The sequence below is a fragment of the Pseudomonas sp. K2I15 genome (assembly GCF_002204795.1).
In the GTDB taxonomy this organism is placed as follows: domain Bacteria; phylum Pseudomonadota; class Gammaproteobacteria; order Pseudomonadales; family Pseudomonadaceae; genus Aquipseudomonas.
The window spans coordinates 1-56,953 of sequence record NZ_NIXO01000020.1 but is presented as its reverse complement, the minus strand read 5'-3'; the positions used below and the strand labels follow the sequence as shown (position 1 = coordinate 56,953).

52 protein-coding genes, 1 tRNA gene and 1 pseudogene (1 of these 54 cut by a window edge) are annotated in these 56,953 nt (G+C 59.1%); 38 read left to right on the top strand and 16 right to left on the bottom strand.

Annotated elements, in window-relative coordinates:
• Together rfbA and rfbB are read right to left on the bottom strand one after the other, a co-directional pair.
• Window positions 1-279, bottom strand: the beginning of a protein-coding gene (rfbA, locus tag CEC48_RS14330; protein ID WP_088424364.1) for a glucose-1-phosphate thymidylyltransferase RfbA. The gene continues 597 nt to the left of window position 1, outside the view; 279 of the gene's 876 nt are visible here — the first part of the coding sequence; the start codon lies at window positions 277-279; its stop codon lies off the left edge, out of view.
• On the bottom strand, window positions 276-1,358 hold the full coding sequence (gene rfbB / locus CEC48_RS14325) for a dTDP-glucose 4,6-dehydratase (protein ID WP_088424363.1): 1,083 nt from the start codon (window positions 1,356-1,358) through the stop codon (window positions 276-278). The genes rfbA and rfbB overlap by 4 nt, the downstream gene beginning before the upstream one ends.
• A 176-nt stretch (window positions 1,359-1,534) precedes the next feature.
• On the opposite strand from rfbB, the gene CEC48_RS14320 reads away from it, so the two are divergent.
• The 3 genes from CEC48_RS14320 (at window position 1,535) to CEC48_RS14310 (ending at window position 6,142) form a co-directional block, all read left to right on the top strand.
• Complete coding sequence (locus CEC48_RS14320; protein ID WP_088424362.1) at window positions 1,535-4,444, top strand: aminotransferase; 2,910 nt, start codon at window positions 1,535-1,537, stop codon at window positions 4,442-4,444.
• A 135-nt stretch (window positions 4,445-4,579) separates the two neighbouring features.
• A complete protein-coding gene (gene aguA, locus CEC48_RS14315) occupies window positions 4,580-5,686 on the top strand; it encodes an agmatine deiminase (RefSeq protein WP_088424361.1) in 1,107 nt (368 codons plus the stop codon).
• Window positions 5,687-5,929: 243 nt separating this feature from the next.
• On the top strand, window positions 5,930-6,142 hold the full coding sequence (locus tag CEC48_RS14310; RefSeq protein WP_088424360.1) for a hypothetical protein: 213 nt from the start codon (window positions 5,930-5,932) through the stop codon (window positions 6,140-6,142).
• 75 nt (window positions 6,143-6,217) lie between these two features.
• Here the strand turns inward: CEC48_RS14310 and CEC48_RS14305 are convergent, their stop codons facing one another.
• Window positions 6,218-8,290 carry a TonB-dependent siderophore receptor gene (locus CEC48_RS14305; protein ID WP_088424359.1) on the bottom strand — a complete coding sequence of 691 codons (2,073 nt, stop codon included), beginning with the start codon at window positions 8,288-8,290 and terminating at the stop codon, window positions 6,218-6,220.
• A gap of 228 nt (window positions 8,291-8,518) precedes the next feature.
• Between CEC48_RS14305 and CEC48_RS14300 the strand changes: the two genes are divergently transcribed.
• The 4 genes from CEC48_RS14300 to CEC48_RS14285 all read left to right on the top strand — a co-directional run bounded on the left by CEC48_RS14300 (window position 8,519) and on the right by CEC48_RS14285 (window position 12,022).
• Complete coding sequence (locus CEC48_RS14300) at window positions 8,519-9,229, top strand: DsbA family protein (protein ID WP_088424358.1); 711 nt, start codon at window positions 8,519-8,521, stop codon at window positions 9,227-9,229.
• Between the two features lie 269 nt (window positions 9,230-9,498).
• The gene (locus CEC48_RS14295; RefSeq protein ID WP_088424357.1) at window positions 9,499-10,794 is read left to right on the top strand and encodes an OprD family porin; all 1,296 of its coding nucleotides are present in this window, start codon (window positions 9,499-9,501) and stop codon (window positions 10,792-10,794) included.
• 204 nt (window positions 10,795-10,998) lie between these two features.
• Window positions 10,999-11,214 carry a 4-oxalocrotonate tautomerase family protein gene (locus CEC48_RS14290; protein ID WP_088424356.1) on the top strand — a complete coding sequence of 72 codons (216 nt, stop codon included), beginning with the start codon at window positions 10,999-11,001 and terminating at the stop codon, window positions 11,212-11,214.
• Between the two features lie 97 nt (window positions 11,215-11,311).
• On the top strand, window positions 11,312-12,022 hold the full coding sequence (locus CEC48_RS14285) for an SDR family NAD(P)-dependent oxidoreductase (RefSeq protein ID WP_088424355.1): 711 nt from the start codon (window positions 11,312-11,314) through the stop codon (window positions 12,020-12,022).
• 167 nt (window positions 12,023-12,189) lie between these two features.
• Here CEC48_RS14285 and CEC48_RS14280 read toward each other — a convergent pair whose 3' ends face one another.
• The 3 genes from CEC48_RS14280 to CEC48_RS14270 form a co-directional block, all read right to left on the bottom strand.
• Window positions 12,190-12,471, bottom strand: coding sequence for a DUF3077 domain-containing protein (locus tag CEC48_RS14280; RefSeq protein WP_088424354.1), 282 nt, complete (start codon window positions 12,469-12,471; stop codon window positions 12,190-12,192).
• A gap of 301 nt (window positions 12,472-12,772) precedes the next feature.
• Window positions 12,773-14,383: a TIGR04141 family sporadically distributed protein gene (locus CEC48_RS14275; RefSeq protein ID WP_088424353.1), complete on the bottom strand. Its 1,611-nt coding sequence runs from the start codon at window positions 14,381-14,383 to the stop codon at window positions 12,773-12,775.
• Between the two features lie 106 nt (window positions 14,384-14,489).
• Window positions 14,490-15,647 (bottom strand): AAA family ATPase, encoded by a 1,158-nt coding sequence (locus tag CEC48_RS14270; protein WP_088424352.1) that lies wholly within the window; start codon window positions 15,645-15,647, stop codon window positions 14,490-14,492.
• Between the two features lie 417 nt (window positions 15,648-16,064).
• On the opposite strand from CEC48_RS14270, the gene CEC48_RS14265 reads away from it, so the two are divergent.
• From CEC48_RS14265 to CEC48_RS14170, 17 genes are all read left to right on the top strand, one after another.
• Entirely contained in the window at window positions 16,065-17,492 is a 1,428-nt protein-coding gene (locus tag CEC48_RS14265; RefSeq protein WP_176438717.1) for a tyrosine-type recombinase/integrase, read from the top strand.
• Window positions 17,493-18,794: 1,302 nt separating this feature from the next.
• On the top strand, window positions 18,795-18,962 hold the full coding sequence (locus CEC48_RS31565) for a hypothetical protein (protein ID WP_176438716.1): 168 nt from the start codon (window positions 18,795-18,797) through the stop codon (window positions 18,960-18,962).
• Between the two features lies 1 nt (window position 18,963).
• Window positions 18,964-19,263 (top strand): helix-turn-helix domain-containing protein, encoded by a 300-nt coding sequence (locus tag CEC48_RS14255; protein WP_088424349.1) that lies wholly within the window; start codon window positions 18,964-18,966, stop codon window positions 19,261-19,263.
• Window positions 19,260-19,778, top strand: coding sequence for a Rha family transcriptional regulator (locus tag CEC48_RS14250; RefSeq protein ID WP_256579716.1), 519 nt, complete (start codon window positions 19,260-19,262; stop codon window positions 19,776-19,778). Before CEC48_RS14255 ends, CEC48_RS14250 begins: the two co-directional genes overlap by 4 nt.
• Before the next feature lie 472 nt (window positions 19,779-20,250).
• On the top strand, window positions 20,251-20,541 hold the full coding sequence (locus CEC48_RS14240; protein WP_088424347.1) for a hypothetical protein: 291 nt from the start codon (window positions 20,251-20,253) through the stop codon (window positions 20,539-20,541).
• A 360-nt stretch (window positions 20,542-20,901) separates the two neighbouring features.
• Window positions 20,902-21,186, top strand: a complete 285-nt coding sequence (locus CEC48_RS14230; protein ID WP_088424345.1) for a hypothetical protein — start codon at window positions 20,902-20,904, stop codon at window positions 21,184-21,186.
• A complete protein-coding gene (locus CEC48_RS14225) occupies window positions 21,183-21,644 on the top strand; it encodes a hypothetical protein (RefSeq protein ID WP_088424344.1) in 462 nt (153 codons plus the stop codon). Before CEC48_RS14230 ends, CEC48_RS14225 begins: the two co-directional genes overlap by 4 nt.
• The gene (locus CEC48_RS14220; protein WP_088424343.1) at window positions 21,637-21,864 is read left to right on the top strand and encodes a hypothetical protein; all 228 of its coding nucleotides are present in this window, start codon (window positions 21,637-21,639) and stop codon (window positions 21,862-21,864) included. The genes CEC48_RS14225 and CEC48_RS14220 overlap by 8 nt, the downstream gene beginning before the upstream one ends.
• Entirely contained in the window at window positions 21,861-22,742 is an 882-nt protein-coding gene (locus CEC48_RS14215) for a toprim domain-containing protein (protein WP_088424342.1), read from the top strand. The genes CEC48_RS14220 and CEC48_RS14215 overlap by 4 nt, the downstream gene beginning before the upstream one ends.
• Window positions 22,729-24,531, top strand: a complete 1,803-nt coding sequence (locus CEC48_RS14210; RefSeq protein ID WP_088424341.1) for a DUF927 domain-containing protein — start codon at window positions 22,729-22,731, stop codon at window positions 24,529-24,531. Before CEC48_RS14215 ends, CEC48_RS14210 begins: the two co-directional genes overlap by 14 nt.
• Window positions 24,532-24,867: 336 nt before the next feature.
• Complete coding sequence (locus CEC48_RS14205) at window positions 24,868-25,176, top strand: hypothetical protein (RefSeq protein WP_088424340.1); 309 nt, start codon at window positions 24,868-24,870, stop codon at window positions 25,174-25,176.
• Window positions 25,173-25,781 (top strand): hypothetical protein, encoded by a 609-nt coding sequence (locus tag CEC48_RS14200; protein WP_088424339.1) that lies wholly within the window; start codon window positions 25,173-25,175, stop codon window positions 25,779-25,781. The genes CEC48_RS14205 and CEC48_RS14200 overlap by 4 nt, the downstream gene beginning before the upstream one ends.
• A gap of 106 nt (window positions 25,782-25,887) precedes the next feature.
• Complete coding sequence (locus CEC48_RS14195) at window positions 25,888-26,268, top strand: hypothetical protein (protein ID WP_088424338.1); 381 nt, start codon at window positions 25,888-25,890, stop codon at window positions 26,266-26,268.
• A 12-nt stretch (window positions 26,269-26,280) separates the two neighbouring features.
• Window positions 26,281-26,886 (top strand): tail assembly protein, encoded by a 606-nt coding sequence (locus CEC48_RS14190; RefSeq protein ID WP_088424337.1) that lies wholly within the window; start codon window positions 26,281-26,283, stop codon window positions 26,884-26,886.
• Window positions 26,887-26,930: 44 nt separating this feature from the next.
• Window positions 26,931-27,392, top strand: coding sequence for a hypothetical protein (locus tag CEC48_RS14185; RefSeq protein WP_141099676.1), 462 nt, complete (start codon window positions 26,931-26,933; stop codon window positions 27,390-27,392).
• Window positions 27,393-27,914: 522 nt separating this feature from the next.
• On the top strand, window positions 27,915-28,469 hold the full coding sequence (locus tag CEC48_RS14175; RefSeq protein ID WP_088424334.1) for a hypothetical protein: 555 nt from the start codon (window positions 27,915-27,917) through the stop codon (window positions 28,467-28,469).
• Window positions 28,470-28,967: 498 nt separating this feature from the next.
• Window positions 28,968-29,168: a DNA-binding protein gene (locus CEC48_RS14170; RefSeq protein ID WP_088424333.1), complete on the top strand. Its 201-nt coding sequence runs from the start codon at window positions 28,968-28,970 to the stop codon at window positions 29,166-29,168.
• 87 nt (window positions 29,169-29,255) lie between these two features.
• Here CEC48_RS14170 and CEC48_RS14165 read toward each other — a convergent pair whose 3' ends face one another.
• Window positions 29,256-29,981, bottom strand: a complete 726-nt coding sequence (locus tag CEC48_RS14165; RefSeq protein ID WP_088424332.1) for a hypothetical protein — start codon at window positions 29,979-29,981, stop codon at window positions 29,256-29,258.
• Window positions 29,982-30,879: 898 nt separating this feature from the next.
• Between CEC48_RS14165 and CEC48_RS14160 the strand changes: the two genes are divergently transcribed.
• Together CEC48_RS14160 and CEC48_RS14155 are read left to right on the top strand one after the other, a co-directional pair.
• The gene (locus CEC48_RS14160) at window positions 30,880-31,113 is read left to right on the top strand and encodes a hypothetical protein (RefSeq protein ID WP_088424331.1); all 234 of its coding nucleotides are present in this window, start codon (window positions 30,880-30,882) and stop codon (window positions 31,111-31,113) included.
• A gap of 770 nt (window positions 31,114-31,883) precedes the next feature.
• Window positions 31,884-32,084, top strand: a complete 201-nt coding sequence (locus tag CEC48_RS14155; RefSeq protein ID WP_088424330.1) for a hypothetical protein — start codon at window positions 31,884-31,886, stop codon at window positions 32,082-32,084.
• A gap of 310 nt (window positions 32,085-32,394) precedes the next feature.
• Here CEC48_RS14155 and CEC48_RS14150 read toward each other — a convergent pair.
• Window positions 32,395-32,470: transfer RNA gene (locus CEC48_RS14150), tRNA-Thr, on the bottom strand.
• Window positions 32,471-32,792: 322 nt separating this feature from the next.
• Between CEC48_RS14150 and CEC48_RS14145 the strand changes: the two genes are divergently transcribed.
• A complete protein-coding gene (locus CEC48_RS14145) occupies window positions 32,793-33,203 on the top strand; it encodes a hypothetical protein (protein WP_088424329.1) in 411 nt (136 codons plus the stop codon).
• Window positions 33,204-33,341: 138 nt separating this feature from the next.
• On the opposite strand, the gene CEC48_RS14140 is transcribed toward CEC48_RS14145, so the two are convergent.
• Window positions 33,342-33,539 (bottom strand): DUF2790 domain-containing protein, encoded by a 198-nt coding sequence (locus CEC48_RS14140; protein WP_256579719.1) that lies wholly within the window; start codon window positions 33,537-33,539, stop codon window positions 33,342-33,344.
• A gap of 561 nt (window positions 33,540-34,100) precedes the next feature.
• On the opposite strand from CEC48_RS14140, the gene bcsQ (CEC48_RS14135) reads away from it, so the two are divergent.
• From bcsQ (CEC48_RS14135) to bcsQ (CEC48_RS14090), 10 genes are all read left to right on the top strand, one after another.
• A complete protein-coding gene (bcsQ, locus tag CEC48_RS14135) occupies window positions 34,101-35,084 on the top strand; it encodes a cellulose biosynthesis protein BcsQ (protein WP_088424327.1) in 984 nt (327 codons plus the stop codon).
• A complete protein-coding gene (gene bcsA, locus CEC48_RS14130) occupies window positions 35,081-37,300 on the top strand; it encodes a UDP-forming cellulose synthase catalytic subunit (RefSeq protein ID WP_088424326.1) in 2,220 nt (739 codons plus the stop codon). The genes bcsQ (CEC48_RS14135) and bcsA overlap by 4 nt, the downstream gene beginning before the upstream one ends.
• Window positions 37,297-39,555 carry a cellulose biosynthesis cyclic di-GMP-binding regulatory protein BcsB gene (bcsB, locus tag CEC48_RS14125; protein ID WP_088424325.1) on the top strand — a complete coding sequence of 753 codons (2,259 nt, stop codon included), beginning with the start codon at window positions 37,297-37,299 and terminating at the stop codon, window positions 39,553-39,555. The genes bcsA and bcsB overlap by 4 nt, the downstream gene beginning before the upstream one ends.
• Window positions 39,552-40,748 (top strand): cellulose synthase complex periplasmic endoglucanase BcsZ, encoded by a 1,197-nt coding sequence (gene bcsZ / locus CEC48_RS14120; protein ID WP_088424324.1) that lies wholly within the window; start codon window positions 39,552-39,554, stop codon window positions 40,746-40,748. The genes bcsB and bcsZ overlap by 4 nt, the downstream gene beginning before the upstream one ends.
• Complete coding sequence (locus CEC48_RS14115; RefSeq protein ID WP_088424323.1) at window positions 40,730-44,581, top strand: cellulose biosynthesis protein BcsC; 3,852 nt, start codon at window positions 40,730-40,732, stop codon at window positions 44,579-44,581. The genes bcsZ and CEC48_RS14115 overlap by 19 nt, the downstream gene beginning before the upstream one ends.
• Before the next feature lie 16 nt (window positions 44,582-44,597).
• Entirely contained in the window at window positions 44,598-45,269 is a 672-nt protein-coding gene (locus CEC48_RS14110) for an SGNH/GDSL hydrolase family protein (RefSeq protein ID WP_088424322.1), read from the top strand.
• Window positions 45,269-45,934, top strand: coding sequence for an alginate O-acetyltransferase AlgF (locus tag CEC48_RS14105; RefSeq protein ID WP_088424321.1), 666 nt, complete (start codon window positions 45,269-45,271; stop codon window positions 45,932-45,934). Before CEC48_RS14110 ends, CEC48_RS14105 begins: the two co-directional genes overlap by 1 nt.
• 17 nt (window positions 45,935-45,951) lie before the next feature.
• Window positions 45,952-47,367, top strand: a complete 1,416-nt coding sequence (locus CEC48_RS14100; protein ID WP_088424320.1) for an MBOAT family protein — start codon at window positions 45,952-45,954, stop codon at window positions 47,365-47,367.
• A 12-nt stretch (window positions 47,368-47,379) separates the two neighbouring features.
• Window positions 47,380-48,507 carry a cell division protein FtsQ gene (locus tag CEC48_RS14095; protein WP_088424319.1) on the top strand — a complete coding sequence of 376 codons (1,128 nt, stop codon included), beginning with the start codon at window positions 47,380-47,382 and terminating at the stop codon, window positions 48,505-48,507.
• Between the two features lie 174 nt (window positions 48,508-48,681).
• Complete coding sequence (gene bcsQ / locus CEC48_RS14090) at window positions 48,682-49,623, top strand: cellulose biosynthesis protein BcsQ (protein WP_088424318.1); 942 nt, start codon at window positions 48,682-48,684, stop codon at window positions 49,621-49,623.
• 242 nt (window positions 49,624-49,865) lie between these two features.
• Here the strand turns inward: bcsQ (CEC48_RS14090) and CEC48_RS14085 are convergent, their stop codons facing one another.
• From CEC48_RS14085 to CEC48_RS14065, 5 genes are all read right to left on the bottom strand, one after another.
• A complete protein-coding gene (locus tag CEC48_RS14085; RefSeq protein WP_088424317.1) occupies window positions 49,866-51,080 on the bottom strand; it encodes a methyltransferase in 1,215 nt (404 codons plus the stop codon).
• The gene (locus CEC48_RS14080) at window positions 51,061-51,750 is read right to left on the bottom strand and encodes an ABC transporter permease (RefSeq protein WP_026078053.1); all 690 of its coding nucleotides are present in this window, start codon (window positions 51,748-51,750) and stop codon (window positions 51,061-51,063) included. Before CEC48_RS14080 ends, CEC48_RS14085 begins: the two co-directional genes overlap by 20 nt.
• Window positions 51,751-51,788: 38 nt before the next feature.
• The gene (locus CEC48_RS14075) at window positions 51,789-52,484 is read right to left on the bottom strand and encodes an ABC transporter permease (RefSeq protein WP_010169038.1); all 696 of its coding nucleotides are present in this window, start codon (window positions 52,482-52,484) and stop codon (window positions 51,789-51,791) included.
• Between the two features lie 73 nt (window positions 52,485-52,557).
• Window positions 52,558-53,319: an ABC transporter substrate-binding protein gene (locus tag CEC48_RS14070; RefSeq protein WP_088424316.1), complete on the bottom strand. Its 762-nt coding sequence runs from the start codon at window positions 53,317-53,319 to the stop codon at window positions 52,558-52,560.
• A gap of 13 nt (window positions 53,320-53,332) precedes the next feature.
• Window positions 53,333-54,106, bottom strand: a complete 774-nt coding sequence (locus tag CEC48_RS14065; RefSeq protein WP_017478155.1) for an ABC transporter ATP-binding protein — start codon at window positions 54,104-54,106, stop codon at window positions 53,333-53,335.
• 554 nt (window positions 54,107-54,660) lie between these two features.
• Between CEC48_RS14065 and gabP the strand changes: the two genes are divergently transcribed.
• Window positions 54,661-56,052 (top strand): GABA permease, encoded by a 1,392-nt coding sequence (gene gabP / locus CEC48_RS14060; protein ID WP_088424315.1) that lies wholly within the window; start codon window positions 54,661-54,663, stop codon window positions 56,050-56,052.
• Between the two features lie 135 nt (window positions 56,053-56,187).
• Here the strand turns inward: gabP and CEC48_RS14055 are convergent, their stop codons facing one another.
• Both CEC48_RS14055 and CEC48_RS14050 read right to left on the bottom strand, forming a co-directional pair.
• Window positions 56,188-56,601 (bottom strand): hypothetical protein, encoded by a 414-nt coding sequence (locus CEC48_RS14055; RefSeq protein WP_088424314.1) that lies wholly within the window; start codon window positions 56,599-56,601, stop codon window positions 56,188-56,190.
• Between the two features lie 73 nt (window positions 56,602-56,674).
• Window positions 56,675-56,953: pseudogene (locus tag CEC48_RS14050) on the bottom strand (alpha/beta hydrolase); the annotation flags it as partial.

Here is a 56,953-nt window from a genome sequence, read left to right as displayed (position 1 = left end):
AATCAAAAACGCTTGTGCCAGGCCGTCCGGCGACGGTTGTTCGGCATAGGTGAAGCGCACGCCAAACTGGCTGCCATCGCCCAGCAGGTTGCGGTATTGCGGCAGGTCCACCGGGGTGGAAATCAGCAGGATGTCCTTGATCCCGGCCAGCATCAGCACCGAAATCGGGTAGTAGATCATCGGCTTGTCATACACCGGCAACAGTTGCTTGGAAACGCCCAGGGTAATGGGGTGCAAACGGGTGCCGGAGCCACCGGCCAATACGATGCCCTTCATCATGCGATCAGATCCTTAAAGTCGGTGTTGCCCAGTCGTTCGCCCTGATAACTGCCGTCCTGGACCCTGCGGCACCATTCCAGGTTATCGAGGTACCACTGCACGGTTTTGCGCAGGCCGGTTTCAAAGGTTTCTTCGGGCACCCAGCCCAGCTCGCGTTCGATCTTGCTGGCGTCGATCGCGTAGCGCTGATCGTGGCCCGGGCGATCCTTGACGAAGGTGATCAGGTCGGTGAATTTCTCGACGCCCGCCGGGCGCTGTGGCGCCAGTTCTTCCAGCAGGCCGCAGATGCTGCGCACCACATCGATATTCTTCTGCTCGTTATGACCGCCGATGTTGTAGGTCTCGCCCACCACGCCTTCAGTCACTACTTTGAACAGCGCGCGGGCGTGGTCTTCGACGAACAGCCAGTCGCGCACTTGCAGGCCATCGCCATACACCGGCAACGGCTTACCGGCCAGGGCGTTGAGGATCACCAGCGGGATCAGCTTCTCGGGGAAGTGGAACGGCCCGTAGTTGTTCGAGCAGTTGGTCAGCAGCACCGGCAGGCCATAGGTGCGCTGCCAGGCGCGCACCAGGTGATCGGACGCGGCCTTGCTGGCGGAGTACGGCGAGCTGGGCGCGTAGGGCGTGGTCTCGGTGAACAGGTCATCGACGCCGTGCAGGTCGCCATACACTTCATCGGTGGAAATGTGGTGGAAGCGGAAGGCGCTTTTGGCCGGCTCTTCCAGCTTCTGCCAATAGGCGCGTGCGGCCTCCAGCAGGCTGTAGGTGCCGACAATATTGGTCTGGATAAAATCCGACGGGCCGTCGATGGAGCGGTCCACGTGGGACTCGGCCGCCAGGTGCATGATCGCGTGCGGCTCAAAGCGCGCCAGCACGGCGCTGACGGTGGCCTGGTCGATGATGTCGGCCTGGACGAACTCATAGCGGCTGTTGGACGCAATGCTGGTCAGCGACTCAAGGTTGCCGGCGTAGGTCAGTTTGTCCAGGTTAAGCACTTCGTGCCCGGTGTTTTGAATCAGGTGCCGGACCAGGGCGGAGCCGATAAATCCGGCGCCGCCGGTAATAAGAATGCGCATGTCGGAGGCCTTTTCCTTAGTCGGACATTAAGCAAATGGAGCATAGCTTGAGTTGTGGCGCGAGGTGGTGCAAGGGGCGATGGCAATTTGCGTGCCGAAACGCCGTATTCGAAGGGGTTGCGTAACGCCCGGCACAATGGCGATATAAGCGCCTGATAAAAAACAGGGGTCGTCACATGTTGCTCGCCACGTTGATTCATCGCGCCAGTCTGCCATGCCCACAAGTGGGGCCCGAGCCTGCGGCGCAGCTACTTGAGCAGCATTACGGCCTCGGCGGGGCGTTGCAGTCCCTCGGCAGCCAGCAAGACCTCAACTACCGCGTCGACAATGACCGTGGCCGTTTTGTGCTGAAAATCTGCCGGGGCGACTATGCCGCCGTTGAGTTGCAGGCTCAGCATGCCGCCCTCAAGCATCTGCAGGAACATTCGGATGTGCGGGTGCCCAAGGTGATCACGTCCCTTAATGGCGCAGACCTGCTGACCGAGACCGTTGCCGGGCAAACCGTGCACCTGCGGCTGCTGGACTACATCGACGGCCAGCCGCTGACCCACCTGCCTCATCTGGGGCACGAGGTGATCGCAGGCTTCGGCGAGCTCTGCGGGCAGATGAGCCTGGCGCTGGCGGGCTTCGAACATCCGGGTTTGGAGCGCACCCTGCAATGGGACCCGCGCCATGCCCTTGAGCTGATCACCCATCTGCTGTCGACCCTCGAAAATCTCCCGCATCGGGCCGTGCTTGAGCAAGTGGTCGAGCAGGTGGAGCGCCGCGTGCGGCCTTTGGCCGATCGCCTGCCGTGGCAGGCCGTGCACATGGACATCACCGATGACAACGTGGTCTGGCAGCGCGACGCCCAGCGGCATTGGCAGATCCAGGGCGTGATCGACTTCGGCGACCTGGTGCGCACCTGGCGCATTGCCGACCTGTCGGTGACCTGCGCGGCACTGCTGCACCATGCCGAGGGCGATCCGTTCGCCATCCTGCCGGCGATCCAGGCGTGCCACGCGGTCACCCCGTTGCAGCACGAAGAGTTGCAGGTGCTGTGGCCGCTGATCGTCGCGCGGGCTGCGGTGTTGGTGCTCAGCAGTGAGCAGCAGCAGGGCCTGGATCCAGATAACGCGTACCTGCTGAAGAACGCCGAGCATGAGTGGGAAATTTTCCACGTGGCCACCTCGGTGCCCTTCGAACTGATGGAGGCGGCGATCCTGAGCTGTGTCGGTGCCGAGTTGCCGCCCATTGCCGGCGAAGGCTTTGCGCCTTTGTTACCGGGGTTGGTTGGGCGTGAGTTCGCGCTGATCGACTTGGGTGTACTCAGCCCGCATTTCGAAGCGGGGAATTGGCAGCAGGCAGGTATTGATCGGCGATTGTTGGAGGAGGCGGCCCTGGTGCATGGGCTGGCAGCCAGTCGTTATGGTCAATATCGGCTGTCCCGTACCCAGCCTGACAGCGCTGGTGAACCGGACACGTTCCCCCTTCACGTCGAGCTGCACATGCCGCTGGGCGCTACGGTGGAAGCACCGTTCGCCGGCACCTTGCGCTACGCCGCCGACGGCCTGCTGTGCCTGCACAGCGAGCAGTTGAGTGTTCGGTTGTGGGGCGTGAAAGCTTTGTTGCAGCACGGTGCTGCGGTGGTTAAAGGCCAAGTGCTCGGCGAAGTTGCCGCGCCGCTGACGGTACAACTGTGCCGCGCCGAGCTTGAGCCGCCGCTGTTCTGCACGCCTTCCCGGGCGCCAGCATGGCAAGCGCTCTGCCCATCCCCGGCCACTTTGCTGGGGCTGGCCTGCGACGCCGAGCCGGAGCTGGACCCTGTTGCCCTGCTGGCCCGGCGCGACGCGAGTTTCGCCCGCTCGCAGAAGCACTACTACGTCGACCCGCCGCGCATCGAGCGCGGCTGGCGCAACCACCTGATCGACATGCAGGGCCGCTCCTACCTCGACATGCTCAACAACGTCGCGGTGCTCGGCCACGGTCACCCACGCATGGCCCAGGTGGCGGCGCGGCAATGGTCGCTGCTCAACACCAACTCACGCTTCCATTACGCGGCGATTGCCGAGTTCTCGGAGCGGTTGCTGGCGCTGGCGCCGGACTCCATGGACCGGGTCTTCCTGGTCAACAGCGGCACCGAAGCCAATGACCTGGCGATTCGCCTGGCCTGGGCCTACAGCGGCGGGCGCGACATGCTCAGCGTGCTGGAGGCTTATCACGGCTGGTCGGTGGCGGCGGACGCGGTGTCGACCTCGATTGCCGACAACCCCCAGGCCCTGAGTAGTCGCCCGGACTGGGTGCACCCGGTGACCGCGCCCAACACCTATCGCGGCGAGTTTCGCGGGCAAGACAGCGCGCCCGACTACGTGCGCAGCGTGGAACACAACCTGGCGAAAATCGCCGCGCAGAACCGCCAGTTGGCGGGCTTCATTTGTGAGCCGGTGTATGGCAATGCCGGCGGGATTTCCTTGCCGCCCGGCTATTTGCAGCAGGTGTACGCCCTGGTTCGGGAGCAAGGCGGCGTGTGCATCGCCGATGAAGTGCAGGTGGGTTACGGCCGCATGGGCCATTTCTTCTGGGGTTTTGAAGAACAGGGCGTGGTGCCCGACATCATCACCATGGCCAAGGGCATGGGCAACGGCCAGCCGTTGGGCGCGGTGATCACCCGTCGGGAAATTGCCGAGGCGCTGGAGGCTGAGGGTTACTTCTTCTCGTCCTCGGGAGGCAGCCCGGTCAGTTGCCGCATCGGCATGGCGGTGCTGGACGTGATGGAGGAAGAAAAGCTGTGGGAAAACGCCCAGGTGGTAGGCGGGCATTTCAAGGCCCGGCTGGAGGCGTTGGTCGAACAGCATCCATTGGTGGGCGCGGTGCATGGTTCCGGGTTCTACCTGGGGCTGGAATTGGTCCGCGACCGGCAAACCCTGGAACCGGCCACCGAAGAGACCGCGCTGCTGTGCGATCGGCTGCGGGAACTGGGGATTTTCATGCAACCCACCGGCGACTATCTGAGCATCCTCAAGATCAAGCCGCCGATGGTCACCTCCCGGCGCAGTGTGGATTTCTTCGTCGACATGCTGGCTAAGGTGTTGGATGAGCAACTTTAACCGTTGGTCATAACTTCGATTGTTATCGGTAATAAAACGGTAATTTTTGGCCGGTATAGAAAAATCGTCTTTTAAGGTCGATTTTTATCCGATATAAAGGCGCCACGCTCATGCAGCCGCCCCAGGAGATTTTTCATGACCACTTTGCACAGCACCCCCCGCGCCGACGGCTTCCATATGCCTGCCGAATGGGCGCCACAGACCCAAACCTGGATGATCTGGCCTGAGCGCCCGGACAACTGGCGCCTGGGCGGCAAGCCGGCGCAGGCCGCCCACGTGGCGGTGGCCAAGGCCATCGCACGTTTTGAGCCGGTAACCGTAGCGGTCTCGGCCGGCCAGTACGAAAACGCCCGTGCGCGCCTGGACGTGCCGAATATTCGCCTGGTGGAAATGTCCAGCGACGACGCGTGGGTACGCGACACCGGGCCGACCTTCGTGATCAACAACAGCGGCGAAGTGCGTGGTGTGAACTGGGACTTCAACGCCTGGGGCGGCTTTGATGGCGGCCTGTATTCGCCGTGGAACCGCGACTCCCAGGTGGGCGGCAAGATCCTTGAGATTGAACGCAGCCCGCGTTATCGCACCGAAGGTTTTGTGCTGGAAGGCGGCTCGATTCACGTCGACGGCGAAGGCACCCTGATCACCACCGAAGAATGCCTGCTCAACCGCAATCGCAACCCGCACCTTCAGCGTGAGGAAATCGAAGCGGTGCTCAGCGCCAACCTGGCTGTGGATAAGATCATCTGGCTGCCGGATGGCCTGTTCAACGACGAAACCGACGGGCATGTGGATAACTTCTGCTGCTACGTGCGCCCGGGCGAAGTGTTGCTGGCCTGGACCGACGACCCGCAAGACCCGAACTACGCGCGCTGCCACGCCGCCATGGACGTACTGCAAAGCAGCACGGACGCCCAGGGCCGCTCGTTCACAGTGCATAAAATGCCGATCCCGGGGCCGCTGTACGCCACCGAGGAAGAATGTGCGGGCGTTGATCCGGTAGACGGCACCCAGGAGCGCAATCCCACCGTGCGTTTGGCCGGTTCCTACGTCAACTTCCTGATCGTCAATGGCGGCATCATCGCGCCGAGCTTCGACGACCCGCTGGACAGCCGTGCCAAGGAGATTCTGCAGAACCTGTTCCCGCAGCACGAAGTGGTGATGGTGCCTGGCCGCGAACTGTTACTGGGGGGCGGCAACATCCACTGCCTGACCCAGCAACAGCCGGCCCCGCACAAAAACTGAGTGCACTTGTAACAGCTCAGTGCCGGGTTAAACGGCAATCGGGCGCGTCGCAGTTTGCGCGCTCACAGCAAGCCCGCGGCCCGTCAGGTTCGTGGGCTTTTTTGTGCTTATGTGCCTACAAACCGGGCACATTGGCATAGCTCTTGTATCGCTGTTGCGACACAGAGCAGGGTGTATGACTAAGCGGTTCTGTCATAAACCTTGAGTAAGTTAGCCGCTCAAGCAGTCGGAGAGAGCGCTGAAATGAATGCCGATATCAACCTGATGTACACGCGCACGTTCCACCCTTTGCGGGTGAACAGTGACGCGATCCATGCGCTGGCGCTCTGGTTGAAGGAAAACGGTTCGAGGCAGATCAGGACGCCCGACCCGCGCCGGGTGATGAGCGAACGGTACCCGCTGGGGCTGTTCAGCGAGGATGAGGTGCAGGCGTTGTGTGAGTTGATGAAAAACTGACGACTGTTTTCAATGTTGCACTGAACCTTGTGGCGAGGGAGCAAGCTCCCTCGCCACAGAAAAGTGCGCTGCTGTTTAAAAACTGTACGTTCCGGTAACCACCAAGCTACGCGGGTCCCCAAACTGAATCTGCGCCGCACTCGTCGCCGACGCGTAGTACGTCTTGTCGCTGATGTTGTTCAGCGCCGCCCGCACATCCCATTCCTTCTGCCGGAACCCGGCCAGTGCATCCCAGCGGCCATAACCCGGTAACACCACGGTGTTGGCGTTATCCGCATAACGATCACCCACCAGCGTCAACCCGGTTTCCGCGTACCAACCCATCTCCGGTTTCCAGGTGACAAACAGGCTCGCATTACGCTTGGCCACGTCGCTGATGCGCTTGCCTTCAAAACCATTGTTGTCCTTCACCACCTTGGCGTCCTGCACGCCAACGCCACCGCGCAGGTACCAGTTGCCGACGATCTTGCCGGTAGCCGTCAACTCCACGCCACGGGAGCGCTGCTCGCCGCTGAGTACGGTGATGGTCGGGTCCAGCGGGTCACGGGTGCGGCGGTTGTAGAGTTCCAGTTCGTACACCGCCAGGGTGGTGCTCAGGCGCTCGTCGAGCCAGTCGCTCTTGACCCCGATTTCTTTCTGCTTGGTCAGCTCCGGGCTCAGGTCGTTGGCGTTGCCCGCCGCGTTGGGCGTGATGCCGATCAGGCCGCCGCCGGTCGGCGAGAAGGTCTTGCTCCACGAGGCATAGAACGAATGGTGTTCCAGCGGCGTCCACACCAGGCCCACGCGCGGGCTGGTGCTGTGGCTCACGACCTGTTCCGAGGCGTTGGTCAATTTGTTGGTGGACTCCACATCAAAGCGGTCATAGCGCAAACCGGCGAGCAGTTGCCATTGATCGTTCAGGCGCAGTTGGTCCTGCACATACAAGCCCTGGCTTTGCGCTTCGGTGTGACTGCTGCTGAATGCCGGAAGGCGACCGTAATGGCGCAGGTTCGGGTTGGGGTTGTACACATCCACGCTCGGCACAGCGGCGAGCGGAGCGCGATAGAGTTTCGGGTCACGGCGCTGGCTGCCCAATTCCACTCCGGTCAGCAAGCGATGCTCCAGGCCAAAGGTGGTGAAACCGCCTTCCAGCTCGACGTTGTTGAAGAGGTTGCGTGTGGTCAAGTCCTGCTGCCAGCGCTGGCGCCCGACCTTGTTGGTTTTTGGGTCGTAGCTGACGGCGTAGGTGTTATCGAAGTCGCTGTCGAGGGTGAACACGCCCAACGCATGGCGCAGTTGCCAGCTGTCGTTCAACTCATAGGCAAGCCGGGAGCGCAGGGATTGGGACTTGTCGTCGATGTAATCGCGCTTGTCACCATAAGTGGTGCCGCGGCTGACATCTGCCGGCCGCCCATTGGCCCCGGGAATGCCACGGTCTGGCGTACGGTTGTAGCGGCTGTATTCGTATTGCACCAGCCAGTTCAGGTCGGGGGTCAGTTGCCAGCTCATGGACGGCGCAAACAGCTGGCGATTGCCGCTGACGCCGTCGCGGAAACTGTTGTTGTCCTGGTTGCCCATGTTCAGGCGCAGGCTGATGTTGTCGGTGGGGTCGGTGCTGAGGTCGGCGTACAGGCTGCGCAAATCATTGCTGCCGCCTTGTGCCTCGATGCTGGAGGCGCGACCGGCCTGTGGAAGTTTGCTCACACGGTTGACGATGCCGCCCTGGCCGCCACGCCCATACAACACCGCCGCCGGGCCTTTTAGCACCTCAATGCGCTCGATGTTATGCAGGTCGCGCACGTATTGGCTGTCGTCGCGAATACCGTCCAGATAAAAGTCGTTGCTGGCATCGAAGCCGCGAATGCGCAAGCTGTCGAACCGCGTATCGGCGCCGCTGCTGACGTTGGGCACACCGCTCAAGGCCTGGCCCAGGTCATTGGTGCCGTAGGAACGCAGGCTCTCGGTTTTTACCGAATCGATGGCCTGGGGCACATAGCGTACGGGCGTGGCGGTTCGGGTGGCGGTGCTGGTTTCCTTGACGCGCGGGTCGTCTTCGTCAGCCTCGGCGCTCACGGAGGTTTGCGGCAGGACGGTCGCCGCGCCGGCAAATCCGGCAGACAGCAGTACAGAAAGCCCAAGGGTAATGGGCGTCAGGCGCAGGGCAGGCATCGGGGTGAGTATCCAAAAAGGGTGGGAGGATAAAAGTGCGTTAATGGTAATGCTTACTATTTGCGCAGGTTATCTATTCCTAAACCCAGCTTTCTGAAAAACTGTTACAGCGTATGTTTTACAGGGGTATTCGACCGATTCTCGAAACAGTCTGAAAGCCAATCCGGGGTTTTTCCCAACTGTGCGTAAGACTAATCTGCCGGGCATTAACGTCCATCGGAGCCCGTCATGTCGGCAACCACGCTTCACTACATTTACGACCCGCTGTGCGGTTGGTGTTACGGCGCCGAGCCGCTGCTGCACGCTGCCCAGGCTCTATTGCCGATCCAGTTGCACGGCGGCGGCATGATGACCGGCGCCAACCGCCAATCCGTATCGCCGCAGTTGCGTGACTACGTGATGCCCCACGACCGGCGCATCGCCGAGTACACCGGGCAACCGTTTGGCGAGGCGTATTTTGAAGGCCTACTGCGTGACCACGGTGCGGTGTTCGACTCAGCACCGCCGATCAGCGCGGTGCTGGCAGCAGAAAAAATCGCCGGTCGCGGCCTGGAACTGTTGGCGCGTTTGCAAACGGCGCACTACGTGGAAGGTCGTCGAATCGCCGATAACGACGTGCTGCTGAGCCTGGCCGAGTCTATCGGTTTGGATCCTCAAGTCTTCGACGACGCCTTCGGTGAAATCCTTGGCACAACAACTCAAGCGCACATCAAGGACAGCCGCCAATGGCTGGCAAAAATCGGCGGGCAGGGCTTTCCCACGTTGGCTCTGGAGCAGGATGGCCAACTGCAATTGCTCGACATCAGCCCCTGGCTAGGCAAGCCCGAAGCCTTTGCTGAGTGGCTGAGACAAACAGTCGCAATTTCGATTCAAGCCACTCAATCGAGTGCACCAATGTGTGGCCTGCAAGGCTGTGAGGATCCGAGAAGTGCTGGATAGAGCCTTCAGCGATGATGGCTCTTTAATGTTTCTTAGACTTTTTTAGCCTAAATACAGAAGATTCACGAAATTGACACACAGTTAAAGGCGCGGATAGGATTCGCCCCAACGCCTGTGGCTAACCGCCATGACTTCCCCCAATAAAAAAAGGCCCGCGGCATTTTTAGTCGTCCGCGGGCCTTTTTTATTGGGGGAAGTCGACACCAGAAAAGCAACACGGAGCCTGGTGTCACAGCGCGTACTCAACCAGTAATAAGGAATATAAGAAAATGTTGAAACAACGGATGGGGCTGATCGCTCTGGGGATTTTGAGCGCTACGCAAGCAATGGCTGACGACCAATCCCAATCAAAGGGTTTTGTTGAAGACAGCCACCTGAACATCGCGGCACGCAACGCGTACATCAGCCGCGACTACAAAAACGGCAGGCAAGACAAAGCCGAATGGGGCCAGGGCTTCATCGGCAAGTTCGAATCCGGCTTCACCCAAGGCACCGTCGGTGTGGGTGTGGACGTGATCGGCCAATACGCCATTCGCCTGGATGGTGGTAAAGGTCGCAGCGGCGCTGGCGGCATCAACTTCTTCAAGCAAGGCGACAGCGGCGAAGCTGCAAGCGACCTGGCCAAGGGCGGCGCAGCCGTCAAGGCGCGCATCTCCAACACCGTGCTGAAGTACGGTGACCAGATGCCAGCCGTGCCGGTCCTGCAATACGACAACTCCCGCCTGTTGTCCGAAACCTACACCGGTACTTCGATCGTTTCCAAAGAGATCGAAGGCCTGCAACTCGACGCGGGTCACTTCACCAAGGAAGCCCAAAAAGGCGCCGAAGGCAGCGACAGCGGCAACCTGAAAAGCATCAACTACCTGGGCGGTAGCTACAAATTCACCGAAAGCCTGTCGGCCGCGCTGTACGCCTCCGACATGCAGGACGTGCTGAAGAAGCAATACGTCAACGTCAACTACGTACTGGCCCTGCCAGAGAAACAATCGTTGACCTTTGACTTCAACGGCTACAAAACCAAGCTGGACAAGAGCTTCGCCCAACTGACCCAAGGTGATGCCGACGCCCGCGACAACAAAATCTGGAGCCTGGGCGCCACGTGGGCCGTTGGCCCGCACAGCTTCACCCTGGCCCACCAGCGCAGCACCGGTGACACCGGTTACCTGTACGGCGGCTACCGCAACAACACCAAGGACAGCGGCATCGGCGACGGTGGCAACACCATCCTGCTGGCCAACTCCTACTGGTCTGACTTCAACGGCAAGGACGAGCGCTCCTGGCAAGCAGGCTACGGCCTGGACTTCAGCGCGTTCGGCGTGCCTGGCCTGACCTACAACATCGCCTACGTGCGCGGCACCAACATTGACGACGGTTCCAACCGCGGCAGTGGCACCGAGCGTGAGATCTTCAACCAGTTCAAATATGTGGTACAGGCCGGCCCGGCCAAAGACCTGAGCCTGCGTGCCCGTGCGTCGTGGTTGCGCGTTTCCAACAACGCCAGCAACTACAACGTGGGTGGTAACGAGATCCGCCTGTTCGCCGACTACCCGATCAACGTTTTCTAATTGATCGCTCGTCGCGCCTGATTCCAGGCGATAAAAAAACCCCGACTGGTTCGGGGTTTTTTTATGCCTGCAATCAGGGCTTTATTGATTACACCGCGTTACTAATGAAGTACTCCGGCCCACCTTTATCCGCCTCAAGCAACCTCATAAATTGGCCTCACTGCCTGCCCACCCTACCGATGGGCAAGTCACTGGAGCCTTGCCATGCCATTTGTCAGCGTACGCATCACCCGCGACGGCGTTACCTCGGAGCAGAAAGCCCAGGTCATTGCCGAAATCACCGAAACCCTCGAGCGCGTTCTCAACAAACGCCCTGAGCTGACCCACATCGTCATCGAAGAAGTCGACACCGATAACTGGGGCTACGCCGGTATCACCACCACCCAATACCGCAAACAGCTCGCGGAAAACCCGTCATGAGCACGCCCGTCACCCTCTACTTCATCTCCGACGTGGTGTGCCCTGGGCGCCAACGCGCTGGAACAAGCCATCGAATTTTCCATATAGAGGTTTCATCATGAGCAACTCGAAAAAAGTCGTTGTGATTACCGGTGCATCCCAAGGCCTCGGCGCTGCTGCAGTGAAGGCCTACCGCGGGCTGGATTACCGTGTGGTTGCCACCTCCCGGTCGATCAAACCGTCGACCGATCCAGACATTCTTACCGTGGCCGGCGACATCGCCGACCCGGCCACCGCCGAGCGCGTCATCCGCGAAGGCGTGGCGCGTTTTGGCCGTATCGACAGCCTGATCAACAACGCCGGGGTCTTCGTCGCCAAACCCTTCACCAGCTACACCCACGAAGACTACGTGAACGTGTTGGCCGTGAACCTGAACGGGTTCTTCTACATCACCCAACTGGCGATTACCGAAATGCTGAAACAGGGCGCCGGGCACATCGTCAACATCACCACCAGCCTGGTGGACCACGCGATTGACGGCGTGCCGTCGGTGCTGGCCTCGCTGACCAAAGGTGGGCTGAACTCAGCGACCAAATCGCTGGCGATTGAATACGCCAAGCGCGGCATTCGGGTGAATGCGGTGAGCCCCGGGATTATCAAGACGCCGATGCATGGTGAAGAGACGCATGCGGCGCTGGGCAGCCTGCATCCGGTTGGGCATATGGGTGAGGCGCGGGATATTGCGCAGGCGATTGTGTATCTGGAATCGGCTGGGTTTGTGACGGGGGAAATTCTGCATGTGGACGGTGGGCAGAGTGCTGGGCACTAAGCGACGCAGTTGAACGAAAAACGCCCCGGAACGTGATGGTTCGGGGCGTTTTTTTGTGTGGCGGCTTCTAGCCAGGCACTCTAAAACAAACAACAAAGATCAAATGTGGGAGCCGGGCTTGCCCGCGATGGCGGTGGCCCAGCCAACACATCTACAACCTGACACACCTACTGATTATTGCCCGGCGACTCCAACACCTTCACCACATCATCAATCACCGCCTTGCCCATCTCCTGCAGATAGTGCGAAGCCCATGCGTAGCGGTCCGTATCCCGAATCATGGCCGCGTCCTCTGCCAACAGCTTGGCGACATGCAGCAAATCGGAGACGTGAGACAGCGCTTCCCGCAGGGAAACCCCGCTGTTAACGCGGAACAGAGGCTGGTCGGAATGAAAGGAAAAAGGGGTAACGCCGAGGGTAGTGAGGCCGGACGGATTTGGAGCGCTCATCGGTAAAACTCCCGTATCAAGTGAGAGCTACCACGTTCGTTCTCAGGCGAATGGGTGGCAGCTGTGCGCAGGCTGAGAACCGGAGATACAGGAACCCGGCAGACCCGAAGGTCTCCCACGCACAGCCGCCATTGCACGAAACTGCGGGCATAAAAAAACGCCTGCAAATCGTGATTGGTGGCGCTGTTGCGCCTGCATCATGTCGGGTTCTCAGGCCCGGTCGCTGAATTGGCAGCGACGAGGGGGAGGGTAGCGTGGTGGCGCGGGGGGCGCAACAGGGAGGAAAAATTTGCGTTCCGAACTATTTAGGTTTGCACTTCTTTTTAAGCAGTAGGTTGGGATCTACATCGATCGCTGTGATCTCAACTTGGTAGTTTAATCCACGAAGTATTTTTAGAGCGTTTTTTAACGTGACTTTAGAAAAGAATGGAAGTTCAAGAGGAAGATTTTTGGTCGTCGCAATTGCATATACTATTTTATAATCACCAGGGTTTGGTCTCAGTTCGGGGTCGATAAGCTTTATTGAGCTAGGTAGCTTTGAATTAAGTTTTTTCCTGAACTCTATGTCGCGGACGAATGCTTCTGCTGAAACACATCCTTGTGAAAATAGATGGCTCAATGTGCTGGAACTTCGGTAGTATTTTACATGTATTAGTTCGTTCCCGTTTTTAATGAGGTCGCAAAATTCTAGTTTGTCATAAATACCGCCTATTCTGATATTTTTCTTGTCAAGCAACTCAAATGCGGGATCGGATGTTAGTTTTAGATTATAATCTTCCTCTCTATCTTCGTCATAGCGTGGTAAAGGAGTGCTATACATAGTTATTGAGGAAAGGTGATCGTCTATTTTTTGCAGAAAACTTGTATTTACTTTGTACCATGTCGCGCTGCGTAAAATATAGCTTTCTCCGCTGTAAGTTATTTCAGCATAAAGGCATTTGTACGCAGGCCAGCTTTTAATAGATCTATATTGATGGTCGTTTATATGGACTTGTGTGTGTTTTAGCGCATCGACCGAAAGGGAGATTGATTTTGCGTTTAAATAGTCAATCAAGTCTTTTAGTTCTAATACAACGTGCCGCTCTGTACGGGAATACTGATCAAACGAGTAACCTAGCTGGTTTTCCCAATCAACGATTTCCGGTTCACCTAGCCAGAAACTATCTAAGTTAGATCCGTTCAAGAGGCTTTCAAGTTCGAGGTCAAGAATCTGGATGTCATCTAGGTCGCGCACCCTATTTATATTGTCAACCCATTCAAAAACCTCGGGCAATTTTTGATTATACCGGTTGATGGCTTCTTCGAGTAATTCACTTAAGTGATCGAGGTCTAAGGTTGAAATAACTGTAAATGCATCTCTTCCTGTGATGTGGGTGCCGAAAATATCTACGGTCGAGCAACCTGTAACCGTGGATAATATTTCTATTTCTGAGTCTATATGTAGGTCAAATATATCGACCTCTTTGGTGCTTTGTGTTCTCGAATTTAGAGGGTTGTGGTCGTAGCTGGACTTATCTAAGCTTCTTAGTTTATCCGGATTTACTGAGTTTAATGTAACCCGTAAACCAAAATCACGTTCGATAGTATCGTCGTGTAAAAGATGGAAGCCTGTGCCGAACGTTAGGACAAATTTGTATTGTGATGTGGTTATAACTAAGGCCGCGCCTACACTACTACTGTTGCCGAAGTCGTCGATTGAGACTTCAGGTCTTGAGGTGAAAATCGTTGTCCAAGGCGGGGAGTGCTTTGGGGGTTCTTTTTTAATGTAAAGATTGGCTGTTTCTAAATTGGGAATGTCAATTGATATTGGAGGTTTTGCGTTTTCTAATTTTAGGATATCTAAGTCGCTACTTCCGACGTTTTTTACTAAGTAAATAGAAAGTTTTTCTTTCCTTTCTTTTGTTTTAGGCATGGCATGTCCGTCCTTGAGGCGCTCAATATCAAGACGACAATACAACATGATTGGCAAAAGGCCATCATAAAAATCTTATATGGAGTAACGAGGACGAATTTATTTATCAACTAGCCTCAATCAACGCCCGCTCCTCTAACCAAATCTCCTGAACAAACTGATCCGTAATCGCATAAATCCCATGCCCACGCCGCATGATGATGTTCTCCGCAACCAGCGCAATCACCACCGGTTGAATCTCCTCGACCCGTACCTCTCGCCCCACGGTCTTGGAATACTCAGCCGCCGCGTCGGTGGAGAAAATCCCCCGAGCATCACCTTCCGTAGATGCGATTTTGTTGAAAATCGCCTGAGCCAAGCTACCCAGCCGCTCAACCTTCTCAAGCTCCAGACTCGCCGCCGCTGAGCGTAGCGTGCTTGCAATCACTGGCAGAAAAAGGTCGGGATCACCGTCTTGCTGCATGAGCTGCCGCAGCGCCTTGAGCATTTCCTCAGGTCTATTCCCCAGCGTGTTGAATGCTTCGACGGCGACATCAAGGGACGGTAATTTTTCCTTTTTCACCGACATTGCAAGTCGGTCGAGCAGGTACTCAACATAATCACCTTTCAGCACCGGATAGGCTGCGGACGTCGCACCGGAAAATGCTTGGTTGCGTTTTGCAGTCAGTTCGCTCACCTGCGCCCTGTGAGACCCGGTGCCAATGAACAGAAAGTAGCCTGGAGTATTCGGTCGGGGATTGATCGCGTCACGAGCAGCCTTGAGCGCCAGCAACAGCCGGTTGCCATCGTCGGAGGAAATGGCGTGCTGCACTTCGTCGATGATCAGTACCAGGTCGGTCTTCGCTTGGTCCACTACCTCTGTCAGCGCTTGCGCCAGCGTTGGGCCGCCAGTACTGCCAATGCTGTCGAGTTTGAAGCCGAACTTGAATCCCGCCACGCCGGCATCTGCACTGCTGACTCGCTTGAGCATTTCGAGCAAGGTGGAGCCGGGGGTTTGGAGTTGTTCCAGGGTTTTGCGTATGGCGTCATGCACCAGCGTCGCCGGGTTGGCCAGCGTATCGCTCCAGAGGTCGACGTAAATGACCAGAGCACCAGCTTCTTCCAGGGCCGGGATGAGGTCGTTTCTCAGGAATGTTGTTTTGCCTGTTCTACGCAGACCAGACAGAAATAGACCTGAGCGCAGACCCTCATCAAGGACGCCGGGGTTGAGAAGCTGGTTTGCCATGCTTTCAGCCAGTTCAGGACGCTGAAATATGCTGCTCATGCAATTACCTCTTTTTATGGATACGCCATAATTATTGGCCACCCATAATTTAGCATAAAGGTTGAAAGATGAACCTTTGGAACAAAAATCGGAGGGTTTTGACGATTTAGCAGGGGAGGGGGCGGGTGCACAAAGAATATGAACACCCCAGAAACAACAAAGCCCTCACATTTCTGCGAGGGCTTCGTTTTGTATGGTGCCGGCACCAGGAGTCGAACCCGGGAACTACTGATTACAAGCCGTTTGCTCTGAGGCTTTACCTCGCTTCATCGAGTGTCACCTGTTTTGCTTGGCCCAGGGTTTACTTGGTCTGTAGTCAATTCGATGTCTTTCTATGTTTCACCTGTTAGCGTACCTTTGCATGAGAAACGGGGAACGGATGGGGAAAACGGGGAAAGAATGGCTAAGCGTACGCGTATGACCGAGATGGAAGCCTATGCGGTAAAGACTCGTCAGTCGGAGCCGGTCGGCTCTCGCGGAAAGGGGACTTTGCTGCTCGAGCGTAAAGCTTCCGGAGCTATTCAGGCCTACTATCGGGAACGCACATCTGACAGCGACAAGCGGCTGCCTCTCGGAACGCTTGCGAAGAAGCCGCGTGTGGGTACAGACGAGCAGAGCTTGGATGGTATCCGGGGTGAGGCTTTGCGAATTTCAGTTGAGGCGGCTGCCGCTGGCGGTATTGCCAAGTACTTGGAGCACATCTCGGTGCAACAAGTAGCGGCCGCGGCTAGTCGTGCAGCCACAGCCGCATTGGAGGAAGCGGAACGGCTAGAACGTTTCCGCCTCGCCGAAATTGAAGCGGCCCGCGGAAGCTTTCACGATTTGTTCCTGGATTACATTGAGTCGCGCCGCGTGAAGGCGACACCTGGTGTCGTGAAGGAGTTGGAACGGCTGCTCAAGACGAACATGCAAGAGCCCCACCCTGAGGTAATACGGATGAAGGCCCGAGATATTAGGGCTGACCACATCCTCACCATTCTCAACCCGATCTGGGAGCGCGGCTCCAAAGTGCAGGCGGATCGTATGCGTTCGTTTCTGGTGGCAGCATTCAACCATGGGCTCACGGCTGAGAGTGTGGTTGGTCGCTCCAATGCGAAGACCTATAGCCTTGAGATCAACCCTGCAGCAATGGTGAAGGTCGATAAAGTCTCGGCGCCTGTCGAACGAGCCCTGTCTGATGCTGAGCTTAAGCAATTCTGGGAGACGGTTCAGAGTACAGACGGAATTGGTCCGGTAATGGCGCTGCTATTCAAGTTTGTCATATCAACTGGCGGTCAGCGGATCAAGAACCTGATCGAAACCACTTGGGGGGACTACGATCTAGACGCGGGCACGGTGCTATTAATTCACCGCAAGGGGCGAGGTGGTCAAACCATGAGCCGGCCGCATTTGGTACCGCTCTCCGATCGAGCCATTGCCATAATGCGGCAAGTGCGGGAAATCAATGGTGATCATCCATGGCCCTGGACTACACACGGTAAACAGCCCTTTGTGATCAGTAGTCCGACCCATGCCGTTGCAGACTGGCTGGATTCCAAGCACGCGTTAATCGCTGGTGCGAAGATCCCGACTTTCTCCCCGAGAGACCTGCGCCGGACCTGCACACAGCTGATGCAGAAGCACGGTGTTGATGATCGTTTGTCAGATCTCCTTCAGGCTCACGGCCAGACAGGTGTCGTTTCTCGGCACTACCGAAACAATCCCGAAGCAGCGCTGCCAGAGAAACGTAAAGCTATCGAGCTCTTTGACCGAGCTTTGGCTAAGGCTTTGGGGGAGGTCACTGATACGGGCAACGTGCTTTCCATCTCGCACCGGAAAAAGAAAAAAACCGATGCAATGTCGTGAATTTCGTGCAGCTGACCCGAATCTGAAAAAGAAAATCCCCGCCCCCATGTCCCAATCTTGTCGTACGCAGGGCACCACCAGCAGTCCGCTGCTGAATCCCCGTAGTACGCGGCCTACAGCACTTTTCAGTTCCGCAAACTCTGCTTAAAACACGCTGAAACTGCGAATAGGTGGGAATAAGCGGGAATAAGCGGGAATAAACAACGTTTAGTAATACGGTACGTTGTTAGTTTGGAATTTGGAGCTGGCGAGATATGTCGCGACACGATTTCTTAATTCACGTTTTGTGTCGCGACACTGCGATTAAAAAGCGCGGGTGCGATTTCCGCGCCACGTTTTGCTTAGTTTGTGTTTCGTGGCGCGCACGACAAAACACTGGTGCAATTATCGTCAAAATATCACCGTAAAATCTATGCATGATCATTGCTGGAACCTATTGAGGCCCTCATGCGCCCCCCCTGAGACCCCCATGCTTAGGGCATTTCGAGCGGTCAGACAAGCGGTAGGGGGATATTTTTTGCGCTTTCCCCAATACATAGTCGAACGTAAACGGACGTGTTGGTACGTGTTGGTACATGTTGGGCAGTAGTTGGGAGATTGTTCCATGTGGAACAGTGCAAGTAATCCACACATAGTCGGCAAAAAACTGTTTGGTGTTTTTTTGGTGCCCCGTTACCATGCGACCACGCCTAGAGCTTTCTACCAACAAATGAAACGCCATCGAACATTGTTGGTTAGAGTTTGCTGTTAGAATCGCTGACAGTTGGAATTGCAGACAAAAGAAAGCCCCTGGTCTTCGACCTCCAGGGGCTGCTCGGAAAAGGACGCTCTAACGTCCTCTGCATACCGGCTAGGCCAGCACGCAACGCCGAGGGAGAAGCATTTTGACGGGCTTCGATGAATTTACCGTAAAAGGTAAACTCGGGCGGACTGTAGTACCGGAGGGAATAATGCGCTACTGGTTTTTTATGCAGTGGTGCTCTTTCCGATGACTTGCCACCTTTTGACCTGTTCACAGGTACGGGTGGTCTACAGGACGATCCTCTCGGTTTTTCAATTCGGTTTATTGAGAAATCACCAATGACATCAAATGTCGCCCGCATCACTGATTTACCCAACCTGCCGATCCCTGGCACTCGCGCAACCGCAGCTCAGCTCTGTGCCCGCTATCAGGTCAGCCGTTCCACTTGGTGGCGCTGGTCTAAAACTCCAGGCTTCCCTGAACCGATCCGTTTTGGTCGTTCAGTCCGCTGGGAGCCTGAGTCTGTGGAATCCTTCCTGCTCAGTCAGGAGGCTTAACCCATGATGACCAATCAACTCTGCGCTGACGCGGGGACAGGATCGCTTTGTCTTGAAAAAGCGGCTTTACCCCTTCCTGTACCCTTAAACGCTTTGGTGCTTAATCGTCGTTTAGTTTGCCGCCATCAATTCGTCCATACCGAAGCTGACTCTGATAGTGGGGTGGCCTGACATGGAAAAGATCCTGCATTCCGAGAATAGTTGCTCGGCGCAAAGCGTCAGCGACACCAGTGGTAGCGCCCAGCGCATGCGCCTTTTGGCTTACCTGCATCTGCATGGTTCGATCAACACCTTCCAAGCCATCATGCTTCTTAACATCCTGCGCCCTGGTGCGCGAATATCTGAGCTGCGTGCGCAGGGGCACGGCATCGTTACCCACCTGGGTACGCTGAAGGATGACCAAGGCCGCGAGCACCAGAAGGTTGCGACCTACTACCTGAGTACTGGCCCAGTGCAGAAGGTGGTCTCATGACGACCAAGATCATTGAGCCGATGGGCGAGGGTGATCCGGGAAATCCTCACATTGCCGTGACTGATTACCAGGGCGAACCTCGCGTCGACAGCCGCTTGCTGGCTGAGCAACTGGGTAACAAACACAAAAACTCGATGGTGCTTATCGAGCGCTACCTGGCGAAATTTGAAGAGTTCGGGGTTGTTCCTTTTCAAACGGAGAAACCCTTGGCCGGAACTGCTGGTGGTAGGCCGGAACGCTTCGCCCTGCTGAACGAAGATCAAGCGTTCTTCCTGCTGTCGCTGTCCCGCAATACCGACCGCGTTGTGGAACTGAAAGCGAGCCTAATAATGGCGTTCCGCGAGGCTCGGTATGGGCACGCCTGCCAGACGCTGGAGGCCCGCAAAAAGGAAGCCAGCAACAGCGGTCGCCGGCTGGCGCACTGGCGCTACGAAAAACCAGGCGTGTACGCGCACGTCGCCCATCTGAGGGAGCAACTGAGGCTGCCACTCGATTCGGAGGGCTTCCGCCCATGACAGCAATGCTCATGATCAGCGATGAACGGTCGATAACTTCTGTTGCAAGCAATCACGCCCGCCGGTATGGTTCTCCCCGTCACATTGCTGACAACGACCTTGGCGGGTCGAATGATTTCAGGCGCAACAGCGCCCCCATTACGATTGCAGGCGCTTTTTTTGTGCCCGCATTCTCGTTTTATGGCGGGTTGCGCAGGAGCACCCTCGGGTGCGCCGGGTTCCTGAATCACCGGTCCGCCAATCCTGTGCAACTCGCCACCCTTCTCTGCTTGGCGGCAGGCCGTGGTGGTTCCCCTGATTCGGGAGCTACATCTATGAAACACGCCCTCACTCTGCCCGCAATTCGCGCATTTGCTCACCGCCGCATGGCACTGAGCGCCCTCCGCGCAAACTCCAGCCTCGCAACCCGACTCAAGCGTTATTCGCACCACATGAGCATCGCCCGCTCCCTAGAGTCTGCAGAGGGTGTGCAATGAATACCCCCGCCCGCACCATCCAAGAGATCGCCCACGACGCGCTTGAGGATCTAGGCAGCGCACAGGTCGTCCTGGGCAAGCTTGAATCCCTGCTGTATGCCGCACTGGCAGACAATGGCACGAGCCAGCACGTCCGCAACCTGGTGGACATTGCGTGGAACCTGGCCGCTGATGGCGCCAACACCGCCAGCGGAGATTTTGAGGCGATCGGCAAGGCTCTCAGTGGGTGCGCGCCACAGAACGCACAATCCGAAATTGCGTCGCAGGATTTGGGGGTATCGCGATGAATAGGCTCCCCGCTGTATTGGTCATCGAGGGAGAGTTGCTGGATGACGTTGTTGTCACAGCCGAGCAAATGGCGCGCCTGAATGAGGCCCGTGCGACCTTCAACGAATTGCGCTCAATCCTTTTGGCGCACGTTGTCCCGCAGCTCGACGGTGGATGGAATAACCCCCTTGCCACTGAGATCGAAAGCCGCCTGGAGTCGATCACCCTCGCAACCCGCAACTTTTTCTGGAAGGGACGACACGCTGGCGCTGCTCACGACGCGGTTCACGTCAGGAGCTGTCCATGACCATCACCCCATTCAAGGCGGCGATGCCGTCATGTTCAGATTCGATCTAGCGACCTGACCTAAGAGGTTAACTATGAAAATTCAAAACGGCGCATCTGCGTCGACGGGATCGGCTTGCCTGAAAAAAGCCACCGAACTGTTTTACGTGACACACCCGAAGGTGCCCAAGGCATTGCTGGGGCCGTTCTTGACCGAGGCCGACGCCGAGTGCGGGCGCGTTGTAATGCGTTGCGCTGACGCCCAGGTGACGGCCTGCCTGGTTGACGGGATCGACGACATCACCCACTGGCACGGCGTGAACAACGGCAACGTCTGCCGGGCCTTTGCTGGCGCTGATCGTCAAGGAGGTCGCCAGTGATCATGGTTCACCACTACACGACAGAACATCATCATCTGCCGCTGATCCTCACGTCTGGATCACTTCACCCAAACAACGCCGGTGCCGAGCATGAGCCGCCGCTAGTGTGGTTTTCCAAGGCGCAACGCTGGGAGGGCACCGCGACCAAGATGGTCATGGGCGCGGATGGTCCGCGCTTGCTGACCTTTGCAGAGCAACTGGCCGAGTTTGGCTGTGCCCGGTTTTCCCTTCCTGCCGACGACGCGCGCCTGATGAGTTGGGTGGATGCCTGCAAGTACGCAGGTATCACCAGCACCACCCGCCGCAAGCTGGAATCTGTGGGACGCAAGCGTGGTGCCTCGCCCATCAACTGGTTTGCCATTGCTGGCGACGTGCCGCTGGCCGACGTGCGCCTGCAACGCTTCGACGGCGCCGCCTGGGTCGGTCATTCGGGCGCCGAGGGGGTGACTCATGGGTAACGTCACTCCCATCAAGCCCAAGGGCGGTGGTGGCCCACCGGCTGCTGGCGCTCATATCGACAGCGCCAGCTATGCCGTGCTGGTGGAAACTCTGATCGGCTTCCTGGAGCTGCGCATCTCGGAAGGCGATCAAGGCCGCCACTGCGATGAGCTGGAGCGCCTGACTCAGAAGCTGGAGAACTTGGCCAAGCGGTTTACCCCGCCGAAGGGGGCCGCATGACAGACGCAACGATCCAATTCCGTGATGCCCTCCAGGCCATCTATGGTCCTCTCGACTGGCTGCCAGAGCCCGACGGTGCAATCCACCGGTTCCGCGTACCGGAGGATAAGCCCGGCTCGCTCAACGGCTGGTATGTGCTGTACCTGGACGGCATTGCATCCGGCGCGTTCGGCAGTTGGAAAGCCGGCGGCGCCAGCACCTGGTGTAGTCGCGAACCGGTGGACGCCCGCGAAGCGGCCCAGATCCGCGAGCGAGTTGACCAGGCCCGGCGCCAGCGCGAAGCCGAGCAACACCGGCGCCAGCAGCAGGCCGCCGAGAAGGCTAACCACTGGTGGCGCAATGCGCGCCGCGCCTCACCCGACCACCCGTATCTGGTAGCCAAGGCAGTTCGCTCCTACGGTCTGCGCCAGCGCGGCACTGACCTGCTGATCCCACTGTACCTGGATGGGTGCTTGGTCAACCTGCAACGAATTGCTCCGGACGGCGACAAGCGCTTCCTGTTCGGCGGGCGGATCAAGGGCACCTATTCGCCGCTGGGCATCATCGAGCCAGGTTCTGTGCTTTGCATCTGCGAAGGGTGGGCGACGGCCGCCAGCCTCCACCAGCACGGCGGCTATGTCGTTGCCGCTGCAATGAACGCGGGCAACTTGCTCCCGGCGGCAATGGCACTTCGCGCTCGCTACCCGGGCCAACCAATCGTCATCGCCGGCGACGACGACCGACTCACCGATGGCAACCCGGGGCGCGCAGCAGCAAACGCAGCGGCGGCGGCCGTGGGTGGCCAAGTGGCTTTCCCTGAGTGGCCGGAAGGCGCACCCGACGATCTCACCGACTTCAACGACCTCGCCAACTGGAAACTCGCCCATGTCCAAGCCTGACACCAACGTGATCAACCTCCGGCCGGACGCCGCGACCATTGCGCCAGATCGCCCCTGCTGGGCGGTGTATGAGCACTGGGTGATCAATGAGAAGGGCCGAAAGCTACGCCCGGGCGTTTACTGGCATAGCTTCAAGCGCGCAGCCGCTGACCAGGACGACGCCGAGGGCGATACCGGCGACCGGCCTATCACCGATGAGTGGATCTCTAGCCCTGTCACAGTCGTGGCCCGAACCACCAACAGCGACGATGGCAGCGAGGGGCGGTTGCTGCGCCTGATAACTGAGGGCGGCATCAAGGAGTGGATCATCGCCATGGAGGTGTTCGGCGGCAGCGGCGAGGACGCCCGGCGAGCCTTGTTCGGGATGGGCGTCATCATTGCCCTCAAGAAACGCGGCACGTTCATGGAGTACCTGCTCGACCAACATCCTGAAGAAGTGTTTGCCACCACCAGCCGGCCTGGCTGGCATGAGTCGGGCGCGTTCGTGCTGCCTGGGCGAACCATCGGCAGCGCCAATGTGCGGTACCAGGCCAGCAACAAGGCTCAGGTACTTTTCAGCCGGCGCGGCGAGCTGACCCTGTGGCAATCGGAGGTGGCCGCCAAGTGCGCAGGCAACCCGGTGCTGACACTGGCGATCGGCTGCTCACTGGCCGGCCCATTGCTGAGTTTGGTGGGAGTGCTGGGCGGTGGTGTTCACCTGGTGGGCGATAGCTCAAGCGGTAAGTCGCTGGCGCAACTGATCGGATCGTCGGTATGGGGCGACCCGGGCGTGTTCGCCGCCAGTTGGGACATGACCAAAGGCGGCCTGGAGATCGAAGCGTCGAGCCGCAATGACACCATCCTCCCGCTGGATGAGATCAAGCGTGCTGATCCCAAGCGCGTACAGGAAATGGCCTACTCACTCGCCAACGGCCAGGGCAAAGGCACCATGACCCGTGAGCGCGAAGGCCGCGCCAAATTGAGCTGGCGCCTGCTGACACTCTCCAGCGGCGAGCGCTCACTCTCTGAACACGCGGCCATATCCGGCAATGCCGCCCACGCTGGCGCCGAGTTGCGCATGGTCGACGTGAACGCCGGTACCCGCACACACCGGGCCTTCGACGAATTGCACGGGCTTGAGGGCGCGGACTTTCACCGACAGCTCACCGTGGCGGTCGGCGCCCACCACGGCCACCTTGGGCCAGCGTTTGTGGAGCGCCTAGTCGCCGCCGACGATAAGCCCGGGCTGCTCAGTGACTTTGACGGCATCCGCGCCCAGTTCGTCGAGGACAACGCCCAGGCCGGCCGCGTGGCTGACCGGTTCGCCGTGATTGCGCTGGCGGGCGAGATGGCCATCGCCTACGGCCTGTTGCCATGGCAGCCGGGCACCGCCCTCTCCGACTGCCGCTTGCTCTACGGGGAATGGCTCTCCCGTGTCGGCGGGGGCAACGCAGAAGACCGCCAGATCCTAGCCGGCATCATCGATTTTATCGACAAGCACGGCAGCAGCCGATTCTCCGATGTCGACGCAGCGGAGGTGGACGCCAAGGTATTCAACCGCGCCGGGTATTGGGAGCTGGTGGCCGGCAAGCGGCTCTATCTGTTCAACAAGTCCGCACTGATCGAGGCCGCCCATGGGTTCGGCCTCACCCGCGTGGTCAAGGCACTGGAGGTTGGCGGGGCCCTGGCCAAGCGCGACACCGACCGCGATAGCCGCAAAACCAAAAAGTACCGCATCCCCGCCGGCGGATCGGCGCGCCTGTACGTGATCGACCCAGAAGCCATGGACAGCGAAGGGGGCGGCGCATGACCACCAAATCCACCAAATATGAATGCCCGAGTTCACAGGAACCTATAAACGTGGGGAACAGGGGGAACGGGGGAACAGCCAGTAAAACCGTGGGCTGCGGCCGTTCCCCCTTATTGAATGTATGGGGAACAGGGGGAACACAAACATGTTTTTGAATATAAGCGTGTCTGCGTTTTCCAGAATTTGGTTATCACCGTTCCCCACAAAAAAACGTGGGGAACAGAAACCCCCTCTGAAAGCCCCGGAAACATTGGCTGTTCCCACTGTTCCCCCGTTCCCCCGATTTTTTTCTAGAGACACATATGGGCAGTGGCGCAATCAGGCCGAGGTGACGCCATGAGTCTCCTTTCCGGCCTGCTCGATCACATGCCGCCAGCTATCGCCGGGGTCGACTCGCCAAAAGTGGATAGCCGGCCTCGTCCGCGCCTGGTGCTGGCCAACCCTGTCGAGCGCACTCCCCGGTTCATCACAAGCCCACACGCAAATGCCGCCACCGCCACGCCCGAATGGCGACACGCCCGTGACCGCTACCTCGACCACATCATGGTTTGTCGGAGCTGCTACGCGCCCACGGGCCGCTATTGCACGGCTGGCGCCCACCTGCGCGCCAGCTACGACGCCACACCAATGGAGGCGCACCAATGACGCCCAGCCTTATCACCCGCTTGTGCAACATCGGTATGAAACCCGGCATCAGCGCCGCCACGCAGCTCATCACCACCCGGCGAATATGTCGCGCCATTGCTGACCAGCTCGACGTTATCCGCGGTGAACGGCGAGCCCTACGCCGGCAAGCGGGAAAGCTGAAAGCATTCCTCCCCTTCACCCGGCAGGCCATCGCGGAACTGGAGGAGCAGGCCAGCGAACACCAGGAGGCTACCCGCAGCGGAGCGTGGAGCGCACTCGCAGGGTTTGGCCAATCACTGATGTTCGACCGCGAGGGGCTGGCGCAGTCGTTGGGCTTCGACCAGATGTGCGACCTGCTGGGCGTCAACCCAGTACATCGCCAGCAGGCCAGCGCAGACGGCGACACCAGCCTCCGAGGAGTGGCCTACCTCTTCCAACTGGAGGACAGCGCCGACCGCAAGAGCGACGAATGGGGCGCCGGTGGTCCGCTGTATCGCGCCTGCCACGCCGCCATGATCCGGTTCATTAGGGAATGCCCAGAAGACCAACTACCCGACCCATTCGCCCCCGGTGCGCCGTTCGGCCCAAAGCTGCCGCCAGCCCTGAGCATCGTCGGCAACTGACCAATTTCCGCGCCACGTTTTGCGAATCACGAAAACGTGGCGCGACACCGAGCAACACCACAGGGCACCAGCCCATGACCTGCGCCAGCGGCGCATAGAGGAAAACATGACGAATCAAGGCAGCAATACAACGGGCCAGGCGCCCACGCACCGGGAGCGTTTCGCCGAGGCGTGCAAGGTGACTGACTTTTTGATCAACCCGAAAGCGGTGGCGGGGTATTACGTCTGGGGCGTTGACCACATCGTCAAGGGTGGCCGTAAGGAGATCGATGGCCCGTATTACACCGAAGACGAGGCTTGTATAGCCGCCGATCTGATGAAACCAATAGAGCCGTTCGCTCGAGCGTTTGTGTCAACCCATTGCTGGGCGTGGAATCCAGATCCAGAACGTGAAAAGGCTATCCGTGACGACGCCATGGCATCCCGAATGATGCTCGCCATGCAGATCGGCGCCGAAGTACCTACCCACGCCAACAACGATAAGTAGGAGAAATAAACCATGGCGGCATTAGTTATCGAGTACACCCCGCGAACAACAGTTCTATTGGGCGGTTCGCTCGCGAAGAAATACGGCAGGGAACACACTTTCCTGCTTTCCAGCCACGGGGACACCCGCGAGGCAATGAAGGCGATAGATGTAAATCACCCGGGGTTCGCACAGGATATAGCTAGCGCCAAGGCGCGAGGGTTGGAGTTTGCGGTTTTCCGCAACCGGAAGAATGTTGGCGAGGACGAGTTTGGACTTGGTGGTTGTCGAGAAATAAGGATTGTGCCGATTATATCGGGGAGCAAACGGGCAGGCGTCTTGCAAACAGTGATCGGAATAGTCCTCATTGTTGTCGCGTCATTCATGACGGCAGGTGCCGCCGCAACGGCTGTAATGGGTGCCGGGATTGGCACCGCCGCCGGCGGCGTGATCCAGATGCTGAGCCCTCAAGCCACGGGCCTCAAGACCAGCGCCGCGCCAGAGAATACCCCCGGCTACGCCTTCGGTAGCGCCAAGAACACCACCGCATCCGGTAACCCGGTACCGCTCTGCTACGGCAAGCGGCGGGTAGGAGGCGCGATCATCAGTGCCGCGATCTATGCTGAGGATCAAGTGTGAAATCGCATGGGCTAACCGGGAAGCTGAAAATCAAAGGTGAATTGATGGATATTGCAGAACGAGTGAAATTGAGCATTCGAGCAGTCGGCTCTAGAAATACTGATGAGCTAAAGCGGCTGATGAATAGCTGCCCCACCGAAACAGTCGAAGTGACCAATCTTGAATACCTAAACACTTTCCGAATGCTTTGCCGCGTCGCACACATTTTTGAAAGTGAGATGCGCGGTATAGCACTCACGATGGCGGCCAATATGTCCAATGCCGGAGCAGTGATTTTAGGTCAGTGTCTCGATCAGGTCGCCTCAGCTAAGGCAGCGTGGGAAGAGTTCTGCTCAATCTATGGGCTCACCACAGACGAGCTGATTAACGCCGCTGGAGGGCATCACCCCACAGTCAGCAACATGATGAAGACCACACTCAATCCTGACCCGGAACTCGTAGAGCAATGGCGTCGCATTTTCGCGATGGCTGCGAGCGGAGAGGTTATCGGAGAAAAGCGTCACTAATTGGGGCTTACACCAGGCGCATGGTAGTTTCCACATCTCATCAGTAATGGACGACGACCCATGCGCTTTGTCGGAGTAGCAATTTTCGCAGCCTCTACCCTCCTCCTGGCAGGCTGTTACTCACCTAACAGCCTGATTCAAAAGGGCCCGACTTTTTCGGCTACCACCGCAAAATCCCCGAAGAAGTACGCGCTCTGTGTTTTCCCTCAGTGGCAAGAGTCGCGCCCTGACGCAACCATGTCAGAAACCGAAACCGGCTATCGACTGATCAGTGGCAATGACATGAATACAAATGAAATCCTACAGATCGCAAAAAACACGTCAGGTAGCTCTGTGAAGTTTTACCAGCGCGCTTATCTCGACTTCGGCTCAGGAAAAGAGATCGCCCTAAGATCCTCAAAGGCGTGTCTCTAACAAGCCTCCAGAAGCCGAGACAGACGATATGGTCTCACTCAGACCAAATCGTCTGTTTCGACAAGCACGTCGCAAGAAGTCTCTGCAATCACCAAAAGGCTTACGCACATGGACTTACGCTATCGCCCTGACGTTAAAGGTCTACCTAAAGTAGATTTCAGGCCCTATATGATTCAAACGGCCTACGATTACTATTCTGTTGCGGCTACAGCGACTCAGGGGCGAATGGGCTTGGCCTGCGTTCTTTCCGCTCTTTCGCTTGAAATCTGCCTCAAAAGCTTTTTCGCGGTCGTCGCTGGAAATCCGGGGAAGTTGAACGAGAGCTATCAGTACGACAGGGCGCTTCTGCCGAAAGGCTCTAACGGCCACGGCTTATTTCAATTTGCTGAAGCGCTAGCTCCCGAGATCCGAGCCTACCTGTTTGATCGGCATGACTTGGAGACGTTAGAGGTCAACAGCAACCTATTTACAAGCAGCAGATACACATATGAACCTCAGGCTAACCAAGCTCACGATGACGACATCATCAAGCTCGCAGCGAAGACTGTATGCAACCTGACATACCTATATCGTTCCCAAGGCTGCCAAGACCCTTTCATTAGTGGTTTCGACATCGACAAGCTGTATTTCTCAGCAGTTCAACGGTTTACATATGCTCGATGAAGCCGACGTTGGCGTCGCCCGGTACCCACTCAGGTAATCACCAAAAGTAACCACATAGCCTGGTTACCATCCGTCATAGGGATCTCCGTCACGGAGTCGCCCGTCGATCACTAACCCTGACAATTGTTAACAGGGTGACGGGTTGACCAACCTCCCACGGGACTAACTTTTGCTAACAGGCGGCGAACGTGGCCACCCTCTACAGGCCGATCCGATCTCAACATTTCTCAACATGGCGACATGCTCCGCACATCGAACCGATGTTAGGTTTTGTAAGGTTCTGGTGCGAGCTCGATGACAGGTTTGATAGGTTCCTGCGCCGCTCCGGTGTCAAGTTTTGACAAGTAGCTTCGGCAGGCCAGCGGCAGGTTCTGGCCGCGAAAAAAGGTTAAGTTTTGTTAAGTCGCTGGTGCTGACCAGATCAGGCTATTTCACCCGACTACAAAGGCCCAACGAAGAGCTAGAATTGAGCAAACTCATACCAATTTGGACTACTAGATGAAAACACTCAGATCGCCAAGTGAGGCTAAAACCTGGCTGCGCGCCCATGGCATCAGTGTCCAGGAGTTCGCCCGCCAACATGACCTCGACCCCGCCACCACGTATCAGGTTTTGTCGGGAGCGAAAAAGGGGTATCGCGGAAAGGCCCACCGTGCGGCAATAGCGTTGGGCATAAAAGCCGAGCCAGACCTCCAGTAGGCAGCGGCATCACACTCACGGTATCCACTCTGGTATCCACGGTTTGGGGTGCAATACAGATGCTACAAGTAAGCATCACCAATACCGCTATAGCTTGCTCCGGTAAAACGCCCACCATGCTTCTGACTCGCTGAGCAGGCCCTGCAAATCAGCCTCTGATGACATCCCAGATTTCAAAGAGATTCGAAGCTCTTGAAATGTGCTGAACGGCAAGGCACCTAGTTTTGCCTGGTCATTCATCATCTGTTCCAACTGGTGTTTTGTCGCTGCTGAGGCGTGCTCCATATTTCTCAACATATCCAATGCCACTGCAAGTGATACAGCAGGATCTCGATTCCACAAGCTCTTGCGTTCCATAAAATCGTCAATAGCAGGCCCGATCTTGGCCTCACAGAAAAAAATCACCACGGTCAAAAAAGGCGAGAACCGCATAAAGCTCTTTCCTCCCATCGCTGTAAGCGTTGGGGGAGCCAGCGGGCAAATTGTGCCATTTACTTTGACGCCAGCACTCGTAATATCTGCGCCTCTATGAATCATCGCGTGGCGTAGGAGCCGAAGGTACTGAAAGTTATTCTTCCCTGATTGCCCACCGTATCCATCAAGTGCGGTTTCGATACAGTCATTGAATGACTTGTCAAAATCGCTCAGAAGCTCAATTGCGCTGACAAGATATAAAAAATACTCACCATAATATCGGCGAGCGTTACCGTTGAAACTCGCGGCGTCCAACGATTCATAACCTCGATGAGCTTCTACTTTTCGAGCCCAATACCAATCGAGACCATCCAGCAATTCGCCTTGCTTGTCGTTCATCCAGAGAACCTCTTTAGGCGCTATTCCGTCACGACCATTGTAGATGGAAGGAGAACCAAGCAGTCGATGGCGCCCACCGATTTGCTAAACAGCCCCATGGCAGGCTGGCGCCCAGTTCCGGCCGCATCGTGTTGCGCAGTGTTTCGCGCACTGCCCATCGCGCACCGGGCCTGCGCGAAGCTATACCCCCGGCAACGTTTCACGCCCCCTTCACGCAGCATATTCACGCACTGAGGCCATGTAACAGCCGGTGTAACAGCAGATCGAGTTATGTCAGCGCGATGATGTATAGGCCCCAGCGCCAGCAATGGAGCACCGGTTTACTGCGCAGCAATTGCGCAAATTGCGCGCCGCTATCACGTATTCTGAGTGCGCACCGGAGGTAGGTTCGCACTGAGGTTCGCACCCTCTAACGCGAACCTGGTGCGAACCAGGCCGCCAGCCTGTTATCAAAAGTTATAGTTGCCAGGCGCTGGTTTCCACTGTGGTTTCCAGCGTTTTGTAGTGGTTTCCACTGGCAACCTACCCGCCGTCGAGAAACACCCCATGAATGACCACATCAAAACCACCATTCGCACGCTTTACCGCGGTCGACTCCATGTCAGGTTTAGTCAGGTCCACGCGTGTAGAAAACGACACTCTGTGTAGGAATCAACACGGTTTCGAGCGCGCAAAGGTAATGGGCTATGCCTATGCCCTGGCGCCGGCTTTTACTTTGACCACACTTTGACGGAATGTGAGACAGGCATGAGACGGAATCCGCGTGGGGTGGGCGTATGAGGCTTATTCCGTGAGGGCTGCGTCAAAGTAGGCTGTCTGGCCGTCTCACACCCCCGACAGACCCCAGACGGTTCTCCAGGCGCCGGTGCTACGCTTCATCGAAACACGGAGAACCACCATGACGGACACCAAACTAATCGCCAGCCTATTCGACCGCCTCAACCAGAACCAACTCGCCCTGGGCGCCGCGGTGGAGGAGCTTTCCAACTGGGTCGAGCAGCGCGGATCGGCAGACATTGCCAACAACGTGCGCGGCGCGCTGGAAACGCTAGATGAGAACCTGGTGTTCATTCGCAAGGGCATTGCTGAGCTGACCGTCGCCGGCAGCCTGGGTAGTCGTGACTCAGGCTAGGATTCTGGACAGGCTCTGGACAGGCTCTGGACGGCTGGAGACGCCGCAGCTCATCCAACTCGGCCCGCGGGCCAAAGCCAGTAAAGGCTGGCGGCAAACCGGGCACGCGGCCGGGTAACTACCTCGTCCAGAAACAGGGTCAAACCGCGGCAGTCACTTGCGGGACAAGTAGTACACGATCGAACCGGGTAAACGCGGCCATAATCCTTGACCAGCCTTGACGAAATTCTTGACAGGTCTTGACGGATTTATCCGGTGCCATCAGCGGCTGGACCGTTGAAAGCCGCGCAGATCAAGGCTTTGCGAGCATTCGGGCAGCCTGACCAGCACCAACCCCGTCTAAAATTCGGGAGGCGGCCGTCAAGGTGGATGCTCGATCAATATCCTGGCGAGATGGGGTGGTGAAATACCGGGCCAGAAAAATGCTTAGCGCGCCAGGCAATACTAGACAGGCACTAGACGGATTTCCGACGACAGAACACGGGCAAGTTGCCCGCAGCCCAAGCAATGCACCGCTTCCAGCGTTAAAGGTGGAGTGCTGGTGCTTGATGCTCGTCAAGTATTTTCCGGGGCTTCCAGCGACCTGACAGCAGGTCGGAGCAGGTGGTGAACGAGTTGTTCACCCTGGAGCGGAAGCCGTTCGACTTGCCAGCTTGGCAACCCCCCGTTTTCCAGGTAGTTGCTCACGCTCCGCTGGTAACATCTGCAGGTCATCTGCTGACCCTAATTCGTTCAGGCGCCAGCATCAACCGCGCATCGAGGATAGAGCCGTGTCCGTTATTGACTGTGATTATCTGCCCACCGACAAGGTAGCGTTTCCGCCGGAACTGGCGCTGCTGATTGTCAGGAAGGCCAGCGCAATGGCTGCGGCATTCGAGGAGCAAGCGCTCGACCAGCTCACGAAGGACGCCCGGCGCGCCCTTTCGCGGGGAGCTGAGCCAAGGCGCGTAATAAGGGAAATGCGCTTATAGGCGGAAAAGGGAGCCGCCGGAGCCTCGGTAGTTTTTCAAGTACCTGCCATACCGGAATGGGAGCCCAGGCTATTTACTGAGAATTCCGGACAACCCCCTTTCGCGAAACACCCCATGAATGACCACTACCCTGATCCGGGGTGGTGATGCGAGGTATAGGTGAGTGAAATGGTTTGTCGTGCGAATGAATGACGTGGGTGGGGTCACCAGTCTTCTAGCGAAACGGGGAACGAACGGGGAAAGTTTCTATTGAAGGAAGCCTAAAACGAAAAAGGCCCACCGTAAGGTGAGCCTAAGTCGTTGTTCTTTATGGTGCCGGCACCAGGAGTCGAACCCGGGACCTACTGATTACAAGTCAGTTGCTCTACCAACTGAGCTATACCGGCGTGTTAGGGCGACGATTATAGCGATTGGCAAGCATCTGTAAACCCCTGAATTCTGACTATTTTTGCAACCGCTCGGGTTTTCTCTGCTCGGCCTCGTTTCAGCCACCCCAACCCCGCAAATCCCATGCGCTGGATCACTGGAAAAGGTCTGCGCATAGTGGCAACATGCCACTCCTTGTCAGTCGTCCCAGGATGAAGTGGCGCGCCACGCGTGACCAACCTTCACCTCTACGATTCCACAACCAAACGAACCATCGGCATCTATCAGGATCAATCCTGAGCGCTGTCGCGCAACGAATGCACTTATAGAAGGAAGCACCACGTGAAACGGAATCTCTCCCTGGCTCTTATCGTCCTGGCCGCCACCCTCGGTGGCTGCGCCGCCAACAAGCCCGCCAACGACCCGGCCCTCGTCGGCCAATGGAAAGGCCTGCGTGCAGAAAGCGGTAAGTGCCAGTTCCTGTCCTGGAACAATAACCTCAAGCCCGACGGCCGCTTCACCATCACGTTTTTCCGTGATGCGCAGCAAACCCAGCCGATTCAAACCGAGAACGGCACTTGGTCTGCGGCCAACGGCAAGAATGAGTTGAGAACGGATGGTGTGCGTACGCCGGATATCTACACCTACAAGATGGTCGACACCGACACGGTTCATTACGTGAGTGTGGCGGCGGACCCGACTGGCGATTGCCAGGAAGATTATGAGTTCACCGAGCACCGTATTCGCGGTTAAAGCAATTTAGCCTCAGGTGGGATCGTGTGGCGAGGGAGCTTGCTCCCGCTGGAGTGCGTAGCGCTCCCACTGTTTCTGGGGCTGCTTCGCAGCCCAGCGGGAGCAAGCTCCCTCGCCACAGGTTTGTTGTTCACCCTGTTAGCGGCCTTCGTTACAGGAGTCCGCAAACTTTATGTACTCAAACGCCCGCTTTTGCCCATGGGAATCCAGGTAAGTCACTCGCGCATTCTCCACGCCGCACGCCGTGCCACCACCATCGTCCACCGTCGACAGCACTTGCTGAACATCCAGCTTGGGCCCCGCCTCGGTATGTGTTGAGAAGGGGATTGCATACAACGTGATACGCAAACACAGCCTTTAGAGAAATTAGTGCGAAAGCGCGTTTTCCTTAGATGTTATCGACATAACGGCTATCGCTTTTCCCTTGAATACGGCGAGTCTTACCGTATTCTGTTTCGAAATATTAAGCGTCAGATTAATAGCGGAATCGTTTAATTCCTTTTTTGCAGAGCGACAACGACTAATTATTTAGTTGTAATTTGGTTCGTCAGCTAAGCGGTTTTCTTGTCCGACCGGACAGAAAAATTCATGAAAAGGCATTGCAACCCTATGATCTTAAAACGAATGGTAAAACAACAACAAATAAGTCAAAAAATCGACACAAAACCACTCGTCGGAAAGAATTGTTCAGAAAGCATCAAAATACTGACACCATCAGTTTGATATCACAGAATGCCGCCTGCCAACACATAACTAGAAAAACCAAGGTCAGCCAACGCGCTGACCTTTTTATCGCCTTTAAAGCGTATTAACTGGGGAGGGCCGTGGGTGAGTCGCGCAGACGATATTTCAAAATTATTCAATAAGCTGGGCGCCAATCCAAATGGCTACCGGGAGATGCAGGCCGTCCACGATTATCTTGAAGATGACGTGGTCGTCGAGCGTTTCGACGCTTTGCCCACCCCAACCCAGGCCGCTTCCCCGGTTGTGCTGGATGAGCCGCCGTCGGCGCCGTTGCTGCGCTTGCTCGAAGAGCTGACCCAGGCCGAAGCCGGTCACGTGCAACCGCCCGAAGTGGTGGAAGGGCCGACCGGTGAGGTGTACTCGGAGCAGTCGTCGCCCAAGGTGATTGTGGTGGTCTCGCTCAAGGGCGGTGTCGGTCGCAGCACGCTGACCGCCGCTATCGCCAGTGGCTTGCAGCGTCAAGGTCGCCCGGCGCTGGCGCTGGACCTGGACCCGCAAAACGCCCTGCGTCATCACTTGTGCCTGGGCCTGAATTTGCCCGGTATCGGCGCAACCAGCCTGAACAATGAGTCGTGGGAAGGCCTGGCCGAGCGCGGCTTTGCCGGTTGCCGGCTGGTGGCGTTTGGTGAGACCAACAACGAGCAGCAACAAAACCTCAATCGCTGGCTGGGCGAAGAAGCCCAGTGGTTGCCCAAGCGCCTGGCCGGCCTGCGCCTGAATGGCCAGGACACGCTAGTGATCGACGTGCCGGCCGGCAACACGGTGTACCTGCGTCAGGCCATGGCCTTGGCCGATGTGGTGTTGGTGGCGGTGCAGGCGGATGTCTCTTCGTTCAGTACTCTGGCCCAGATGGACAGCGTGCTGGCGCCGTACCTTGAGCGCGAGAAACCGCCACAGCGTTACTACGTGATCAACCAACTCGACGGCGCCCACCGCTTCAGCCTGGACATGGCCGAAGTGTTCAAGGCGCGCCTCGGCGATGCACTGCTCGGCACGGTCCACCGTGACCCGGCGTTCAGCGAAGCCCAGGCCTACGGCCGCGATCCCCTCGACCCTACCGTCAACAGTCTCGGCTGCCAGGACATTCATGCCCTGTGCCGCACGCTGCTCGAACGCATCGATTCGGACCTTCCATGACCGACACTACGTCATCTACGCCCCACACCCCGGGGCGCGCTGAACAGCGTCTAGACGCCGCTATTTCGCGCTTCAATCGCTGGCCCGACGCGCTGCGCAAAGTGCTGGTGGTGGTCAGTTGCGTGGTCGGTACCATGCTGCTGGTGAGCATTGTCAGTGCCCCGCTGGACCTCTACAGCCAATGCCTGTTTGCCGCCGTGTGCTTCCTCGCGGTGCTGGTGCTGCGCAAGATCCCCGGGCGCATGGCGATCCTCGCGCTGGTGGTGTTGTCGCTGGTGGCGTCGCTGCGCTACATGTACTGGCGGCTGACCTCCACCCTGGGGTTTGAAACCTGGCTGGATATGCTGTTCGGCTACGGCCTGGTGCTCGCCGAGTTGTACGCGCTGGTGGTGCTGATCTTCGGCTACGTGCAAACCGCCTGGCCGCTGCGCCGCGAGCCGGTGTGGCTCAAGACTGAACCGTCCGAGTGGCCCACCGTCGACGTGTTCATCCCCACGTATAACGAGGCGTTGAGCATCGTTAAATTGACCATCTTCGCCGCCCAGGCGATGGACTGGCCCAAGGACAAGCTGCGCGTCCACGTGCTCGATGATGGCCGTCGCGACGACTTCCGCGATTTCTGCCGCAAGATCGGCGTGAACTACATCCGTCGCGACAACAATTTCCACGCCAAGGCCGGCAACCTCAATGAAGCGTTGAAGGTCACCGACGGCGAATACATCGCGCTGTTCGACGCCGACCACGTGCCGACCCGTTCCTTTTTGCAGGTCAGCCTGGGCTGGTTCCTCAAGGACCCCAAGCTTGCGATGCTGCAAACGCCGCACTTCTTCTTTTCGCCCGACCCGTTTGAAAAGAACCTCGACACCTTCCGCGCGGTGCCCAACGAGGGCGAGCTGTTCTACGGCCTGGTGCAGGACGGCAACGACCTGTGGAACGCGACCTTCTTCTGCGGCTCGTGTGCAGTAATCCGCCGTGAGCCGTTGCTGGAAATCGGCGGCGTGGCCGTCGAGACCGTGACCGAAGACGCCCACACCGCCCTCAAGCTCAACCGCCTGGGCTACAACACCGCTTACCTGGCGATCCCGCAAGCAGCGGGCCTGGCCACCGAAAGCCTGTCGCGCCACATCAACCAGCGCATCCGCTGGGCGCGGGGCATGGCGCAGATTTTCCGTACCGACAACCCGCTGCTGGGTAAGGGCCTGAAGTGGGGCCAGCGCATCTGCTACGCCAACGCCATGCTGCACTTCTTCTATGGTTTGCCGCGGCTGGTGTTCCTGACCGCGCCGCTGGCCTACCTGATTTTTGGCGCGCAGATTTTCCACGCTTCGGCGCTGATGATCGTCGCCTACGTGCTGCCGCACTTGGTGCATTCGAGCCTGACCAACTCGCGGATCCAGGGGCGCTTCCGCCACTCGTTCTGGAACGAGGTCTACGAGACCGTGCTGGCCTGGTACATCCTGCCGCCGGTGCTGGTGGCGCTGGTCAACCCGAAGGCCGGTGGCTTCAACGTCACCGACAAGGGCGGGATCATCGACAAGCAATTCTTCGACTGGAAACTCGCCCGGCCGTACCTGGTGCTGCTGGCGGTGAACCTGGTCGGGTTGGGCTTCGGTGTCTATCAATTGATCTGGGGCGATGCGTCCACCGCGGTCACCGTGGCGATCAACCTGACCTGGACCCTCTACAACCTGATCATCACCAGTGCTGCAGTGGCGGTGGCTTCCGAGGCGCGGCAAGTGCGTTCCGAGCCGCGGGTGAGCGCTAAATTGCCGGTCAGTGTGATCTGCGCCGACGGCCGTGTGCTCAAGGGCACCACTCAGGATTTCTCGCAAAACGGCTTCGGCCTGATCCTCGCCGACGGGCACGAAATTGCCCAGGGCGAGGCGGTGCAGTTGGTGCTGTCGCGCAACGACCAAGACAGCCTGTTCCAGGCGCGGGTGGTGTTCAGCAAGGGCGCGCAAATTGGCGCGCAATTCGATGCACTGTCCCTGCGCCAACAAAGCGAACTGGTCCGCCTGACGTTTTCCCGCGCTGATACCTGGGCCGCCAGTTGGGGCGCCGGGCAGCCCGATACACCGTTGTCTGCCCTGCGTGAAGTCGGTGCCATCGGCATCGGCGGCCTGTTTACCCTGGGCCGCGCCACGCTGCATGAATTGCGTCTGGCCCTGCGCCGCACTCCCTCACAACCGCTCGATACGCTGATGGACAAGCCATGACTTCCACGATATTTGCCCGCCCGCAGTCGCGCGGCGTGCTCGCGCTGATGATCGCTTCGCTGCTGGGCTTGGGCTCGCAGGCACAAGCCGCCGCACCCGCCGTTGCGGTGCAGAGCACTGATGACGGCTACAGCCTGACCCTCAAGCAATTGGGCCGTCGCGACACCATGAACCTGCAAGGCGTGGAAGCGTCCGACAGCGTCAACTTCGACATCCGTGCCGATGAAGTAGTGAAGGGCGCGCAACTGCTGCTCAAGTACAGCTATTCGCCGGCGCTGCTGGCGGACTTGTCGCAGATCAACGTGCTGGTCAACGACGAAGTCGCGGCCAGCCTGCCGCTGCCCAAAGACGGCGCGGGCATCCCGCAGGAAAAGCTGGTGCAGATTCCGGCGCACCTGATCACCGAATTCAACCGCTTGAGCCTGCAGTTCATCGGCCACTACACCATGTCCTGTGAAGACCCGCTGCACAGCAGCCTGTGGGCCAAGATCAGCAACAGCAGTGAGCTGAAAGTGCAGGTGCAGCCGATCGTCTTGAAAGACGACCTGTCGGTGCTGCCGCTGCCGTTCTTCGACAAGCGTGATGCACGCCAGGTCAGCCTGCCGTTCGTGTTTGCCACCGCGCCCGACAACGCCGCGCTGGAAGCCGCCGGTGCACTGTCGTCGTGGGTAGGCGGCATGGCCAGCTATCGTGGCGCGACGTTCCCGACCACCCTCGGCGAGATCCCGGCCAAGGGCAACGCCATCGTACTGGTGCAGAGCACTCAGGCAGTGGACGTGCACGGTGTGGCGGTTCCCGAGCCTAAAGGGCCGACCCTGACCCTGATCGCCAACCCCAACGACCCGAATGGCAAGCTGCTGATCGTCTCCGGCCGTGACGGCGCAGAACTCAAGCGTGCCGCCACCGCCGTGGTGCTGGGCAACCCGGTGTTGACCGGCAACAGCGTGGTCATCACCAAGCTCGACACCCTGGCCCCGCGCACGCCGTACGACGCGCCGAACTGGTTGCCCAGCAACCGCCCGGTACGCCTTGGCGAACTGGTGGAGCTGAAAAAACTCAACGTCTCCGGCTACAACCCGGGCCCGATCAGCGTCGACCTGCGCCTGCCGCCCGACCTGTTCAACTGGCGTGAAGAGGGCGTGCCGCTCAACGTCAAATACCGCTACACGCCGCAGCAGGTGTCCACCAACTCCTCCTTGCTGATTGGCCTGAATGACCAGTTCATGAAGTCTGTCGCATTGCCGTCGGTGAGCAACCTGGGCGGCGGGAAAAGCCTGCTGGACCAACTGAAGAAAGACGAAACCCTGCCCCGTGAAGTAACGACCCTGTTGCCGATCAGCTCGGCTTCGCCCAAGTCCAAGCTGCAACTGCGCTTCATGTACGACTACATCAAGGAAGGCGAATGCCGGGACATCATCGTCGACAACATGCGCGGCGCAATTGACCCGGACTCGAGCCTGGACCTGACCAACTACCAGCACTTTATCGCCATGCCGAACCTGGGCGTGTTCAACGATTCCGGCTTCCCGTTCACCCGCCTGGCTGACCTTTCGGAGTCGGCGGTGGTGATGCCGGACAACGTCGGCACCGACGAGCTGAGCGCTTATCTGACCGTGATGGGCCGCTTCGGCGAGTCCACCGGCTACCCGGCCACCGCCGTCAAAGTGGTGCAGGCCAAAGACGTGCAAAGCGTTGCCGACAAAGACCTGCTGGTGCTCGCCACCGGCGGCAACCAGCCGCTGTTGCAGCAATGGCAGCAGTACCTGCCGGCCACCAGTGACGGCCCGCAGCACCACTTCCTGCTGTCTGACCTGCCACGTTATGTGCGCAGCTGGATCAGCCCCGACGCCACGGCCAACCAGCATCCGGCCAATGCCGGTATCACCTTCAGCGGCTTGAGCAACAGCACCTGGTTCGCCGGTTTCCAATCGCCGCTCAAGCCCGGGCGCAGTGTGGTACTGATCGCCAGCAACCAACCTCAGGGGCTGCTTGAAGCGACCTCGGCACTGATTGGTGGTGACGACTACAAAGACTCGATCCAGGGCAGCCTGGCGGTGGTGCAGGGCACGCAGATCAGCTCGTTGGTTGCGGACCAGCAGTACTACGTCGGCAACCTGAACTACTTCAAATTCATGCAATGGCAGCTGTCCCAGAACCTGGGCTGGATGTTGGCGATTACCTTCCTGGGTCTGCTGGTGCTGACTTGCCTGATCTACCTGGCGCTGCGTTCACGTGCAAAACGGCGGTTGGCATGAGCCCTTTGCGTAGCGCGATTCTGGCGGTGATCGGTACAGCCATGTTTGCCGGTGCAGCCCAGGCGCAGACCTGTGATTGGCCGCTGTGGCAGAACTACGCCAAGCGCTTTATCCAGGACGATGGCCGGGTGTTGAACTCGTCCATGAAACCGACGGAAAGCAGCTCGGAAGGGCAGTCGTACGCGATGTTCTTTGCCTTGGTCGGCAACGACCGGGCGACCTTCGACAAGCTCTGGACCTGGACCAAGGCCAACATGGCAGGTGCCGACATTGGCCAGAACCTGCCGGCCTGGTTGTGGGGCAAGCGCGCCGACGGCAAGTGGGGCGCGATCGACCCCAACTCCGCCAGCGATGCCGACTTGTGGATGGCTTACGCCTTGCTCGAAGCGGCGCGTGTGTGGAATGCACCGCAGTACCGCAGCGACGCGCAACTGGTGTTGGCCAACGTTGAACGCAACTTGATCGTGCGTGTGCCGGGCCTGGGCAAGATGCTGTTGCCGGGGCCGGTGGGCTATGCGCATCCGGGTGGCCTGTGGCGCTTCAACCCAAGCTATCAGGTGCTGCCGCAACTGCGCCGCTTTGCCAAAGAGCGCCCGAACGCCGGCTGGAACGAAGTGGCCGACAGCAACGCGAAGATGCTCGCCGACCTGCCGAGCAATCCCCATGGCCTGGCGGCTAACTGGGTCGGTTATCGCGCTACCAGCGCGAACACCGGGCTGTTTATCGTCGATCCGTTTTCCGATGACTTGGGCAGCTACGACGCGATCCGCACCTACCTCTGGGCCGGCATGACCGCCAAGAGCGATCCGCTGGCCGCGCCGATGCTCAAGGCGTTGGGCGGGATTTCCCGGGCGACCGCTTCGTCGGCCACCGGTTTTCCGCCAGAGAAAGTCCATGTGCTGACTGGCGAAGTCGAGAAAAACAACGGCTACACGCCGATGGGTTTCTCGGCCTCCACCATGGCCTTCTTCCAGGCCCGGGGCGAAACCGCCCTGGCGCAACTGCAAAAGCAGAAGGTCGACGACGCCCTCGCCAAGGCCCTGGCGCCATCGGCGGCGGAGAGTGCCCAGCCGATTTACTACGACTACATGCTCAGCCTGTTCGGCCAGGGCTTCGCTGATCAAAAGTACCGTTTCGAACAAGACGGCACAGTGAAATTATCCTGGGAGTCAGCATGCGCCGTCACACGCTAGCCATTGCGATTCTGGCCGCCCTGGCTTCTACCGCCAGCTTTGCCGAAACCACTGACCCGCAAAGCCTGCTGATCGAGCAGGGCTATTACTGGCAGTCGAAAAAGAACCCGGAACGTGCCCTCGAGACCTGGCAGAAACTGCTGCGCCTGAGCCCTGAGCAACCGGATGCGCTGTACGGCATCGGCCTGATTTCGGTGCAACAACAGCGCCCGGCCGAAGCGCAAAAGTACCTGGCCCGCCTGCAGGCGTTGAGCCCGGTGCCGCGCCAGGCCTTGCTGCTGGAGCAGGACATCACCCTGAATATTCCGGCCAACGCCAAGTTGCTGGAGCAGGCCCGCGAGCTGGGCGAGCCTGACGAAGAGCGCGAACAAGCCGTGGCGTTGTATCGCCAGATCTTCCAGGGGCGCCAGCCTCAAGGCCTGGTCGCCCGCGAGTACTACAACACCTTGGGCTTCACGTCCAAGGGCACGAACGAAGCCATTGCCGGCTTGCAGCGGTTGTCCCGCGAGCGGCCGAATGACCCGATTGTGGCGCTGTTTCTGGCCAAGCATTTGGCGCGTAACCCGGCTACCCGTGCCGACGGCATCCGCGCGCTGGCCAAGCTGGCATCGAACAACGACGTGGGCGGCAACGCCGATGAAACCTGGCGCTTTGCGCTGATCTGGCTCGGCCCGCCGAAGAGCGACCAGGTGCCGTTGTTCCAGCAGTTTCTTGCCGCGCACCCGGACGACACCGAGATCCGTGCGCTGATGAGCAAGGGCATCGCCCAAGGCAAGGGCGGCGCCGGTTGGCAGCGTGACCCGAAGATGACCAAGGCGTTCAAGGCGCTGGATGACGGCGACCTGAAAACCGCCGAGCCGCTATTGGCGGCGCGCCTCAACGAAAAATCCAACGACGTCGATGCCCTTGGCGGCATGGGCGTGCTGCGCCAACAACAGCAGCGCTTCAGCGAGGCTGAAAGCTACCTGGTGCAGGCCACCCGTTTGCCGGGTGGCGCGGCGTGGCAGTCGGCGCTCAATGATGTGCGCTACTGGAACCTGCTCAACCAGGCCCGTGACGCCCAGCGTGGCGGCCGCACCAGCCAGGCCCGTGACCTGGTGGCCCAGGCCGAACGCCTGAACCCTGGCCAGCCCGGCGCTGCCGTGGCACTGGCGGGTTTCCAGGCTCAGGACAATCAGTTCGACGCCGCCGAAGCCGGCTACCGCAAAGTGCTGGCGCGCCATCCTGGCGACCCGGATGCACTGAGTGGTTTGATCAACGTTCTTTCCCAATCGGGCCAGCCGGAAGAAGCCTTGAAGCTGATCGACTCGGTGTCGCCCGCCGAGCGCGCCAAGTTCGCGCCGAGCGTGAAAATCACCGCGTTGCGCGCCACCCAAGTCGGCAAACTGGCCGAGCAACGGGGCGACCTGAAAGCCGCGCAAGCTGCCTACAAACAAGCCCTCGATGCCGACCCGGAAAACCCCTGGACGCGCTTCGCCCTGGCACGCATTTACCTGCGCGACGGCCAGATTCGCAACGCCCGTGCATTGATCGACGGCTTGCTGGCCAAGCAACCGAACCAGCCGGACGCGCTGTACACCAGCACGCTGTTGTCGGCCGAGTTGAGCGAGTGGAAGAAAGCTGAAGAGACCCTGGCACGTATCCCTGTTGGGCAACGTACCGCCGACATGAACGAGCTGGGCATCGATATCGCGCTGCACAAGCAGACCGACATCGCCATCGAAACTGCCCGCCGTGGCCAGCGCCCGGAAGCCCTCGCGCTGCTGGGCCGCAGTGAAGCCATGACCCGGCAGAAGCCCGAGCGCCTGGCGGTTCTGGCTGCCGCTTATGTGGAAGTCGGCGCGACGCAGCAGGGCCTGGACATCATGCAAAAGGTTCTGGATAACAATCCGAACCCGACCATCGACCAGAAACTGCTGTACGCCAATGTGCTGCTCAAGGCGAACCACTACACCGAGGCGGGTGACATCCTGCGCGAAGTGCAGGGCCAGCCGTTGAGTGAAACCGGTCGCCAGCGTTACGACGATTTGATCTACCTGTACCGGGTCAAACAGGCCGACGCCTTGCGTGAGAAAAACGACCTGGTCGCGGCCTACGACATGCTGTCGCCAGCCCTTGCCCAGCGTCCCAACGATGCATTGGCGGTAGGTGCTCTGGCGCGGATGTACGCGGCCAGCGGCAACAGCAAAAAAGCCATGGAGCTTTATGCACCGCTGATCCAGCAGAACCCGAACAACGCTCGCCTGCAATTGGGCCTGGCGGATATCGCCTTGCAAGGCCGTGACCGTGGCCTGGCGGAAAGCGCCAGTGACAAGGCGCTGGCGCTGGAGCCGGGTAACCCCGAGATCCTCACGTCGGCCGCACGCATCTATCAAGGGCTGGGCAAAAACAACGAAGCGTCTGCGTTGCTGCGCAAGGCCCTGGCGATTGAGAACAGCCAGAAGAGCCAAACGCAATTGGCCCAGGCCGGTTCCCAGGGCGTGGCTTACAACCCCTTCGTGGGCTTGCCGGGCCAGCGTCGTCAGGTCACCGACCTGACCGTCGCCGGTGCAGTGCCGCCGCCGATTGATGCACCGACCAATGTCGTGCCGGAGAACGCCTTGGCGACCTCCGGGCGTTCGGTGCCGAACAACTTGAATGAGCCGTTTGAGGCGCCGTCGAGCATTGCTTCGCTCGACACCGCCAACCTGAGCCCGGCGCGTCGTGCGCTGGATACGATCCTGCGCGATCGCACCGGTTATCTGGTGCAGGGCTTGAGCGTTCGTAGCAACAACGGTGAAAGCGGCTTGAGCAAAATCACCGACGTCGAGGCGCCGTTCGAAGCGCGCATGCCCGTGGGTGACCTCAACGTTGCGTTGCGCGTAACGCCGGTGCACTTGAGTTCCGGCAGCGTGAAAACCGACTCCGCCACAAGGTTTGGCGGTGGTACTGCCAACGCGACGGGCTCGCAGAGCGACACCGGTGTCGGTTTGGCCGTTGCCGTGGAGAACCCGGATGAAGGCCTCAAGGCTGACATCGGTGTCAGCCCACTGGGCTTCCTGTACGACACCATCGTCGGTGGCGCCAGCGTCTCGCGGCCGTTCTCCCAAGGCTCCAACTTCCGCTATGGCGTCAACGTTTCCCGGCGCCCGGTCACCGACAGCGTGACCTCCTTTGCCGGTTCCGAAGACAAGCGCACCGGGGAAAAATGGGGCGGCGTGACCGCCAACGGCGGGCGTGGCGACCTGAGCTACGACAACCAGAAGCTCGGTGTGTATGGCTACGCCTCCTTGCACGAGATGCTGGGCAATAACGTCGAAGACAACACCCGCCTGGAACTGGGCAGCGGCATCTACTGGTACCTGCGCAATACCCAGTCCGACACCCTGACCCTTGGTCTCAGCGGTTCGTACATGCGCTTCAAGGAGAACCAGGGTTACTACACCTACGGCCAGGGCGGCTACTTCAGCCCGCAGGGCTTCTACTCCCTGGGTGTGCCGGTGCGTTGGGCGCAGAGCTTCGATCGCTTCAGCTACCAGATAAAAAGTTCGGTGGGCCTCCAGCGTATCGAGCAAGATGCAGTCGATTATTTCCCGGGGCATGATCAGCTTCAGCGTGCCCGGGGCAATCCGAACTATGCCCAAGATACAAAAACCGGCATCGGCTACAGCCTCAACGCCGCCGCCGAATACCGCCTCAGCTCGCGCTTTTACCTGGGTGGCGAAGTCGGTCTCGACAACGCCCAGGACTATCGCCAGTACGTCGGTAACGCCTACCTGCGCTACTTGTTTGAAGACCTGAGCGGGCCTATGCCCTTGCCGGTCAGTCCGTACCGTTCCCCTTATTCGAATTGATTGATAGGAGTCATCCATGCCTGTTTCCGCTTCTGCTATTGCCGGCCTGACCCTGCTGGTATTGGGCGAAAGTCACATGAGCTTTCCTGATTCGTTGCTCAACCCGCTGCAGGACAACCTGACCGCCCAAGGTGCCAAGGTTCACTCCATCGGTGCTTGCGGCGCCGGTGCGGCCGACTGGATCGTGCCGAAAAAAGTCGAGTGCGGCGCCGAGCGCCTGCCCGGCGGCAAGGCCGAGATTTTCGGCAAGAACGGCATGAGCACCACCCCGATCAAAGACCTGATCGCCAAGGACAAGCCGGACCTGGTGGTGATCATCATCGCCGACACCATGGCCTCGTACCCCGAGCCGCAGTTCCCGAAAGTCTGGGCCTGGAAAAGCGTGACCTCCCTGACCAAAGCCATCACCGAAACCGGCACCAAGTGCGTGTGGGTCGGGCCGGCGTGGGGCAAGGTCGGTTCGCAGTACAAGAAGGATGACGCGCGCACCAAGGTGATGTCGCAGTTCCTCGCCACCAACGTGGCGCCGTGCACGTATGTCGACTCGCTGACCTTCTCCAAGCCGGGCCAGTGGGTCACCACGGACGGCCAGCACTTCACCATCGACGGCTACCAGAAGTGGGCCAAGGCGATCGGCGAGTCCCTGGCTAAGTTGCCACCGGCCGCTGTGGCCAAGGGAGCGCAATAATGAAACGGATCACCCTGGGCCTGGCGACCTTGCTCGCCAGCATCAGCGCCTACAGCGCCGATATCCCGCTTTACCCCACCGGCCCGGAGAAAGATTCGGCGTTCCTGCGCCTGGCCAACGGCACCGACGGCGAGCTGAAATTGCTGCCCCAAGGTTCCAAGGCCAGCCTGGTATTGGGTGGCGACAAACGGGTATCCGACTACCTGCCGGTGTCAGGCGGTAAAACCCCGATCAAGGGTGTATTGAGCCAGGGCGGCAAGGATTCCGAGCTGGCCGTGACCGTCGCACCGGGCGAGTTCGCCACCGTGGTCGCCGTGCCTGACGCCAAGGGCGGCACTCGCCAATTGGTGATCCACGAACAACCAGACGACTTCAACGCGCTGAAGGCCTCGCTGGCCTTTATCAACGCCGACGCTGCCTGCGCCGACGCCAGCCTGGAAGCCGTGGCGCAAAAAGCCGAGCTGTTCAAGAAGGTCGCCGAAGGTTCGATTTCGCGCCGCATGATCAACCCGGTGGAACTGTCGGTGCAGCTCAAGTGCGCCAATGCACCGGTGGGCCAACCGCTGACCTTCACCCTCAAGGCCGGCGAGCGCTACAGCGTGCTGGCACTGCCATCGGCCGCCGGTTCGAGGTTGCTGTTTACCTCCGACACGCTCGCTAACTGATCGGGCCCGACACCACCATGGTCTTTGCCTCACTGGAATTCCTCACGCTGTTCCTGCCGGCCTTCCTGTTGATTTATGCGCTGGCCCGTCCGGGCTGGCGCAACGTCATCCTGTTGATCGGCAGCTGGCTGTTCTACGGCTGGTTGAGCCCGCTGTTCCTGTTCCTGCACATGGTGTTGACCGTGGTGGCGTGGGTCGGCGGCTTGCTGGTGGACCGTTCCCGTGAAGACGGCAAGGGCCGGGTGCGGTTGTTGATCGCGTTGATCGTGTTCAACACCGCCGTGCTGTGTTGGTACAAGTACGCCAACATCGTCGCGGGCACCGTGAGTGAGGTGATCACCTGGTACGGCGCCATGCCGCTGGACTGGCAGCGCGTGGCGTTGCCGGCGGGGTTGTCGTTTATCGTATTGCAGGCGATCTCGTACCTGGTGGATGTGCATCGGCACACGGTGCCGGTGGAGCGCAGTTTCATCAATTACGCCACCTATATCTCGATGTTCGGCCACTCGATTGCCGGCCCGATCATTCGCTATGACTGGGTGCGGCGCGAGCTGAACCAGCGCTATTTCAATTGGCCGAATTTCGCCTTGGGCGCCCGGCGCTTCATGATCGGCATGGGCATGAAAGTGCTGGTGGCCGACACCTTGTCGCCGTTGGTGGACATTGCCTTCCACCTGGAAAACCCAAGCCTGGTGGATGCCTGGATCGGTTGCCTGGCGTACTCGCTGCAACTGTTTTTCGACTTTGCCGGCTACAGCGCCATGGCCATCGGCCTGGGCTTGATGCTGGGCTTTCACTTCCCGGAAAACTTCAACCGGCCGTACCTGTCCAGCAGCATCCAGGACTTCTGGCGGCGTTGGCATTTGTCGTTGTCCAGCTGGCTGCGGGACTACCTGTACATCGCCCTCGGCGGTAACCGCGACGGCGTGTGGCGCACCTACCGCAACCTGTTCCTGACCATGGCGATTGCCGGGTTGTGGCACGGCGGCGATAGCTGGAACTACCTGTTGTGGGGTTCGGCCCACGGTATCGCGTTGTGCATTGACCGGGCGTGGTCACGCTCGACGCTGCCGCGTATTCCTTTGGTGCTGTCGCACATTTTGACACTGCTGTTCGTGTGCCTGGCCTGGACGCTGTTCCGCGCGCCGGACTTCCATTCGGCGCTGACCATGTACGCCGGGCAATTCGGCATGCACGGCATGGCCTTGGGCGATGCCCTGGCCGTGGCCATGCGCCCGGCCCACGGCATGGCCGCGTTGCTGGGGTTGGTGTGCATCATCGCGCCCATCTGGCAGACCCGCTGCGAGCAGCGTTTTGGTGCGCAGCCCTGGTTTGTGGTGGCTGCGTCCCTGTGGCCGGTGGCCGGGTTTGTGTTGTCGTTCGCGCTGATTGCCAGCCGCGATGCCGTACCGTTTCTGTACTTTCAGTTCTAAGGAAGCCTGACGATGCCCGCCCCTACCGCGCCGACCCCACCGAGTGAATTGGCGATTCGCACCAGCCCCTTGGCGGCCTGGGTGCTGGTGCCTTTCCTGGCGGCGGGGTTGTTGTCTTGCGCCTGGCTGATGGTCAAGGGGCCGGTGAGCTTCCTGCCGCCCAAGGTCGACAGCGACATGCTGCTGCATGGCGAGGTGACCCACCGGTTTGCCAAGGAGTTGTCCAAGGCGCCGATGGCCATTGAAGCGGCGAACCTGGAGCGCGGCGCCAGTTGGCTGGTGTTCAGCGACACCGGGCCACGGGTGCGCCAGGGTTGCCCGGGCTGGCTGTTTATCAGCGATGAACTGAAGCTCAACCGCCACGCCGAAGACAATGCGCACACCAAGGCGGACGCCGTGATCGACCTGCAAAAGCAGCTCGGCCAACGCGGCATTGATCTGCAAGTGGTGGTGGTGCCGGATAAAACCCGCATCGCTGCTGCACAACGCTGTGGCTTGTATCGTCCAGCGGTGCTGGATGGCCGGATCCAGCAATGGACCACGCTGTTGCAAGCGGGGGGCGTTGAAGTACTGGATTTGACTGGCACCCTGAAACCTCTCGGCCCGGATGCCTACCTGCGCACCGACACCCACTGGAGCGAAATCGGCTCGAATGCCGGCGCCCATGCGGTGGCTCAACGCATCCAGCAGCGCGGTATCAAGGCCACGCCGGAACAAGCCTTCGACATTACCCAGGCACCGCTCGCAACCCGTCCGGGTGACCTGGTGCGCCTGGCCGGCCTCGACTGGTTGCCGCCAAAATTACAGCCGGTGGGCGAGCAGGTTGCGGCCAGCACAGCCCATGAGAATGGTCCCGCGGCATCCAGTAACCCCGACGATTTGTTCGGCGACGCCGGCCTGCCAAACGTGGCGCTGATCGGCACCTCGTTCTCGCGCAATTCAAACTTTGTGGGTTTCCTGCAAAAAGCCTTGAATGCCCCGGTGGGTAACTTCAGCAAGGATGGCGGCGAATTCTCTGGCGCCGCCAAGGCTTATTTCGACAGCCCGGCGTTCAAGCAGACGCCGCCCAAGCTGCTGATCTGGGAAATCCCGGAGCGCGATTTGCAGACGCCTTACGATTCGATAAAGATCAGTCAGTAAATTGACTGAATGCCGTTTGTCTGAAAGTCAATAGGCCAAAACAGCAAAATAATGACACTTTCATTTTGTTGCCACATGATGCGCAAACAAAGGCGCCCACAAAAAGACCTGCGGTAAGCATCAGTACAGCTGACCTTTCACGTCTTTACGATGCGTCGTGAGGGAGTGTTGGCGATGAGCCGAACCGATGAGCTTTTTGAGTTGTTTGATAAGACAACTGCCAGTGATGTCCAAGGAATGGATTCGATGCTGCAATTCTTCGAAGACATCCCGGTCGACGACAGCACCAGCCTCAACATGGGCAGCGGTGCGTCGTTCTCCCAGCATTCCCCTTGTGCCAACGAGCAGCCACGCGAATCCGCGACCATCCGTGCGAACGTGGTGGCGCTGGTGTCCGTCAATGGTGGCGTCGGCCGAAGCACCCTGGCCACCGCACTGAGCAGCGGCTTGCAACGCTTGGGGCGGCCAGTGGTGGCACTGGACCTGGACCCGCAAAACGCCCTCTATCACCACTTTGGCCTGAGCCACACCTTGCCCGGTATCGGGCGCACCAGCCTGCATAACGAGCGCTGGAGCCAGATCCTTCATTCAGGCTTTGCCGGTTGCCAGGTGATCACCTTTGGCGAAACCGATATCCGTCAGCAGGAAGACCTGCAGCGTTGGCTCAAGCAGGAACCGCAGTGGTTGGCGCAGCATCTGTCGGCCCTGGGCTTGAGTGAGCAGCACACCGTGATCATCGACACTCCGCCGGGCAATAACGTCTACCTGCATCAGGCGCTGAACGTGGCTGATGTGGTGCTGGTCATCGCCCAAGCGGATGCCGCCTCCCTTGGCACCCTGGAGCAGATGGAGCAGTTGCTGGTGCCACACCTTGATCGCCAGCCGGCGCTGCGTTGTCACTTCGTGATCAACCAGCTCGACGAGACGTCCGGCTTCAGCCTCGACATGGTCGAGGTGTTCAAGAAGCGCCTGGGTGAAAACCTGTTGGAGGTGGTGCACCGGGATTGCGCGATCAGCGAGGCCCTGGCCTTTGGCAGCGACCCGCTGGATCACGAAGCGGCGAGCATGGCCTGTGACGATATCAATGAGCTTTGTCGCCTGTTGATTACCCGCTGAAAAGCCTGCGTTATGCCGCCAACGCCAGATGCTTATGCACAATCGGTTGGTTCGACATGTCATGAAACCGCAATTTTGCGGAGCGGTTCTCATCACGCTGCAACTGCCTGTTTTGCGTGCGTTTTATTTTGTGAACAAAAAATGACCAGTCAGCATTTTGCCGTGTCGAGCTTGCTGCTACGGCCTCCGACAAGATTCCATCAACAGACTTATCCACAGGGCACGCTGCGACAAAATGCCCTTTAATTGCGCTCGGCGAGCAGCATCAGGTTGCGTGGGGTCAGCGGTGTTTCGCAGAAGCTGCCGACTTGAACCGTGTAGCCGTTTTCTTCGAGAAACAGTGCGCGATCCAGCACCAGCCACACTTCCAGCGGGCGCCGAAACAGGCCACGCAGTAATTCCAGGTTTCTCACCTCGGCCAAACGCCGACAGCCTTGGGCCTCCAGGGCCGACCAATCCTGTTCACCTATGGATAATCCCTTGAGTTCAGCCAGTTCGCGGCAGTAGTCGGCGAACGGCTTGGCCAGCCAACTGGCGGGCAGGGACGGGGTGGGCAGGTACTCATCGCTTCCGCGTAGTTGCCGTTGCAGTAGGTCAAAGCCCAAACGCCTGGCCATCGACGTATCGCGCTGTTGGCGCACGCGCAGGCCTGCGGTGACGGTTTCGCTCAGCGGCAGGCCGAGGTCTTCCACCGATAAACGCAATGATGAAGCCCGGGCAGCAATCGACAGTGGCTGGTACTGCTCGGCGCGGATGCGGTTGTAACAGCAGGGTGCCACGGCCAGTTGCTGGCAGCCGGCGGCGCTGGCCAGCTGGATCAGGCGCACATGCAGGTCGCCGCAGGCATGCAGGGCGACCGGGGTTTGCTCACGGCTGATCTGCACGTCGGCCATCACGTCTTGCAGGCGATGGGTGACAGGTAATCGGTGGTGCTCGCTGAGCGCTTGCCCCGAGGCGATCAGGGCCGGGTCATATTCCAGGCACGTCAGGTGCTGCCCGGGTTGTAGCAGGCGGCGGCCGAGGTGGCCTTTGCCGGCGCACCAGTCGAGCCAGTGTCGGGGTGTTTTAGAGAATTGCAGGGCCGCGCCGAAGGCTTCGATCTGCTGCCATTTGCGGCCGGGCACATCAACGTTTAAACGGTGGTGGGCGGCGGGTAGCGCGCTGGACGGTAAGTTATCCACAGCACTGAGATTCAGCGACTGTATGGCCAGCTCAGGAAAAGGCGCAGGCGCTGGCAGGTTGTGAGGTTGGTTGTGGCTGCTTTCCGCTTCGGCCAGCGAGCGCTGGCGCAGCCAGTGGGCCAACTCGGGATGTTGCGCTTCCCACGGTAATTGCAGGTACGTAAAGGGCCGTGGTCGCCACAGCCCTTGATGCTCGGTGAGGAACGCGTCCAGCGCCTGGAAGCGGGCGAGCAGTCGCTCACCCGTCAACAAGGTGTCAGCGCCCTTGGCAGGCATCGACCCGCAACCAGCGTTCCAGCAGCTTGAAGAAGCGCACCAGCACGTAGGACATCAGCAAGTAGAACAAGCCCGCGGCGAAGAAGATCTCCACCGGCAAGTAAGTGCGGGCAATGATCGTGCGGGCCATGCCGGTCAGTTCCAGCAAGGTCACGGTACTGGCCAGGGCACTGGCCTTGAGCATCAGGATCACTTCGTTGCTGTAGGCCGGCAGGCCGATGCGCGCGGCACGCGGCAGGATGATGTAGAACAGCGCCTTGGGCTTGGACATGCCCAGCGCCCGCGCTGCTTCGATTTCACCCGGCGGGATGGCCTGGATTGCACCGCGCAAAATCTCGGCGATGTAGGCGGCAGTGTGCAGGGTCATGGTGGCGGTGGCGCACCAGAACGGGTCCCGCAGGTATGGCCACATGAAGCTTTCACGCACGGCGTCGAACTGCGCCAGGCCGTAATACACCAGGAACAACTGCACCAGCAGCGGTGTGCCTCGGAAGAAGAAAATGTAGCAATAGGGCAGGGTACGCACGTACCACAGGCGCGAAGAGCGCGCGATGCCCAGCGGGATCGCCAGCAGCAGGCCGGCGATTACGGCGATGGCCACCAGTTCCAGGGTCAGGGTTGCGCCCTGGGCCAACCTGGGTAGCCATTTGATGATCACGGCCCAGTTCAGGCCCAGGTCGAAATGCGACAGCCAGCTGTAGTCGCCACTCATTGCGTGCTCCTCGCAAAGCCGCGCGCGGCACGTTTTTCCAGGAAGTGCATGCCGGTCATCGCCAGGACGGTGAGGCCCAGGTACATGAAGGCTGCGACCATAAAAAAGGTGAAAGGCTGCTTGGTGACGGTTACGCCGATTTGCGCGTGGCGCATGATTTCTTCCAGGCCGATCACCGAGACCAGCGCGGTGTCCTTCATCAAAATCATGAACAGGTTGCCCAGGCCTGGCAGGGCGATGCGCCACATCTGCGGCATGATCAACCGGGTGAAAATCCGGAACTTCGACAGGCCCAGCGCAACACCGGCTTCACGGTGGCCCTTGGGAATGGCCAGGATCGCGCCGCGAAACACTTCCGTGGCGTAGGCGCCAAAGCACAGGCCCAAGGCGATAACACCGGCGGCGAAGGCGCTGAGGGACAGGTCGGGGTTGCCGAAAAACTCCCCGAGGGAGCGCATCAGGTTGACCGTGCCGAAGTAAATCAGCAGTACCCACAGCAGTTCCGGGATGCCGCGAACCAGGGTGGAGTAGGCGCCGCCAAGCCATTGCAGCGGCTTGTAGGGGGAAGTCTTGGCCAGGGCGCCGGCCAGGCCGAGCACCAGCCCAAGGCACAGTGCGGTGAGCGCCAGCTTGACGGTCATCAGCGCGCCAGCGGCGAGCGCCGGGCCGAATCCGTAGAGGTCGAAATTCATGGTTTAGTCGTTTCGCAAGGCATTGCTAAGGACCGGCGCACTCAAGCGAGCGCGCCGGGCAGGCAATTCAGGATCACTCGATACTGAAAGGGAAGTACTTGTCGTTGATCTTCTTGTAGGTGCCGTCGGCTTTGATTGCTTTCAGGGCCACGTTGAGCTTGTCGAGCAGCTCTTTGTTGTCCTTGCGCACGGCGATACCGATCTTGTCGCTCTCGACCACAGGCTCGCCCTTGAATTCGTAGGCCTTGCCCGCATCAGTCTTGAGCCAGTCGTACTGCACGTATTTGTCAGCGAGAATCGCGTCCACACGGCCGGAAGTCAGGTCGAGGTAGGCGTTTTCCTGGGTGTCATACAGCTTGGGCGTGACGCCGTAGTCATCTTCCATGTTGCGATCTTCCAGCCAGGTACCGGCCAGGGTCGAACGTTGTGCGCCGATGGTCTTGCCTTTGAGGTAGGCCTTGTCGGTTTTGAAGTCGACATTTTTGGGTGCGATGAACTGCAGCTTGTTGGAGTAGTACGGGTCGGTGAAGTCGACGGCCTGCTTGCGCTCATCGGTGATGGACATCGAGGAGACGATGAAGTCGAACTTCCTGGCGTTCAGGGCCGGGATAATGCCGTCCCAGTCGGAGTTCACCACTTCGCACTCGGCTTTCATTTTGGCGCACAGGGCGTCGCCGATGTCTTTGTCGAAGCCTACGGTCTGGCCGCTGGCGTCTTTATTGTTGAACGGCGGGTAAGCCGCTTCGATCCCCATTTTCAAGGTCTCGGCCATCGCCGTGGCGCTGAACGCCATCGAAACGGCGGCAGCCAGGAGGAATTTTTTATAGTTCTGCATGCATGTTGCTCCGTTAGCGGTTGCTGGACATGAATTGTTTGCAGCGCGCCGAAAGCGGGTTTTCAAATACCTGCTGTGGCGATCCTTGCTCTTCGACCAGGCCCTGGTGCAGGAACACCACTTCACTGGAAACCTGACGGGCGAAACCCATTTCATGGGTGACCAGCAGCATGGTGCGGCCTTCTTCGGCCAGTGCGCGGATCACATTAAGTACTTCTTGAACCATTTCCGGGTCAAGGGCCGATGTCGGCTCGTCGAACAGGATGACTTTGGGCTGCATGGCCAGGGTGCGGGCGATTGCGGCGCGTTGCTGCTGGCCGCCGGACAATTGCGCCGGGTAGGCGTGGCGCTTGTCACTGATGCCGACCTTGGCCAGCAAGGCTTCGGCGATTTCGATGGCTTCGGCTTTGCTCTGGCCGAGCACGCGGCGCGGGGCCTCGATGATGTTGTCGAGGACGCTCATGTGCGGCCACAGGTTAAAGTTTTGAAACACAAAACCGATTTCGCTGCGCAGGCGATTGATCTGTTTGCCGTCGGCGGCCACCAGTTCGCCGTTTTTTGCGGCCTTCAGCTTGAGCTCTTCACCGGCCACCAGGATTTGCCCCTGGTGTGGGTTTTCCAGGAGGTTGATGCAGCGCAGGAACGTGGACTTGCCGGAACCGGAGGAACCCAGGATCGAGATCACATCGCCGTCGCGGGCGGTCAGCGAGATACCTTTAAGCACCTCCAGCTCACCATAGCGTTTATGCAAGTTGCGGATTTCAAGCGCGGGCGTGGCCTCAGCCATGTGCGGTCCTCATTGTGTTCATTGCGCTCCTGCTGTTGGCCCGCCTTCCTGGCGAGGCGCCAAGCTAGCATAGCGTTTGGATGACAGCCAACAGCCCCGCAGGCGGTAAACAGACGGTGTGCGGCAGGGTGTCGCATCGGCACAGCAGTGTGTCGCGCCATCAACAACCGAACAGCCGTTTGAACCCGGATTCCTACAGGCTTCGCGTAAAAAAGGGCGCGATGGTGCCAGCTTTGGCCGGGTGTTGGAAGGGTTAAACCGGCGAACGGTCCGTATCGGCACTTTAATGGAGCGTCGCACACAATTTGTGTGTGTTTTTGGTGCGCGTGTTCGTGCTTCAAGTGAGTCGCACAGTAACGCTATAGCGGAATACCATTATTGTCAGTGACTTACGAGGGCTATTGAGTTTCCCTACAGCCCGCGTCAATCGCGGCTCTGTAACATTTTGGCGCAAATCTTGCGTAAAAAATAAAGAACGCCCCGTTGGTTTCTTTTCACGAGAAAGGCGCCAGGCCGGGTGGACCGTATTCGCAATTCCTCGCAAAGGTGTGTCAATGAGTAGTACGCAAAGCTCCAATGACCTCGAACAGGGGCTCAAACCACGTCACGTCACCATGCTGTCGATTGCCGGCGTTATCGGTGCCGGGTTGTTTGTCGGCTCCGGCCACGCGATTGCTGCGGCAGGCCCGGCCGTGCTGCTGGCTTACGCCGCCGCCGGTACGCTGGTGGTGTTGGTGATGCGCATGCTGGCCGAGATGGCCGTTGCTTCGCCGGATACCGGTTCGTTCTCGACCTATGCCGACCGCGCGATTGGTCACTGGGCCGGTTTCACCATCGGCTGGTTGTACTGGTGGTTCTGGGTGCTGGTGATTCCGCTGGAAGCCAACGCCGCCGCGACCATCCTGCACGCCTGGTTCCCCAACGTGGCGATCTGGGCCTTCACCCTGATCATTACTTTGTTGCTGACGGCGACCAACCTGTTCAGCGTGAAGAACTACGGCGAGTTCGAGTTCTGGTTTGCGTTGATCAAAGTGATAGCGATCGTCGGGTTTGTGATTCTCGGCATCCTGGCGATTTTTGGCTTTTTGCCGAGCAGCCAGGTCAGCGGCGTTTCGCACCTGTTCGACACCCAAGGCTTCCTGCCCAACGGCATGGGCGCGGTGTTGGCGGCGATCCTGACCACCATGTTCTCGTTCATGGGAACTGAAATCGTCACCATCGCTGCCGCTGAATCGAAGAACCCGGGCCAGCAAATCTCCAAGGCCACCAACTCGGTGATCTGGCGGATTGGCTTGTTCTACCTGGTGTCGATCTTCATCGTGGTGGCCCTGGTGCCGTGGAATGATCCTGCGCTGGCGGCGGTCGGTTCCTACCAGACCGTGCTGGAGCGCATGGGCATCCCGAATGCCAAGCTGATCGTTGACCTGGTGGTGTTGGTGGCCGTGACCAGCTGCCTGAACTCGGCGCTGTACACCGCTTCACGCATGATGTTCTCCCTGGGCCGTCGCGGTGATGCACCGGCGGTGTCCAAGATCACCAACAAGAGCGGCACGCCTTACTGGGCGGTGATGTTGTCTACCGGCGCGGCGTTCCTGGCGGTGTTTGCCAACTACGTGGCACCGGCGGCGGTGTTTGAATTCCTGCTGGCCAGCTCCGGCGCCATCGCGTTGCTGGTGTATCTGGTAATCGCCGTGTCGCAACTGCGCATGCGCCAGAAGCGCACGGAAGCGGGTGAGAAGATTGCTTTCAAGATGTGGCTGTTCCCGGGCCTGACGTATGCGGTGATCGTGTTCATCGTGGGCGTGTTGACGATCATGCTGTTCCAGGAAGCGCATCAGGTGGAGATCATGGCTACTGGGGTCCTGAGCTTGCTGGTGATTGCGGCGGGGCTGATTGTGTCGCGTCGGCGCAAGGCCCGGAAAGTCGGGGCTGCGGTGCTTAACTGACGGAATGCTTTCGTCAGAATAACGTTGGTCAAATGTGGGAGCGGGCTTGCTCGCGAAGGCAGTGTGTCAGTCAGCGTAAATGTCGACTGGTCCACCGCTTTCGCGAGCAAGCCCGCTCCCACATTTTGTTTTGTATCAGTCTTCGGAATTAACCAGCGCCTGTGACGCTGCGACGTAATCGGCCTGGAACTCTGGCGATTCAATCCACGCCAGCGCTGCCGCTTCGTCCTCAGTGTCCGTGGCCCACTGGCGATACTCGATCAGTGCCGCGAGGATAAAGTCGGTCGCTTCCTCTTCACCTTCCTGCTCCAGCACCACGGCCAGCAGTGGGTGCGCGAGGAACACCGCACACAGCGTCTGTTGGCTGGTTTCGCCTGCGGTGCGCATCTCCAGGAACAGCTCGGTCAAATCCACCGATTCAAGGTCAATGCGGCTGTCATCGCCGGCAAAGGCGTCCGGTTTGGTGGCGACGGCGCGTTGGGTGCGGTTCTGCTTGGCCTTGGCTTTTGCCCGGTGGGCGCGTTTTTGCTGCTTGTTCGGCGAGGCCATGGGCTCACGTCCTTGGTGTCAGGATCTGGGGATGATGTATTGAAGCGCAGGTCTGGGTAAATCCCAAGGGTTTCTAAGTGCGAACTGTCACTTGGCTGCCCGGGGTGCCTTGGGCCAACTCTCCCCGCTGAAGCCAAGACAACGCAATCGGCCACAACCGATCCTGATACTGGCTGCGAAAGAACGCGAAATGTCCGACCTCCTTTTCGCCGATATCTTCAGGGGCGATCCGCAGATGTGTGCGCTCGCTGCCGTCGAAGTAACCCAGCAGGCGTTCGATTGCCGCGACCGTGCCAAATGGATCATCGGTGATGCTGATCGCCAATACCTGCGCCTTGACCCGGGAAAACGG

What these genes read in the sequence shown, in the direction of transcription:
- CEC48_RS14280 (WP_088424354.1), bottom strand. Translation starts at nt 12,471, where the DNA reads ATGAGCGCTCCAAATCCGTCCGGCCTCACTACCCTCGGCGTTACCCCT.
- bcsZ (WP_088424324.1), top strand. Translation starts at nt 39,552, where the DNA reads ATGAGCCCTTTGCGTAGCGCGATTCTGGCGGTGATCGGTACAGCCATG.
- CEC48_RS14255 (WP_088424349.1), top strand. Translation starts at nt 18,964, where the DNA reads ATGGAAAAGATCCTGCATTCCGAGAATAGTTGCTCGGCGCAAAGCGTC.
- CEC48_RS14175 (WP_088424334.1), top strand. Translation starts at nt 27,915, where the DNA reads ATGGACTTACGCTATCGCCCTGACGTTAAAGGTCTACCTAAAGTAGAT.
- CEC48_RS14210 (WP_088424341.1), top strand. Translation starts at nt 22,729, where the DNA reads ATGTCCAAGCCTGACACCAACGTGATCAACCTCCGGCCGGACGCCGCG.
- CEC48_RS14205 (WP_088424340.1), top strand. Translation starts at nt 24,868, where the DNA reads ATGAGTCTCCTTTCCGGCCTGCTCGATCACATGCCGCCAGCTATCGCC.
- CEC48_RS14070 (WP_088424316.1), bottom strand. Translation starts at nt 53,319, where the DNA reads ATGCAGAACTATAAAAAATTCCTCCTGGCTGCCGCCGTTTCGATGGCG.
- CEC48_RS14160 (WP_088424331.1), top strand. Translation starts at nt 30,880, where the DNA reads ATGACGGACACCAAACTAATCGCCAGCCTATTCGACCGCCTCAACCAG.
- CEC48_RS14265 (WP_176438717.1), top strand. Translation starts at nt 16,065, where the DNA reads ATGACCGAGATGGAAGCCTATGCGGTAAAGACTCGTCAGTCGGAGCCG.
- CEC48_RS14170 (WP_088424333.1), top strand. Translation starts at nt 28,968, where the DNA reads ATGAAAACACTCAGATCGCCAAGTGAGGCTAAAACCTGGCTGCGCGCC.
- CEC48_RS14300 (WP_088424358.1), top strand. Translation starts at nt 8,519, where the DNA reads ATGTCGGCAACCACGCTTCACTACATTTACGACCCGCTGTGCGGTTGG.
- CEC48_RS14110 (WP_088424322.1), top strand. Translation starts at nt 44,598, where the DNA reads ATGCCTGTTTCCGCTTCTGCTATTGCCGGCCTGACCCTGCTGGTATTG.
- CEC48_RS14230 (WP_088424345.1), top strand. Translation starts at nt 20,902, where the DNA reads ATGAAAATTCAAAACGGCGCATCTGCGTCGACGGGATCGGCTTGCCTG.
- CEC48_RS14195 (WP_088424338.1), top strand. Translation starts at nt 25,888, where the DNA reads ATGACGAATCAAGGCAGCAATACAACGGGCCAGGCGCCCACGCACCGG.
- bcsB (WP_088424325.1), top strand. Translation starts at nt 37,297, where the DNA reads ATGACTTCCACGATATTTGCCCGCCCGCAGTCGCGCGGCGTGCTCGCG.
- bcsQ (WP_088424318.1), top strand. Translation starts at nt 48,682, where the DNA reads ATGAGCCGAACCGATGAGCTTTTTGAGTTGTTTGATAAGACAACTGCC.
- bcsA (WP_088424326.1), top strand. Translation starts at nt 35,081, where the DNA reads ATGACCGACACTACGTCATCTACGCCCCACACCCCGGGGCGCGCTGAA.
- CEC48_RS14185 (WP_141099676.1), top strand. Translation starts at nt 26,931, where the DNA reads ATGGATATTGCAGAACGAGTGAAATTGAGCATTCGAGCAGTCGGCTCT.
- aguA (WP_088424361.1), top strand. Translation starts at nt 4,580, where the DNA reads ATGACCACTTTGCACAGCACCCCCCGCGCCGACGGCTTCCATATGCCT.
- CEC48_RS14320 (WP_088424362.1), top strand. Translation starts at nt 1,535, where the DNA reads ATGTTGCTCGCCACGTTGATTCATCGCGCCAGTCTGCCATGCCCACAA.
- CEC48_RS14200 (WP_088424339.1), top strand. Translation starts at nt 25,173, where the DNA reads ATGACGCCCAGCCTTATCACCCGCTTGTGCAACATCGGTATGAAACCC.
- CEC48_RS14190 (WP_088424337.1), top strand. Translation starts at nt 26,281, where the DNA reads ATGGCGGCATTAGTTATCGAGTACACCCCGCGAACAACAGTTCTATTG.
- CEC48_RS14055 (WP_088424314.1), bottom strand. Translation starts at nt 56,601, where the DNA reads ATGGCCTCGCCGAACAAGCAGCAAAAACGCGCCCACCGGGCAAAAGCC.
- rfbB (WP_088424363.1), bottom strand. Translation starts at nt 1,358, where the DNA reads ATGCGCATTCTTATTACCGGCGGCGCCGGATTTATCGGCTCCGCCCTG.
- CEC48_RS14310 (WP_088424360.1), top strand. Translation starts at nt 5,930, where the DNA reads ATGAATGCCGATATCAACCTGATGTACACGCGCACGTTCCACCCTTTG.
- CEC48_RS14215 (WP_088424342.1), top strand. Translation starts at nt 21,861, where the DNA reads ATGACAGACGCAACGATCCAATTCCGTGATGCCCTCCAGGCCATCTAT.
- CEC48_RS14240 (WP_088424347.1), top strand. Translation starts at nt 20,251, where the DNA reads ATGAATACCCCCGCCCGCACCATCCAAGAGATCGCCCACGACGCGCTT.
- CEC48_RS14220 (WP_088424343.1), top strand. Translation starts at nt 21,637, where the DNA reads ATGGGTAACGTCACTCCCATCAAGCCCAAGGGCGGTGGTGGCCCACCG.
- CEC48_RS14100 (WP_088424320.1), top strand. Translation starts at nt 45,952, where the DNA reads ATGGTCTTTGCCTCACTGGAATTCCTCACGCTGTTCCTGCCGGCCTTC.
- CEC48_RS14285 (WP_088424355.1), top strand. Translation starts at nt 11,312, where the DNA reads ATGAGCAACTCGAAAAAAGTCGTTGTGATTACCGGTGCATCCCAAGGC.
- CEC48_RS14305 (WP_088424359.1), bottom strand. Translation starts at nt 8,290, where the DNA reads ATGCCTGCCCTGCGCCTGACGCCCATTACCCTTGGGCTTTCTGTACTG.
- CEC48_RS14105 (WP_088424321.1), top strand. Translation starts at nt 45,269, where the DNA reads ATGAAACGGATCACCCTGGGCCTGGCGACCTTGCTCGCCAGCATCAGC.
- CEC48_RS14085 (WP_088424317.1), bottom strand. Translation starts at nt 51,080, where the DNA reads ATGCCTGCCAAGGGCGCTGACACCTTGTTGACGGGTGAGCGACTGCTC.
- bcsQ (WP_088424327.1), top strand. Translation starts at nt 34,101, where the DNA reads ATGCAGGCCGTCCACGATTATCTTGAAGATGACGTGGTCGTCGAGCGT.
- CEC48_RS14270 (WP_088424352.1), bottom strand. Translation starts at nt 15,647, where the DNA reads ATGAGCAGCATATTTCAGCGTCCTGAACTGGCTGAAAGCATGGCAAAC.
- CEC48_RS14275 (WP_088424353.1), bottom strand. Translation starts at nt 14,383, where the DNA reads ATGCCTAAAACAAAAGAAAGGAAAGAAAAACTTTCTATTTACTTAGTA.
- CEC48_RS14165 (WP_088424332.1), bottom strand. Translation starts at nt 29,981, where the DNA reads ATGAACGACAAGCAAGGCGAATTGCTGGATGGTCTCGATTGGTATTGG.
- CEC48_RS14075 (WP_010169038.1), bottom strand. Translation starts at nt 52,484, where the DNA reads ATGAATTTCGACCTCTACGGATTCGGCCCGGCGCTCGCCGCTGGCGCG.
- CEC48_RS14295 (WP_088424357.1), top strand. Translation starts at nt 9,499, where the DNA reads ATGTTGAAACAACGGATGGGGCTGATCGCTCTGGGGATTTTGAGCGCT.
- CEC48_RS14065 (WP_017478155.1), bottom strand. Translation starts at nt 54,106, where the DNA reads ATGGCTGAGGCCACGCCCGCGCTTGAAATCCGCAACTTGCATAAACGC.
- gabP (WP_088424315.1), top strand. Translation starts at nt 54,661, where the DNA reads ATGAGTAGTACGCAAAGCTCCAATGACCTCGAACAGGGGCTCAAACCA.
- CEC48_RS14115 (WP_088424323.1), top strand. Translation starts at nt 40,730, where the DNA reads ATGCGCCGTCACACGCTAGCCATTGCGATTCTGGCCGCCCTGGCTTCT.
- CEC48_RS14250 (WP_256579716.1), top strand. Translation starts at nt 19,260, where the DNA reads ATGACGACCAAGATCATTGAGCCGATGGGCGAGGGTGATCCGGGAAAT.
- CEC48_RS14095 (WP_088424319.1), top strand. Translation starts at nt 47,380, where the DNA reads ATGCCCGCCCCTACCGCGCCGACCCCACCGAGTGAATTGGCGATTCGC.
- CEC48_RS14290 (WP_088424356.1), top strand. Translation starts at nt 10,999, where the DNA reads ATGCCATTTGTCAGCGTACGCATCACCCGCGACGGCGTTACCTCGGAG.
- CEC48_RS31565 (WP_176438716.1), top strand. Translation starts at nt 18,795, where the DNA reads ATGATGACCAATCAACTCTGCGCTGACGCGGGGACAGGATCGCTTTGT.